The sequence below is a fragment of the Rubripirellula lacrimiformis genome (assembly GCF_007741535.1).
Taxonomy (GTDB): domain Bacteria; phylum Planctomycetota; class Planctomycetia; order Pirellulales; family Pirellulaceae; genus Rubripirellula; species Rubripirellula lacrimiformis.
Map to the genome: position 1 here is coordinate 2,537,545 of NZ_CP036525.1, position 57,671 is coordinate 2,595,215.

The window sequence follows — 57,671 nt, forward strand, 5'->3', positions numbered from 1 at the left end:
GTGCAGGAACAGCATCCAGTCGCGAGTCGCGACGGCGGCGCCCGCGTTCTGCTGAGTGCCACGGCCGGGCAGCGATCGAACCACCTTGCTGGCACCTGCCCTGGTCGCCACCGCGATCGTTTCGTCCCGGCTGCCGCCATCGGTCACGATGATCTCGTGAGCCCCCGCGTCGATCGCCGAACGGATCGCCGCCGCGATCGTGGCGGCTTCATCCAGCGTCGGAATGATGATCGAAAACGATGCGGGTGTGAGAGGCACGGGAACGGAGTGGGGTGAGGAGGGGGAGATTGCAAATTGCAAATTGAACATTTCAAAATGCGAATTTGGGTGGGGAGGTGGTGGCCGATTGATGGATTGCTGGTTTGCATTGTTGAATTTGCGATCGTTTCTGTCAGGGCCCCCTCACCCCGGCCCTCTCCCCCACGTCGAACGCGAGCAGAACTCGCGTTCAGCGCGGGGGAGAGGGGGCAATGTGGAGTGGTCTGTGTTCCCGGCCCCCTCACCCCAGCCCTCTCCCCCACGATGAACGCGAGCAGGACTCGCATTCAGCGCGGGGGAGAGGGGGCTAGAAGGTTTGGGCTATGCGATGGCGGTTGGCTGGTTCTTTGGTTTTCCTTGCCCCCTCTCCCCCGGATTCCATCGAAGTGGAGCTTCGATGGGATTTGGGGGAGAGGGCTGGGGTGAGGGGGCGACGAGGAGAAACGATTGCAAATTGCAAATTGAACAATGCAAATTTGTAATTGGGGGAATGGTTGGCGGCACTTCAGCTACCGCCGATTTGCATTTTGAAATGTTCAATTTGCAATTTGCAATCTTCACTCCCCCCCTCACCCCGGCCCTCTCCCCCACGTCGAACGCGAGCAGAACTCGCGTTCAACGCGGGGGAGAGGGGGCAATGTGGAGTGGTCTGTGTTCCCGGCCCCCTCGCCCCGGCCCTCTCCCCCACATTGAACGCGAGCAGGACTCGCATTCAACGCGGGGGAGAGGGGGCTAGAAGGTCTGGCCGGTGAGCGGCTTGTTCTTTGGTTTTCCTTGCCCCCTCTCCCCCACATTGAACGCGAGCAGAACTCGCGTTCAACGCGGGGGAGAGGGGGCTAAAGGTTGGGGCTACGCGATGGCGGTTGGCTGGTTCGTTGGTTTTTCCTTGCCCCCTCTCCCCCGGATTCCATCGAAGTGGAGCTTCGATGGGATTTGGGGGAGAGGGCTGGGGTGAGGGGGGCGACGCTTGACTGCATTTTGCAATCCTTGCCTCCTTCTTTCCTAAACCAGCTGGACGTCGCGGTAACGCAGGTAGGCTAGCGGGCCTAGGATGATCAGCGGTAGCCAGGCGGCCATTGCGGGGCTTAGCCAGTATCCGTTCCCGCCCAATGCGCCGCAGAGGGTTTTGATCACGAAGAATGCCAGGACGGTTCCCATCGCGGCGGCGATCATCACGAACAGGTTGCGGCCTCGGCGGTTGACCACCAATGGCAGTCCCAGCAGGATCAGCGAGAAGTCGAGTGCCGGACGGATGATCCGTTCGTGCAACAGCACCTGCAGCGACAAACTGCTGTGTACCGCCGGATTCTTGACTCGTCCAATCAACTCCATCACCGACGCCATCCGCGTGGCCGATTGATTGGTCTGTAGCAGGTCGACGTGGACCGTGGTGGCGAAGAAGCACTGACGCGGCTTCAGCCACGCTTGGTCGCTGCTGGAGTACAGGATCGGTCGACTGGCAATGCCAACCGACGGGAGTGCGTCGATGTCTTCGGGGCGTTGGACGCCGTCCAGCAAATAGCCGCCGGGGTGGTCGGCGCTCGCCTCCATCCAGACTCCGGAGCGTGCCAGCAGCAGGTCGCCGTATCCGGGGTATTCGCCGTCGAGCCGGAAACTCGGCTCGATCACTCGGCCGGATTGGGCGATCAACGATTTGCCGTCGATCAGGACGCGATTGACCTTGTCGTACTGGGCCAAAATCGGCTGTTCGGATTCGCCCGTGATGTCTTTGGCCTTCATCGACAACGCGTCGCGGTAACTGGGCAATAGCAGTTCGCGACTACTCAGTTGGGCCAGCACGATCAATAGCGACGCGATGATCATCGGACGCAGCAATCGTCCGTGCGAGATCCCAGCGGCCAACGTGGATGTCAGTTCGCCCGTCCGCCGCAGCCAGCCGACGGTGAACAGGAATGCCATCAATGTGATGATCGCGCCGGTCCAGTCGAACAATAGCAGCAGATATGGCCCGTAGAACCGACACATGACCAGCACCAAACCATCCTGCTCCTGCCCCTGTTTGACCAGTTCATCCATGCTGGTGAAGGCATGAAAGACGACAAAAATGCCAGAGATCGAGCAGAAACAGATGAATACCGTCCGCAGAAAGAGCAACAAGATGTATCGATCGATCTTGGTCACGAGCGGCGAGATGTTGGTTGGAGGAGACGAAGTCAGGGTAAGTGGAATATCGGGGAAAGCTGGTGGAGGAAGCAAGAGGAGTTGAGAGTTTGGAAGGTGTGGAGGGGGGGTGAGGATTTGCAATCGTTTCGATTCGGGCCCCCTCACCCCAGCCCTCTCCCCCAGATCCCTATCGAAGCTCCACTTCGATGGGATCCGGGGGAGAGGGGGCAAGCAGATGGTGGGCGAGAGAGTAACTGAACGACCGCAGTCGACTCTTTTTGGCCCCCTCTCCCCCGCGTTGAATGCGAGTTCTGCTCGCTTTCGGCGTGGGGGAGAGGGTTGGGGTGAGGGGGCGCAGGGAAGAACGATTGCAAATTGCAAATTGAACAATGCAAATTGGTCATTGAAGACGATCCAGCAAACCTACACCCACCCAAATATGCATTTTGAAATGTTCATTTTGCAATTTGCGATGTTTTCGGGCCCCCTCACCCCCGCCCTCTCCCCCAGATCCCTATCGAAGCTCCACTTCGGTGGGATCCGGGGGAGAGGGGCAAGAAGATGGTGCGCGAGAGTGCAACTGAACGACCACAGTCGACTCTTTTGGGCCCCCTCTCCCCCGCGTTGAATGCGAGTTCTGCTCGCTTTCGGCGTGGGGGAGAGGGTTGGGGTGAGGGGGCGCAGGGAAGAACGATTGCAAATTGCAAATTGAACAATGCAAATTGGATATTGAAGACGATCCAGCAAACCTACACCCACCCAAATATGCATTTTGAAATGTTCATTTTGCAATTTGCGATGTTTTCGGGCCCCCTCACCCAACGCCGTTAAGGAAATTTTTCATGCTGCATTTGAGAGGTCCAGTGTAGCTTTGGCAAGCTTCTGTTGCTCTGCGGTGGCGAGTTCAATTGTGGGTGGGCCGGTCCGGGGTTCCTCTTTTCGGCGTGGGTAGTTGCGACTTTTCTTTTTACTTGCGCGGTCGTATGTATCCGTCAACGCACCGGCCAAGAGACTCCGAAGCGATTCGCCCCGCGCGGGTATCTCGTTGGGGCAGTGCAGGATGTTTTGCAATATTCGTAACACCATCGCGACGCTCGTTTGAGCCGCCGGTTCGATCCGATCGATTTGTTCGCGAAGCGCCAGTAACTGCGCCATCCAAAGACCGACAAGCGACCAGGTTAACTCGTGCTCGACGACATCCGGCGTTCGCCCGAGCAGTTTCGAACGACCGTAAGTTTGCTTTAAGGATCGGAATTGCACTTCGATTCCCCAGCGTTTTCGATAAATTTCCCCAGCACGCGAATCACTTAACTTGCGTGAGTTCAATTCGTTGGTGACGAGATAGACTTCGCCACGTCCGTCGTGAAAGCGAAGTAGCCGAAGGACCAACGGCGGCTGCTTGCGTTGCTGTTTTTCTTTCGGCCAGCAGTACACGATGCCATCACGTTCGCGAACCCGTCCAAGTTGCTTCAGGAAGCGACAATTGCTTCCGACACGCGTCAGGAAGTGATGGCCGTGGCTGTCGATCGCGTTCCAAAAGTCGTAGCCGACGAAACCAGCATCACCGCAGATGAGCGTGTTTTTCGGTAGGTCTAAAGCATTCAGCATTTCCAACAGATGGGCTCGTTCGCTGGAATAACTCGGTCCGATTTTCCATGCCCATGGCAATCGCTGTCCGACATGCCACAGTAGCGTAAGCCAGACTTGAGGACCGACGGGCTGCGGATTGTAGTTCTTCTTTTTGCTCACCGGTTTTCGTTTGTTGGCGTGTCGACCACGCTTGTTCTTCTTGTTCTTCTTGTTCTTCTTGTTCTTCTTCGATCCCCTTTTGTTCTTTGGCTTGCAGAACCGCTTCTCGTTGGCCAGGGTTCGGCAAGCATCCAAGCGGGAACCGTCGACGGCCAACACCAACCAAATCCCAATGCGAAAACTTGCTTGATCTGTCTTCTCCATCAAATGATGCATTCGTTGGACCAGTGGCGGAAGGATTTGCTCGGTGTACTTCTGCAGTGCAGTGATCAGCGTCTGATACGAATGAATCCCGGTCGTACCGAATAAGCTCTCGACACTTTTGATCGCGTCTTTGGTGGATTCGACGAGCAATGATTGACTACTCCAAACCCATAGAATTGCGACCTGCATCAAGTGAGTCGGCACCCAATTGGCATTGCCGTGAACACGAACCTTTGCGAATAATTGGTCGTTGGCGATCCAGCGAATCGCTTTGGCCAGCTGTTCACCTTGAGTCATTGATTGCTTCTGTTTCGAAGCAGCATCCTTGCCACTGTTACTCATAGCCAGGCTCCTTTTCTTTCGACGATGTAGTCGAGGATTTTGGGGGGAGCCTGGCTTATTTCATTTATGGCCCTCCAAAAGCTATCCTGGTTACCTAATTCACTCGAAAAATTTCCTTAACGGCGTTGCCCCTCACCCCGGCCCTCTCCCCCAGATCCCCATCGAAGCTCCACTTCGATGGGATCCGGGGGAGAGGGGGCAAGCAGATGGTGGGCGAGAGAGTAACTGAACGACCGCAGTCGACTCTTTTTGGCCCCCTCACCCCTGCCCTCTCCCCCAGATCCCTATCGAAGCTCCACTTCGATGAGATCCGGGGGAGAGGGGGCAAGCAGATGGTGGGCGAGAGAGTAACTGAACGACCGCAGTCGACTCTTTTTGGCCCCCTCTCCCCCGCGTTGAATGCGAGTTCTGCTCGCTTTCGGCGTGGGGGAGAGGGTTGGGGTGAGGGGGGGGCGCTGTACCAACGAAAACAGGCGAGTAGCCTGAGTGGTTACTCGCCTGCGGAAAATTCCGACGTGCAAATGAACTTCGTCGGGAACCCAACGGTAGGTTGAATAATGGGCCGCTCGGTTCGAAGTGATGTTGCTTTCAATCAGCAACGAACGTGCCAAGCGTACAGTGCTTTGCGGTTTTTACGCATCTACCGTTTTTAACGATTGCGCTCACTAATCTCGGCTCACTGCATCGCTCATGGAGGCGTCGCAAACTGAGAGACGCCCTGCGCATTTTGAGACTACGTTGCGACGGAACGTACTCGGGGGCATGTGATCAGTGGGACCAATCCAGTCCGGTTAGCTTCATCAGGCGTTCTTCGAAGTTGCCGATCAAGCCGCCGACTAGCATCCAGTGTCCACGGCAGCGGAGTTCGATCTCGCCGTACTTGTTGATTCGCAAGATCGAATCGCCACAGACTCCGGCGTCGTGAAGCTCTTTGAAGTCTATTTCACCTTCATTTACCACGTCCAGCAGCGTTTTGCCGGTCAGTTCAATGAACGTTTGTTTCATCGGAGGCGCTCGCGAAATACGATCGATTGGTGGCTCGATCCCTGAGCAAACGGAACATCCCGATTGTAATTGGCGGATTCCGAAAGCGAGCCTCGAAAATCGATCATCCATGGGACGGGTTCCCGTGAGTCCAAGCCGCTCGGGGCCCACGTCCGCCCCCAGATATCCCGCCAATCACGCCGCTGGACTGGCTGCATCCGGCTGTTGAACGTCTGGCGACGTTTCCCCCTTGGGGGTGCTATTTCAACAGTCCCTGGACCGTTGGTCCCGTCACTCGGCCGGTAAAGTCCAATGCCGCCACTCGTCCGTCCTGGTCCAGGATCACCACGAACGGCATCGACACCAAACCGAACTGTGCCGCCACTGGATTGGCCACTCGCTGAGTCGCCGACGATTCGGCTCGGTAACTTGGGAAATCGATCGACGATTCGGCGATGAACTCTTTCAACGGTGCTCCCGCCGCGTCCAGGTTCATGCCCACGATCGCAACGTCGCTGGGGTACTGGGCCGCAATTTCGGACAGCATCGGAACGATCTGCAGCGACTCGGGAAAGCTGGTGGCCCAGAACGGCATCAGCACGATCTTGCCGCGGTAATCGGAAATCGCCAGTGGCGAATCGCCGACCGTGGGCAGCGCCGGATCAAAGATTCGTCCGACGACGTTTTTGCGAGCCTGCTTGGCACTGACCGCCAACTCGACCTCGCGGCCTGTCGCGGATTCAGGATCGGCGAACCGCCGACGCAGCACTTCATAGGTCGTGTCGACCAGTGCGGCCAAGTCCGAACCGCCAGGCTCGGCGATCGGCTCAGCCCCTTCGAACTCGAGTGCTGCCCCTGCCAAATACTGGACCGTCTGCAGATCAGCCGACTCATCGATCAGCGTTTCGACGGATTCTTTCCAAGCGTCGGCCGAAACTGACTGGCCAGCCAGAACTTGTTCTCGCAAAGTATCGATGTCATCGAACAGAACGTTGCCCGCCAACTGGGCAGCCATCTGAGCGATCGACACATCGGGGGAATCGGCGAACAGATCGATGATCGCATCGCGAACCCGCTTGGCTTCCAGGTCGTGACCATAGCTAGCCAGTTTGTCACGGGCCTCGCCCATCACCATCATCGCCGGCACGTCATCGGCCGCCGACGTCGACGCCAACGTGTCGACATAGTCCACGATTTGGGCAGCCGCGTCGGGGCTTCCGTTCTGCAGTCGCTCGATCGCGAACCCGATCAACACCAACCGGCTATCGGAAACCAGGCGGGGATCATTCGAGGTTAGATTCTGTTCGGCCAGTGTCTCCAGTTGCTCGGCCGACTTCAGATCGCCCAGAGCGGCTAGGTGCGACAGAGCCTGCAGTTGGCCACGGCTACCCTCCGACTTCATCGCTTCGGACACTGATTCGCCGGTCGCCAATCGGCGTGACGCTTCAAGCTTCATCCGCACGATCCGAAGCAACATCTCACGCGCCTCTGCGGGGTCCGTGATCCCCGACTGACCCGAGACGATCGTTTGCATGTCATGGTCGGCTCCGGCCAGGAACTCCACCAATTTTTCAGGCGACAAGTCGGCCTTCAAATCACGCTGAGGCATGCGGCGATCGGAGCCCGGGTCACTGTCGTCCAGCGTCATCGGAATGCCGCCCACCGCAGCGATCGGTTCCGCAGGCGGCTGACGAAGCAGCTCCATCGGCCGGTCAACCGGCGAATCCGACGCGGCCAGGTCTGCACTTGTCGGATCACGAACCACCGGCGCTCGACCAGGATCGGAGGGCATCGATTCGGGGCCTTCCGAAATCCGAGGAACCGCCGGCAGCATCTGGCCATCGGCGCCCAGATCAGCAGCAGTCCCAGCCAACGAATCGCCCGCGCCCGACTTGGGCGTGGCTGCATCCGTCGACGGCTCGGAAGCCGCATACGAGTCCGCCCCCGCCTCCGGTTGGGAAGTTGACGACGAACAACCACCAGCCGCCAAAGCGACCAACGACAAAGTCAGGCCACTGATCCACTTTTCCATTACCCAAGTCCCGTCAACGCAAGAACCAATTCAATCAAACCCCAATCATATCGCAGTCCGAATCGGCAGATAGGGAAGCGGAAAGATTGCGAGTAGGTAACTGAGAACCGCGGGCCCCCTCACCCCATCCCTCTCCCCCAGATCCCCATCGAAGCTCCACTTCGGTTGGGATCCGGGGGAGAGGGGGCAAAGGACGGTGGACCAAGGGAGCAATCGAGGGATCCACTGAACAACCGCAGTCCCAATTTTCTGGCCCCCTCTCCCCCGCGGTGAATGCGAGTTTTGCTCGCGTTTGGCGTGGGGGAGAGAGGGGGCGCGGGCTTGTGCTGCGTCTGGTTGGTGTGCCTTTCTGTCCTCTGCCGTGCCATCGATCTGCGGGAAGGCTTGCTTCGCGATCTTGCGACTGCTATTTCTCGTTGCTCGAATCGGCTTCGTTGGGGTTCGTCGCTGATCCGAGTTTGCCGCCGATGCTTAGCACTTCCAGTTCATCGGTCAGACGCGTTTCCAAATCCGCGTCACCGTCGAATCCGACGTGGACCGCTTCGATGATTCCGTCTTTGCCAATCAGGATCGTTTGCGGGATGGCGTCGACGACAAATCCGTCGGCGATCTTTCCTTCGGGGTCTAGAACGACGTTCAGTTTCAATTTCTGTTCCTTCAGAAACTCGATCACTTCTTCACGTTCTTGGCCGGTGTTGACCGCCACCATCACCACACCTTGGTCGGCAAACCGGTCGGTCACTTTTTTGATCACTGGCATGGCGGCCACGCAGGGTGTGCACCAGGTGGCCCAGAAGTCTAGGACGATCACACGACCTTTCAGACTCTGCGAATTGAAGTTTTTGCCTTCGCTGGTGATCGCTAGGAACCTGGGAGCGGTCTGCCCTAGCAACGGATGTTCTTTGGTGGCCCCTGCGATCGATTGGAAATAGTCGTCCAACGATTCGTACTGTGTCGCATCGTCGGCGGGGGTGAACGCAAACAGGGCGGCGTCGACGTCGCCAGACATTCGCCATGTCAAAAAGTCGTATCGCACTTGATACGAAAAGCCATCGGGGACATGCACCTGGTCCGACGCGATCAGCATCGGTGTCATGTCGATCAGCATGCGTAACGGACGCGGTGATTCTTCGTCGGTGACCCACAGTTCCCAAGTGACTCCGTCGGACTGTTCCCCGCGAACATGAACCGCGGGCACTTTGCCGCGAAACGGATTGCGGTCAATCAAGTCCAACGATTTCATGCCGGCGACCAGCGAAATGGTGGGATCGGCACCTGCCATCGTCAGTGACAAAAGCGGTTCCGGATACGGACCCATCGGAATCGGCAGATTGGTGATGGCGTCTTGGATCGAGATGACTTCGGGCATCCGAAAGTAGGCGTCGGGAGCCATCGCCGCGATAAAACTCTCGCCGTCACAATAGACTCGCGTGCGTTGTTCGGGCTGCTTCAAATAGACGGTGAACTGGTTCGGCACTCGCGATGCGATTTGAAACGTCGATGTCTCGCTGTTGACGGTTTCGCCGTTCAAGACCGAATCAGCCAGCATTTCGACGGTCGCGCGAGAAACGTCTGCTTTGGAAATCGATTCGAACAGTGGTTGCAGCACGGACTTCAAATCGCCCGACAACGACACTTCTGTTAGCCCGTCCCCGGTCGCTACGTCGCCCTGAACTTGATCCGGTACGGCGGCAGACGTTTCCTCTTGGCCGACTGCGGGACGGATGCTCCAGCAGAGGGCAAGCGATAGAACAGCGATCGTGAATCGGTACGACATGAGATTAGACGAATCCGTACGAGATGGATCGAGTTTCGATGAGTCTGACAGCAATGCGCAGCGTTACAGATCGTTGAATCGTACCGCGAGGTCAAAAAGGGGTGTTTGGTGCCAGGATGAAAAGGAGCGGTGAATTCCCCCCGAAAGAACCGCAATGCCATGATAAGAATTCGAGTCGGTCGTGGCTACAGTTGGCTGGTGGAGGCGCGAAGGGAGTTGCTGGATTTGGGGGTGCCCCCCCTCACCCCAGCCCTCTCCCCCGGATCTCCATCGAAGCGTTACTTCGATGGGGATTCGGGGGAGAGGGGGGCAAAGGGAAGAGCGATTGCAAATTGCAAATTGAACAATGCAAATTGGTTATTGGGGGAATGGTTGGTGATTTTCTGTGTACCGCCAATTTGTAATTCTGGCCCCCTCTCCCCCGCGTTGAATGCGAGTTTTGCTCGCATTTGGCGTGGGGGAGAGGGTTGGGGTGAGGGGCAACGCCGTTAAGGAAATTTTTCATGCTGCATTTGAGAGGTCCAGTGTAGCTTTGGCAAGCTTCTGTTGCTCTGCGGTGGCGAGTTCAATTGTGGGTGGGCCGGTCCGGGGTTCCTCTTTTCGGCGTGGGTAGTTGCGACTTTTCTTTTTACTTGCGCGGTCGTATGTATCCGTCAACGCACCGGCCAAGAGACTCCGAAGCGATTCGCCCCGCGCGGGTATCTCGTTGGGGCAGTGCAGGATGTTTTGCAATATTCGTAACACCATCGCGACGCTCGTTTGAGCCGCCGGTTCGATCCGATCGATTTGTTCGCGAAGCGCCAGTAACTGCGCCATCCAAAGACCGACAAGCGACCAGGTTAACTCGTGCTCGACGACATCCGGCGTTCGCCCGAGCAGTTTCGAACGACCGTAAGTTTGCTTTAAGGATCGGAATTGCACTTCGATTCCCCAGCGTTTTCGATAAATTTCCCCAGCACGCGAATCACTTAACTTGCGTGAGTTCAATTCGTTGGTGACGAGATAGACTTCGCCACGTCCGTCGTGAAAGCGAAGTAGCCGAAGGACCAACGGCGGCTGCTTGCGTTGCTGTTTTTCTTTCGGCCAGCAGTACACGATGCCATCACGTTCGCGAACCCGTCCAAGTTGCTTCAGGAAGCGACAATTGCTTCCGACACGCGTCAGGAAGTGATGGCCGTGGCTGTCGATCGCGTTCCAAAAGTCGTAGCCGACGAAACCAGCATCACCGCAGATGAGCGTGTTTTTCGGTAGGTCTAAAGCATTCAGCATTTCCAACAGATGGGCTCGTTCGCTGGAATAACTCGGTCCGATTTTCCATGCCCATGGCAATCGCTGTCCGACATGCCACAGTAGCGTAAGCCAGACTTGAGGACCGACGGGCTGCGGATTGTAGTTCTTCTTTTTGCTCACCGGTTTTCGTTTGTTGGCGTGTCGACCACGCTTGTTCTTCTTGTTCTTCTTGTTCTTCTTGTTCTTCTTCGATCCCCTTTTGTTCTTTGGCTTGCAGAACCGCTTCTCGTTGGCCAGGGTTCGGCAAGCATCCAAGCGGGAACCGTCGACGGCCAACACCAACCAAATCCCGATGCGAAAACTTGCTTGATCTGTCTTCTCCATCAAATGATGCATTCGTTGGACCAGTGGCGGAAGGATTTGCTCGGTGTACTTCTGCAGTGCAGTGATCAGCGTCTGATACGAATGAATCCCGGTCGTACCGAATAAGCTCTCGACACTTTTGATCGCGTCTTTGGTGGATTCGACGAGCAATGATTGACTACTCCAAACCCATAGAATTGCGACCTGCATCAAGTGAGTCGGCACCCAATTGGCATTGCCGTGAACACGAACCTTTGCGAATAATTGGTCGTTGGCGATCCAGCGAATCGCTTTGGCCAGCTGTTCACCTTGAGTCATTGATTGCTTCTGTTTCGAAGCAGCATCCTTGCCACTGTTACTCATAGCCAGGCTCCTTTTCTTTCGACGGTGTAGTCGAGGATTTTGGGGGGAGCCTGGCTTATTTCATTTATGGCCCTCCAAAAGCTATCCTGGTTACCTAATTCACTCGAAAAATTTCCTTAACGGCGTTGGGTGAGGGGGCGCGGGGAAGAACGATTGCAAATTGCAAATGGAACAATGCAAATTGGATATTGGGGCATGGTTGGTGGCTTTCTGCGTGCCGCCAATTTGCAATTTTGGGCCCCCCTCACCCCATCCCTCTCCCCCAGATCCGCATCGAAGCATTACTTCGATGGAGATCCGGGGGAGAGGGGGCAAAGGGAAGAGCGATTGCAAATTGAACAATGCAAATTTGTTATTGGGGGAATGGTTGGTGGTTTTATGTGTACCGCCAATTTGCAATTCTGGCCCCCTCACCCCATCCCTCTCCCCCGGATCCGCATCGAAGCATTACTTCGATGGAGATCCGGGGGAGAGGGGGCAAAGGAAGGCGGATCGAGGGAGCGACGGGACAATCGCAGTCCAACCTTCTGGCCCCCTCACGCCGGCCCTCTCCCGCAGATCCGCGTCGAAGCTTCACTTCGACTGAGATCCGGGGGAGAGGGGGCGCAGGAAGGCGAAGCGAGGTACTGACTGAACGACCGCAGCTCCGAACTTCTTGCCCCCTCTCCCCCGCGGTGAATGCGAGTTTTACTCGCGTTTGGCGTGGGGGAGAGGGTTGGGGTGAGGGGGCCAATGGAGACTCCGCAGCGCTGCGGTTTGGCGTCTTTAGGGCGTCTTCGATGCTCGTTTTAGCGTTCCGGGGATTTCGGTTTTTAGGTAACGCCAGTTCTTTAGGTACGACAATAGGTCGGACATTTGATCGACCGTGATGGATTGTTCGAACCCTTCTGGCATTAGCGAAATTCCTGGCGACGTCACTGTTTCGATATCGTCGCGTGAGATGACGGATCGTTCGCCACCTTTGAGTGCTAACGTCATTGCGTCGGCGGTTTCGTCGATCAACAGTCCGCTGATCACTCTTCCGTCGACGGTTAGCACGTTGTACTGCAAAAAGTTGGCGTCGATCGCGGCACCAGGGTCGAGGATCGAAACCAACAACACCTCCGGCGACTTGGTGCGACTGTCGCTGATGTCTGGGCCCACGTTGGTACCGACGGAGTCGATTCGGTGACATGCCGAACAGTGTTGTGCGAACAGTTTTTGACCGGCGCGTGCGTCCCCGTCTTGATTCGCGGCCAGCGCATAACGGCTGATGATTTTGAGACGATCGGGGTCGCTTTGGAACAGTGGTTCGGCGATGTCTCGAATCTGTTGATCGCGATGCTCGCACCACTTCTTGGCCGTCGCGGGATCGACGATCGATTTCGGCAATTGATCGTCCTGGATCTGTTTCAATAGCCATCGGATTTCGCTTGGCCGCGCGTCACAGGAAGCCATCACGGTTGCACGAACGTGGTGGGTCAGCGATTCCAGGTTGTCCAACAGAAACTCACGAGTCCAGTCTGGATCGGTGTCCCACATTCGATCGATCGCTGCGCCGCGGACGGTGGGGGCAGCTTCGTTTTCGACCAAGTCGGCCAGCCCATCCAGCGGCACATCCGCCTCGGTCGCGATTTGGATCGCACGGACGCGTGCGTCGTCGGGCAACGATGTGTCAAGCGACGCCGCAGCGATGCGGCGAAGCGAATCGGACCAGATGGATGCCACGGGCGTTGGTAAGTCAGCGATGAACTGGACCCACGTCTGATCCGATTTTGCACCCGCTGGTCGATGATGGCCGCGACGATATCCGCGTCGATGGGCATCGATCACGTCGATCGTCGTGACGATCGATTCGGTTGCGGAGGTTTGTGACGACGGAGCTTTCGAATCGGAAGATTGAGGGATGGCGGACACGATCGTGGCGGCCGTTTCCGCAGCGACCGTGGGCGAATGGATCGCTAGTCGTTGAATCAAATGATGGATCAATCTGGGGTCGGCAGGGGTGCCACCACTTGGCGATTTCAGCAGCTCTCGGGCAAGCGGTTCTAAGGCGTCTTTGTCTGTGGAACCGATCGCTGCGATCACCCAAGGGTCGACCGCCTTCGCCGCGATCGTTGCCAGCAGTCGAGCACGAATTTGAGTCGTCGCTTGAGAATCGGAATCTGTATCTGCAGCCAGCAGCATGGCCATGAATCGTTGGACCATCGGATCATCGTCGGCGGCAAATGCGTCGTTCGCTTCGTCGCTATCGTCAAGCCGAAACACTTTCGCGAAGGTGGCAAAGTCGCCGCACAGTTGGATACCGATCGATCGCAACCGAGCGTCGTTGGAAGTCGCCAGTGATCGCAGTTGTTCGACTTGGATTGCGTTTCGTCGGTTCAACAAGAACGCAGCCCTCGCTCGGGCCGCCGGTGAAGCGTCGCGGTTCTTGACCAACGCGGCCAACTGGCGAAGCGGTGGATGATCGGATTCCAACAAAAACTGCGAAGCCATTTCGCGTTGCCAGGGCGATGTGGCAGAAAGCCACCTGATCGCAGCGATGGAATCTTTGGGCGACAGTGATCGCGACGACGCAAGATGTTCTGACATAAATGGAGCGGCGTCACCGGTGGATTGTGCACCGGGGCTGACCTTCCAAATTCGGCCCAGATCGTTGCCGTCCCACTGGTCCGGTCGCCCTTTCAATTCTTCGGGCATCCAATCCGGGTGCTCGATCACCGCGCGTGCCATGTCGACCACAAACACGCTGTGGTTGGGGCCGGTTGCCAAGTCGACTGGACGGAACCAGGAATGCGACGATGCAACAAATTCGGATGGCGTGTCTTCGCGAGTCGCGTTCCAGACGCTGGATACGGTACCGTCGTCGGTGACGCGATCCAATCGTTGGCGTTGAACCAGATAGCCTGTGGGTTCGCAAACCAACAACCATTCGTGTTCGTCATCGATCCATCCCGGCGCCATCACCCCGCACGCCGCGCTGAATTGCCCCGCGTGCAGATTGCTGGTCGTCCATGCTTCGGCGATCGGCGCTACATGCGATGCTTCGCCTGCGAACGATACATCGGTGATCGCGTCGCGAACGGTCAGCAGCGGGTCACGTGCAGCGGCTAAGTCATCCAGCGACGCGAACATCGCCGGGTTGCGGTTGCTGCATCCGAAACGGCGGCCAAAGTCGTCGATGGTGATCCCGAATTGCGAGTTGCCCAACACGGACTGCCATTTTCCGCCATCGGGATCGAAACGAAAGTCGCGATCTCGCAGGTCCAACGGTTGGTCTCGCGATTCAAAGCGATCATCGACGGCGACGATCTTGCCACCTCGCAGCCCGCTGGCAACATAGATCCATCCATCGGGACCCAAGGTCGGGTGGTTGGCCCGCAGTTGTTCGTTGCCTTGTGCAAAGCCTTCGAACCACACGGATTTTTCATCCGCTACGTCGTCGCCATCGGTGTCTTGCAGCCACAAAATTTGGCCGGCCGCGGTCACGATCGCACCATCGCGGTACGGTTGGACGCCGGTGGCGAACAAAAGTCCGTCGGCAAACACCGTGGATCGATCGAACCGTCCATCCTGGTCATCGTCGTGTAAAATCTTGACGCGACCTGCGGGGCCATTTTGTGGGCCGGTTGGGTAGTCGGGCATTTCGACGACCCACAGTCGGCCGCGCCGATCCATTCGGACGGCGACCGGATCGATGACCAGCGGCTCGGTGGCGACAGCGTCGATGCGGTATCCATCACGGACTCGCAACGACTTGGCCGCGTCGGCGATCGGATAGGAATGCGGTGATCCGGATTGGCTGCTGGCGGCCGGGACGCTATCTGAATCTTCGGTGGCGGGTTCGTCCGCCGGGCATGTGGTGGCAGCGGCCATCGATACCAAGATCGCCAAACCGATCACCTTGGAGCTTGCCAACACCGGACGCATGAACTGGTGGGCTGATCGCCAAACGCGAAAGGAGGGTTGGCATCGATAAGACATCGGCATGATTGGTACCGTTGGAAAGGTGGGATGTTTGGCTTGGGTCGCCGATCCCGATGGAGGATCGGGAAGGCATTGATGACCGGTGCGCAGAGGGTTCGATATTCTAGACCAACCGTGGGCGCTGGATTGCGCTGGAACGCAGTGCGAGAACCAGGTTTGGCAGGAAAAACTAGATGCTGTCGGAGACGCTGGCGTGCTTGCTGCGAGGGGGGGGGAACAGCGACGTCAACACGGCGACTAGGACCACCGCGGCTGCGACGGGCGTCGGGGCAACGGCGAAACCAAAGATCCCCATCAATCCTAACCAGAATGCCGGATGGACAACGACCGGGACCACGAACCGTCGCAGCGGCCGAAGACACAGGATCAACCCGGTGATCGACGCCAGCGTCAGCAGATTGACCATCAAATTTCGTAACCCACGATCGCTGGTGGAAACGGTCTGAACCTTGGTGGGTTGGTTGACCAGCGAAAGTTGAGTGACCGTCGATGTTCGGTAGCCGTCATAGTGCCAGTCGTCAAAGTTGCGAGTCCCATCGAATGGTTGGTCTGGCAAATATCGATTGACGTATACCGCGACACGCTGGTCCAGCAATCGCCACTGCATGGAAATTTCTTTCGACCGTTTGGCATCCAGCATTCCGGGGGTCACTGCGGACCCGGCTAGCGAATCGTCGCTGGCAATCGCGGCTGCCTTGGAATCGCGGGTTTGATCCTCGGCGGCGTCTTCTTTCGGATTGGCTCCGTTCTTGGACACGCTATCGGGCGAGTCGTCCGTGATGCTAAAGTCGACGGTGTGGCCAGCGGAAGCGGCTAGTTTGCGATACCGCAAAATCCAAGGTGACAACCAAGCGGCGACTTCTTCGGAGGGGCGTTCGGCGATGCTATCGACCGCGTGCTCGACCGACTCGACGACGGACCGTGCCAACGATACTGATCGCCGTCTTTGTTGGGGGGACATGTGATCCGACGCTGCGACGGGATTCCCGTGAAATGGAAATCCGCTCGGAAGATTCTCGACTGGTTCGTAGACAGTCAACCAGCTTTGCGTCACCGGAATGTCGACCAACTGGGCAATGTATTTTCCTCGTTTGCCAATGTCCGCGGGAACGCGGAAAAGCAATTCGACGGTTTGGGACATACGGCTGAGCGCCAACGGCATCCGAACCACTTTGGATTCGTCATCGGGGCCGCGGCGGGCGTCTTCTTCCAATTCGACAACGACCGGTTGTCCGCCGCTCCACCCACCCAAACACTTGGCGGCCGCTGGCACCCGGATTCGGATCGATTCGAGTCCACCGGGGAAAAAGTCCCAGTGCGACATCACCAACAGTCCGTCGGACTGCGCAAAGGCTTGATTGTCCTGGGTCAGGGCGACGGCGTCGGAGTGGATTGTCGGTAGCGGAGCTAGGTCGATCGACCAGGCGGGGCTGGCGGCTAGATAGGTTGATCTTGGCTCGGTTCTGGACAGCACGTCTCGCCAAATCATCGGCAATTCGACGGCTTCGACCACACTGGTCCGCCACTGGATCGATTCGTTGGTCAGCCGATCGGGGACGCTAATGTGGACGCGTCGCTCGCCGAACCCGAGTACCCGAACGTTGGGCACGCCTACACGTCCGGCGTCGGAATTTTGCAGGTTCCCAACGATCGTCAAATGTTGATCGGGCAGTTCGGCTGCGTCGCATCGAATGCGGATGATTTGATTGCTGCTGTCGGTCGCTGGTTGGCGCGACCATGACGTGGTGGGCGAAACTTCTAGGCCTTCGCACCATCGTGTGGGGACTTCGACATCGATGAAGTCCGGAAAACGTTTGGAATCAAATTTGATGTGAGTTTCCATGCGCCAGCGGCCGTCGACGCGAGCCAACGAGACCAGTTGGCGACAATCGAATCGAGTCCTGCGAGGTCGCACATGGAATTGGCCACCGAGATGTTGCAGCATCGATCCGGCATCCGCGATGGTCCATGTCGAAACGGGGATCCAGCCCTGAGCCAACGACTTGGCACTTGGTTGCGGGGTCGGAGTTTCGGCGGTGAGGGGGACCGGGCGAACGACGCGAAGCTCGGCTGAACCGTCGCGGGAAATCGAGTAGGTCTCGGTGATCTCCGCCGCCGGCGTCAACTGAAATCGAGGCGGGTTGAACATCCGATTGGGCGGAAGCGATTCAACGGCCAAGGCATGGACGGCGACCGGTTCATGCGGACTGAAATCACCCAACAAAAACTCCAGCACGGCGCCGGATCGGGTCGCGGAACTTTCTTGTTGGACTCCGTTGACCGAAAGGTTGACCAGTTCCATCGAGCTTGGCACCGCCAATCGCAATCGGTTCGTGCTGGCGTCCCCTGGGACAACCGTCGCATCGAACTGCAATTCCAATCGATCCGGCAACACATGCAAATGGTGCCGTTGTTGAACTTGAGTGCCGCTGACGGGAACGTCTTGGAAGGTTAACGACGGAACCGATCCGGTTGCGACCAGGGCGCGGTCGATCAGCCCGCGGTAACCCGACCATGCCGCCATGAACTGATCCACCGACAGCGGTTCCGACGGATTGTCCGCCATGGGGATGAAGTTCAGCGAACGGTCCCAATGGAACGCAACCCAGGCGGGTGCGTTTTCGCCCAACGCCGCTGCGATCACTTCGGGCAATACAATCGCATGGTTGTCGTCTTCGTCTAGCGGGGCCCCGGATTCGCTAACACCCGACCGGTCGTCCGTCGGCTGCGATGATGCGAGTCCGTTTGGATCCTGGTCACTGAAAATTCGTGGACGTGACCATAGCAATCGAATCGGGCCGGGCGCGTCGCGGTGCGCTACCACCGTCACCAGTCGCCGTGCGGCGCTGTACAGTTCGGTGCCCGCCAATCGCCAGTTCGGCGATGTCACCAGTGGCATTTCGGCATCACGGATGACGAACTGAAACGTTTCGCCTGCCGCGATCGCGGTTGGTGGATCGACTTCGCATTCGATGACGGTGCGCAGTTTGCCAGCGTTGATCCAGTACCGGCGACGCAGCGGTTGCGGGGTCAGCAGGGTGCTGTTGCCGGATACGCGATACTCGATTTCAAGTGCGTCCGCGGGGCCAAGTTCGGTCGTCCAGCGGCGCAGATCGGTTTCGGGCAACAGCCTGCCCTGGGGGCCACCGACACGCAAGGCCGCGATGTTGTCTTCGGCTTCGATGGTCAACCGAGTCGACGCGACGGGAGGAATCGTCAGCAGCAGTTTGCGCCAAGGCGTTGCCGGTGATGTGGTGCCCGCCATCGTGACCCGAAGACGAAACACATTTCCGCGTGGCAGCGACGCAATCAATTTGCCCGCGTCGTCAGCGGTAAAGCGGATGATGCGGTCCACCTCTTCGACCAATTCGACTCGCCGGACCGACGTGAACGAAATGGGGAAATGGACTTGATTGCTGCCGCGATCGCCATCGACCAAATGGATCGTGTATTCGGCTTCGACGGTGTACTCCGCCATCGCAGGTTCACGATTTTCGGTGGCCGCCACCGGTGTCGCCGAATCGATTCGGACCCGATAGTCGGCCGACTGAAAGTACGGTGTCTGAACGGGCGCCAAGGTTTCAGGGGCGAACAGCAGCGTGTGGGCGTTGCCGGGGATGTAAACAATTTCGCTGCTGATCGATCCATCGTCTTTGACCGGGACCAAGACGCCGACCGATTGTCCCGGCGGACCGTTCTGGGTTGCCAGCGAAGACCGCTGGATCGCGGTGGGCGGCAAGGACGGGCTGCGTCCATTGCCCGTACCCGATTCGGTCGCCGTCTTTCCGTTGGTCTGGGAACCGTTGCTGGTCGATCCGTTTTTCTTCGCCGCCGAATCCGATGCTGCGCCATTCGTTCGAGGTGTGTTGGTCGTCCCGCTGTCTTGGCCAAACACCAATCCCTGAGACAAGATCCAAGACCCAGAAATGAACATGCCTAGCAGAATCGAGCGCACGATCGCGGCCCATGAAATCTCCTGCGACGCGTCCCCACGTCCGCCCGACGAAGTTTTGTCGTAGGAATCTTTGTCCAAACGGCTGCCGCGATCCGTCCACGCTCGTGACGTCGTCAGCATCGCAGCGGCGATTGCCGGGACGATCAGCCACCCGATCACAGCAAGTTTCCAAGGCCACCACAGCAGCGTTAACGAAGTCATCACCGCGACCATCACGGCGACGATCAAGGGAGAACGAATCGAGATCCACCATCCGGCTGCGAAGACCGCTAGTGAGATCAACCAACCGATCGCTAGGGCGACATTGCGACGAATCAAGATCACCGTGTCGCCGGGCATCAGGTCGATCGTATCGTCGACTAACGAATCATCGTACAACGCAGCACCCATCACCGGTTCAGGGCGATTTCGCAATAACGCCGTCGGCGAAAAAGTATCGGCCGAAGGAACCAGGTGATAGTCGCTCTTCAGCACGATGGCGGATATGCCGATCGATGGAATTTGACAGTGACGCATCCAGTGGGACCCATACTGGGTGCGGTTCCAAACGACTTCGATGGTTTCAACTTCGTCTGTTGAACTGGGGGAAGTGTGTCCCCGTCGCGCCGGCGGAAGTTCGATCGGACGCTGCGGGATCGACAGCAGATTGATGGGTTCGCCGTTGCGATGAATCGATGCCAGTTGCATGTTGGGATCGTATTGAATCTGCAACGTTGACGTGGACGAAACCAAGTAGGTGGCTTCGATGCGATCGGTGCCGCGGCTGGACGCGATCACCCGAACCGATTCACGCCAAACCAAGTTCACGCTGCCGTCATCATCGGACAGTGCCAGCACGATTGACGGCTGTTCCACTGCGTCGTATCGCAAACGTTGATGGACAACGGATGGCTCCCGAACACGGCGGTCGGGCGAGGACGTGTCGATGTCCGCGGCCGGGTTGTCGGTGGTCGATTCGTCGGACTGACGCTTGGCGGTTTCGCCCGCGGTGCGATCACCCGATCCGCTTTCGTCGTCCACGATGTTGGGTTGGCCAGACGACGATGGTGTGGGGATGACCGGAACCAGTTGGACCGACGAACTCTTTTGGTGGACTTGCAAGCCACTTTCGATCAGCACTTCGCTACGCTGCGAAGCCGCACCCGGGACGCTGGGCAGTTGTAGGTTGGTGGGCTTCTTCATCGGGTATCGGCGACGGGCGATCAGCCGGCGGCCGCGGAGGTTCAATTCCGAAACATCGATCGTGTAAACACCCTCTTGATGCCGGTCCGGCAAATCGGATTCGCCATTGACTGTGTCGACGGTGATTGATTCGGCGCTGGCTGAATCGACGCCACCTGAATCGACGCCGCCTGAATCGACGCTGGGCAAATCTGGATTGCTGTTGTTGGTTGTCACCGGTGGCTGGGGCGGGCCAAGGGTGGCGATCGGGTCACCACCCAACTGGACATCCGACGGTGGCAGGCTGGTGCTGGGGATCCCGTCTTCGCCCTTCAAGGCCCAGTGGTACATCGGTCGTCCACCGGCAGGACCGGTCTGGACCAAAATCTGTTCCAGCGTCTGGCCGGCCGATTCGACATCGATCGTCAGTTCCTCCACCACTTCGTCACCGTCACGGCTCATCCGCAACAGCGTCGAGACATTGAACGACACACTGGGCGTTTCCAACAGAACTTCGGGGGTGCGCCCGGTTTGGGAGGCAAAGTACAGAGTCGGTCGCTCGCCCCCGCTCAAAAACGCCAACGGTTTCTTGGCCAGATCGGCGGCGCGAATTCGATCGCGTTTCAGCGCCGCTTCCCCGCTCCAGTTCAAGTTGTCGGGCGACACAATCGATGCAAAGAAATTGCCGCGGACATCTTCCAGGCGAGCGAACCAGGCCGAGGGGACTTCTAGCCCGGCGGATCCGTTGGGCAGCACCCGGGTTCCGGTAATGTCAATCGTCAATTGCGCCGGCGTGTCTTTGGACGCGGGGGAAACGTCGTCGGATTCGGGCCAAATGACCAACGCATTGTTGGCGTCGCTGGTGTGCAGTGATTCGATCGACCTTTGCGAATGAGCCAATGTTAGGCTGTCGATCGAAAAATCGTCTTGGATCTTCAGCCGCACGGGTGCCAGTCGAGTCGCGTCGACCGCGATGGTGATGCGAGCCTTGGCGATCAAGGCACTCTTTTGAACTTCCAAACGCAACCATGTTTCGCTGGTTTGAAGCTGCGGTTGCTGTGCAAATCGAACCGCCGACCAGGCTGTTGCAAGATCGCCTTGGAGCGTCGACGAGAGATGATCGACCGGTGGTCCCGATGCGGCGCACAAATGAATGCCATCGACCCACTGCGGTTCGGATTGGTTCCAGTGCGGCGGCAGATTCCAGTCGACTAGTTCCAACGGCGCCGCGACAGCCAACTGGACCTCATCGACGGCCGATGCATTGATGATCCTGTCGCCTACCCAGCGTGCGATCGGTAGCTGACACCAATCATCCCAAAACGATTGGCCGGTGATCGTGATGGTCGTAGCGGCGGCTTGTGGGTTGATCGAACCGGACGGCAGATCGACTGTGATTTCGTGTTCTCGTTGCCCGCGGCGTTTGACATCGAACGGGACTTCCAAAGCGTTGATCTTGATCGACACCACGGTCGCGTCGAACACGCGCAACTTGGGCAGCGGTTGATCGACGGGCAATTGCACCGACATCCGTTGGATCCACTGCAACCCCGATGGTTCGACATCGTATTGGATAAGCGAACGGCGAACGATCAGCGGTGATTCGACGTTGGGTGCTTCTCGTGGGCTGGTGCGAATCCGAACCGTCGATAGTCCGCCGGCATCGATTGAATACCAGCGTGCGTCGGAATCTTTCGCGTTCTCGCCTGCATCGGCTGGCGGGCCGGGGCGAGTCCGCAGGACTCCGTCGAGTGCCTGGATTTCGAGATCCGGCGGGGCAGCCAAGACGATCCGCGTTTGCGGCGTGCGTGGCAGTCGAATCAGAAACTCGTTGCCATTGCCATAATCGCGGCCGTGCAGTTGCCATCCAAATTCAATGCGAGTTTGTCGGGATGCACCTCCTTGGAAAACTGCGACCAAGTTTCCATCGGGACCCGATTCTAGACGTGGCAGTTCGGATGATGCTGCATCGATTGATCGAGTCGACGATGGATCGATCGCCAAATTGACCCGACCGAGCGAACGGCGGACCACGGCATCACGGTCGGATTCAAGATCCAAGAGACTGCGTTTGCTGACCAGCGTATCGCCGATGAGTTCCACCCAATACTCGCTGCCTCGCAACCGGCTGGCTTGGTCATCGGTGGCCCGATCGGTGAGCCGTTTGACAGCCGTGCCGAGTCGTTCCATCGATACCGGGCGATAGGTGTCGGGGATCAATTCAACCATCTGGGACTCGAAAATCCCGATCGGATACAGCGGCCGCCCATCAGGAAGCGCAGGCGGCAGTTTTAGCTGCAACTTGGGCGCGGCCGGCAAGGCGTTTGGAACCTCGGCCGCTTGCATCGATGTGTCGCTGTCGGGGTCCTCGGTTGACTTCGAAACTTCTGACGCAGCAGCATCGTCGGCCGTCGGCGAATCGCCCGGTTTGGAAGATTCGTCGGGTTTGGAAGAATCGTCGGGTTGCGGCGAATCTGCGGCGGACATCGACTGGTCGGATGCCGGCGGGAAGTCCTGCGATTTCTTATCGGGATCGACCGTGGGCGATGATTCATCGGTGGCATCCGCCGACGCTTCTTCGGCGTCCTGCTTGGGGGCGGCAGTCGACGATGTCGGCGGCTGGGGTGTCGCGGCTGACAAGGTTGACATACTGGCCAACACGATCCAGGCGAGCCCGACGATCCGGCAGCACAGCGACATCACTGCGATCCCTCCGGCGTGGGTGCCATCGCTTGGGTTGTCGCCAGACTGACGCTTTCAGGTTTGCTTGCTTGAATCGATCGTGTGGATGGTGTGGTGCGTCCATCGACGGACGTGGACGAGAACACTCGCCCGCCACCCGATGGCGTGACCAAAACGCGGATCGAGATCATTGCGATCACTAGCACCAACGCGATCATTCCCAATTGACCGGCCAACACAGCAGCGTCGGGGGCGATCGCCAACAGTCCGGCAAACAGCACCGCGACGACGATGGCGGTCATCGGATGCCGTGATCGCGGGATGTGGGTCAACAAGATCGCTAGCAGCAATACAAACGATCCAACGCAAATCCACAGAACGGTCCTCGAAACAACGACGACTTCGAATGATGGCAGATCTGATCCGACATACAGGTAGCGGTTCTCGGACGCGGGCGGGTCGCCTGCGGAGATGTCGCCGCCGATCATTGCGTTCAGCGCCGCATCGGTATGGCTGGATTCACGATAGAGTTTCCAACCATCAAATCGCCACGCCATCGATCGACCGACGGTGGGGGATGCCCAAACGACATGTCCGTCGTTGGGAGCGATGATTCGCCAGAACACTCGCCCTACCCCGGCCGGCAATTTCAACAGCGGAGTGATCACCGCATAGGAGGGATTGGTCGGCATCGATATCCAGACTCGCAAATCCACCACATGGCTGCTGCGATCCCCTGCCAAGGGAACGATCAGTGCGTTTTCTTGTCTTTGAACCGGAACGCGTTCGTTGTCGATCAAGGCTTCGACGCTGACATCGGGAGTCCCGGGGGGCAGGCCGACTTGGAAGTAATCGCCACCTTGGATGCGTGCGATGACCTGTTCTTGGCGTGTCGATCGACCCACAACGGTCCGAATCAACGCTTGCCGAATCGTGATCTCCTCTGTCGCCGCGACGCGCGAGTTCAGCCGCAACCGCAACGGGTCGCGCGGCAGCGTGTCCAGTTCCAACATCGTTGTCGGCGGCGAATCGGTCGAAGTCAAATCAAAGGGTTGGTTCCCCCGCAAATTGACTCGCACGGTTCCGCGGACCGTGACGTCGGCAATGTTCGGACGTGGCATGGACACCAGTTCGGTCGCACGCAGGTTGTTGACCGATCGACGGTTTTGGGAATGCCGCCAACGGATCGCCATGGTACCGCTGGCCAGACGTTCGGAAATCAATTCGTATCGATCATCGTCCAAAGGTCGTAGTGTGGCCGGGACACCGTCCACCGTGACGACCCAGGGTTCGTCCGCGTCGGGATCGGATCCGTCAAAACGATCTGCCCCGGTCGCGATGGTAGGGGTGGGCGCCGAAACGTTCCCCGCGGTGTCGGTCGATCGTTCGTTGGTAGCGGCGGCCGCCGCGGCCGGGCTTGGGATTCGGATCGGCAACCGGCCTTCCAAATCCAACGGGGATGTAACGATCCAATCGACCGTCGATCGCAACTGGTCGCCATCCAATTCGACGGTCGCATCGCTGGAAAGAGTGATTCGTGGTGGTTGATCGACCAGCACTCCGACTAGCCGTGACGGTTCGTCCGGATTCAGCATGCGGAAAGTGCTGATGGACGACGCCCCGACGTTTTCGCTTCGTGTCGATGCGACGCGGGTCAATCCTTGGGACGCGGCCAGATCAATGACCAATAGCGTGCGACCGCTGCTGGTCAGGTTCAGCGACGAACTTTGGATCAGGACGTTGTCGTCGGTCGCGACCACACGTGGAATCGCAAAATCAATCGCTGTTTGGTTGTCGGCAAAGGAACGTTGGGCGCGAATCCGGATGGCTGTGGTGTCATCGATGGCGGCCGGGTTGAAGTCGATGACCCGCAGGCTATCGGACCGAAACGATTCCAGTGGTTCGCCGGTTTCGATGTTTTCGATCGAGCTGATTTTCCAATCGGACTCTTCCAGTTGCAGCCTTCCGTCACTGGCCTGTCCGGTGGCTTGAACGTCCATCACCAAGGATGCCACGGAATCGCGGATGGTCAGTTCGGATGCACTGGTCAATCGGACTTGGCGTTCTTTGGCAGACAACCAAACTGGCAGTGCGAACGATGCGCGGTCGAATCGGAAACGGTACAGTCGTCCCGACAGCCCTTCGTCGGGTGTCTCACTGGGCTCGCTGCGAACCCATGGGCGGGTTCGCCAACGCAATCGGTAGTCGCCGCCTGTTCGGATCGACACTTCGCCTTGATGGCGAAGCGATCCAACCACTTCGACGACTCGGAAGTCCAATGGCGAGGATGCCGATGTATTGTCGGCCGCCAACTGCAGATCAAAATTCAGATCGATGCGTTGTTGACGTTCTTCGTCAGGGATCGTGATGGTGCGGATCTCGCCCAGTTGGGCCAAACTGTCCTCTGCTGACCGGATGCCTGCTGCCCTGGCGGCTGGGCCTGGTTTGGGTTTGGGGGAACCACGATTGGCGTTGATCGAACCGCCGTCGGCAACTTCGTCACCGCGATCGGCAGGTGGATCGGGGTAACCCAATTCGATCGTCTGCCCACGCAATCCCAAACGCGGAGTATCCAGTACGACGGAACCCGGTGGCAGACGAAGTTGGAACCCATCGATCGATCCCTTGGCATTCCGGACGGTCAACCGAACCGATACGTGAGGTTGGTCTTGCGGGGAATCCCAGCGAGCTTCGATGCGGCTTTCCACTTCTAGCAGCGGAAGATCTTGAGTCGATCGGGATAGCCTGCCCCAACGCACCGAAAAATTACCGCCACCGCTTTCGATTGCAAGTTCAGTGAATGCACCCGGACGCGGTGATGCGGTCAACGTTTCGTCGCCGCGGCCCACCACTTCACCGTCAACGTCGGCTGCGTCGATGGTCAGTCGGACTTGGGACGGAACATCGGGCAATCGGAAATCCATCGAACGCATCGAATGCGATTGAACCTGCGATGACATCCGCAGACGTACCATCGCGTCGCTGACCGCCGCGGTTTTGACCGACAATACATAATCGGACGATGCCGGGTCGAAGGTCATCGAGTATTCGTCGATGCCGCTGACGTCCGGCGGAGCCAGGCTATGAAAGTTTTCCATTCGCAGCGGGATTTTGACCCATCGGCCGCCCGTCGAATCGATGGACAGTTTCAACACCACTTCCATCTCGGCTCGCCCGCCTTCGGTCGCGCCGGTGATCGACAAGGATTGATAACTGAACGATTGCTGGCGACCGTCGGTGGACGATTCCAGGTTCATGCGTCGTTCGTATTCTTCCCACGTCACCCGCGGCATCATCACCTTGCTTCCGGCTTCGCTTAGAAACATGAAAGCTTGGATCGGTAGCTGGCCGTCGTCCTGGTCGGAAAACGTTTCGTTCGGGGGCAACGTGCCGGGCGGCTGTGCGATCGCCGATCTGATCAAGGCGTTGGGGGTGGCCACCGAGATCACGGTTGCCAATAAGCATGCAACCATGACAGCCCACGATGGCTTTACGATTCGCGATCGTTGTGGATGGCAACGGTGCATGCGTGGACTGATGTCGCTGATCACGCCGACGTCCGGGCTCGATGGAAGGCCCGTCGCGCGTAGATGAGACTGGAAAGGGAGCTAGAAAAGGGTGCTTTCACCGCCGGGATCCGATCCCGTCATTGGCGTCACTTCCTATAGTTTACGCAAACGCCGCAGTCCGCAAAGACAAAAGCAGCGACAAGCGGTTTCATTTGTCCACAGATCATGGCGGTTCGGGGGGCCCCATCGGCGATAACCACTACAACCGATACCCGAGTTTGATGAATTTCGCACCGAATGGCGGTGGATGGGGCAAGTCGCGGAAAAATGCGTGGTCCGACCACGGCGAGAAAGGCAGTCACCGACGGCGAAAAAAAACTGGGGCCGGATCGGCAAACTGCGGGGCTGATGCGCTGTCGGCTTTGGTTTAGCCGTGTGCTTGGTGGGGCGCGGGTTTGGGTGGGTGGACGCGTGGGGCGTTGCCCACGCGGTTAAGCGATTGGGGATGTTGACGCGCGGGGCGTTGCCCACGCGGTTAAACGATTGGGGATGTTGACGCGCGGGGCGTTGCCCACGCGGTTAAACGATTGGGGATGTTGACGCGCGGGGCGTTGCCCACGCGGTTAAACGATCGGGGATCTGGGGGCGTGGGGCGTTGCCCACGCGGTTAAACGATTGGGCGTGGGAGCTTGAGGCGCGGCTTCTATTTTACGGCGGCCGCTAGTCGGTCGTGCTTGGTTTGGACTTCGGCCAATCGCTGGGCGACTTGGTCGAACTGCGTCTTGGCTGCACCGGCGGCTTCTTGAGCCGTCTTCAATGCTGTCTGCAGTGCGGCCATGCCGGTCGCCAACTGAGTCGCCGCTGCCTCGTGCTCTACCGCCAACTTGGTGTGCGTATCGATTGCTGCGGTGGCTGCAATTTGCTCTCGCCGTTTTTTGGCCAGTGCCATCAACTGTTCTGCCATCGCTTGTTCCTGATCGGCAACCGCAGCCTCGTTGACGGTGCCGGCCAGCAGACCGACGCGGGCGGCGGTAAGCGAATCCTGTCGATCTCGCGAAGCCGCCGTCTGCTGTGGCAGTTCCTGTTGAATCTTAGCGGCCAGGTTGCGGCTTGCTTCGGCTGCCTTGGTTTCCGATTGGGCGGCTGCTTTCTTGGCCGCGATCTTGGCTGTCAGTTCGTCGATCGGTTTCTGCGCAGCAGCGACCAACTGGTTCGCGGCATCCCACGCGGCCTTGATCGGCGCCAATTCGGTTTGCACCGAAACCAAAGTTTGTTTGACGGATTCCAGACGCTTGGTCACAGGCGGTGGGTTGGCAGCCAATTCGGATTTCTGTTTCGGGTCGTCGGTCAGCGTCGACACGATTTGGCCCGTCCAGTCGCCATAGACAACGCGTTTTCCGTCATGCGTGATGGCGACTTCTAGGACGTCTTCGGCCATCGGTTCAAAGTCGCGAATGTGGTTGCCCGAGGCATCCCATAGTTTGACGCGATTGTCTTTGCCTGCGGTAACCAATCGACCCTCGTGATCAAAGGCGACCGAGTTGACGCCGCCACCGTGGGCGCTGATGGACTTGATCGCTTTGCCTTGGACCATGTCCCAAAGCTTGACGGTGCCATCTTCGCTAGCGCTGGCCATCACGTTTGAATCGTCACGCCATGCGACCGCCATGATGGCGCCCTTGTGATCGGTCAGGTCTAGGTACACGCGGCCCGAATCGGCTTCCCAAACGCATAGGCCACCGGAACGGTCCCCCGAGGCGATCAGGATTCCGTCGGGGCTGTAGGCGACCGTGTAGATCCAATCGGTGTGTTTCTTCAGATCGAACAGTTGGGTGCCATCGGTTGCGTCGTAGATTCGCAGCATTTTCTGAGGGCCACCGAGTGCGATGCGAGTCATGTTGTCGTTCACATCGCCACCAAAGACGGTGTCCAATTCGTCACCAACCGCAGCGACGCGTTGTCCGGTTTTGACATCGTAAACGGCGACCACGCCTCGGACGCTATGTTCGCCACCACCGGCGATCAGGAAGGCTCCATCGCGACTAAATCGAAGGGATTGGGCGACGCCTTCGTCAAAGGGCAAAATGCCAAGCAATTCGCCGCTGTCACTGTGGTACATGACAATCTGCTTTTGGCCCGCGATGGCGACCAAAGGTGCCCACGGGCTAGCGGCGATCGCGGTCGTTGCGGCCGGACGATCGGTCAGCACAGGAGTCGTTTGTGGAATCGACTCGGGCATCGCACCGCCGCCTTCGGGACGGCCACCGGCGCTGGCGACAAAGGCAAGATTGTTCTTCTTTTTCGCTTTCGCTTTCGATCCCGAGTTTTCCAGGATGCCACCTTCGATCCAGGCACGAATCAATTTCAGTTGTTCGTCGGGAATGCGGTCCTGGTTGGGCGGCATGACGGGCGTGTCATCATGGTTGACCAGTTGCCACAATCGGCTGCCCTCGGCATCGCCATCGTCAAAGACCACTTCGCCACTGCCGCCGCCTTCCATCAAGGCGGCAAACGAATCGACCGCTAGCCCACCCTTCTTGTCGCCTTGGTTGTGACAGGTCGCACAGTGTTGGCGAAAAATCGGTTTGATGTGATCGTCGAACGTGACCTTGGGGGCCGCGGGCGTCGACTTGGCATCTTCGCCACGAACCGTTGATGTGCCCAACAATCCAGACGCTAACGATCCTGAAAGAATCGTGGCCAAGATGGCGATGGCAGAGATTTGCTTATACATCGAAGACATCATTTAGTGGTTGAAAACAAATTCGCGACTATTCAGCACGGCCCAGAAGATGTCCTGAAGGACGACAACTTGATCGGCTTCGTCGGTGATCGACGCTAACAGTTCGGTCTTTTCGTCGGCCGTTGCGGCACGTGACAAACAGGTCACGTAGATCCGATCAATGGCGGCTTCCGGTGACAGCTTTTCTTCGTTGATCCATTTTTCGATGATCTTGCTGCGCGTGATCTTGTCGTGGACGGAATTGCCGTTGATCAGGTGCAAGGCCTGCGATAGCGATGGATCCGTGGTGGCTTCGCAATCGCAAACCGTCGTCCGTGGCGATCGACCGAAGGCTGTTAAAAAGTAGTTCGACGTCGTGCCATCGGCAATCTGTACCGCCCGTGCACCGAGTGGCAATCCGCGGAACTTGTCCGGGGTTTGAGTCACTTGGCAAATGCAATCCAGCAGGTTTTCGGCCGGTACGCGGCGGACGACCGCGTGAGCGAAGTTTAGATTGTCGTGAGCGTTGGTTTCGTTCGTCATCGTGCTTCGTTGGTAGGCGTCACTGTTGCAAATGTCGCGGACCAATTGACGGAAATCGAACTTGTAATCGACCAGACGTTTGCCCAGTTCGTCGAACAATTCGGGGTTCGACGCCGGGTTGCTGACACGGATGTCATCGACCGGTTCGACCACACCGATGCCTAGGAAGTGAGCCCAGACGCGGTTGGCGATCGAACGAGCAAAGTAGGGGTTGTCGGGACTGGTCAACCACTCGGCAACCACGGCGCGACGGTCTTTGCCCTTGGTGTCGGGAATCTCACCACCCAAGAATTTCGGTGGCACCGGTTTCTTGGTGACCAAGTGATTGACTTCGCCACTGAATCGGTTGTAAACGATCTTTTCGCGGTAGTCTTCGGCGTTCTTTCGACCGACTTGGGAAAAGAACGATGCGAACCCGTAATAGTCATCCATCGTCCAGCGATCGAACGGGTGATTGTGACATTGGGTGCACTGGGTGCGAATTCCCATGAACACCTGAGCGACGTTTTCGGACGTCTTCAGGGTGTCGCGTTCGATCTCGTAAAAGTTGGTCGCCGGCGACGTGAACGTTCCGCCGGTGCTGGTCAGCAGTTCGCGAACCATTTGGTCGACGGGGACGTTTTTGGCGAATTTGTCTGTCAACCAATTGGCGTACAGGAACGCCGATTTGTAACTGACTTGGTTGGTGCTTTTGATCATCAGCAGTTGAGCGAACTTCATCGCCCAGATTTCGCTGAACTCTTTGCGTTCAAGCAATCGATCAATCAGTTCGGATCGTTTCTCCGGCGCTGGGTCGTTCACGAATTGGTTGTATTCGTCTTCGGTAGGCAGCATGCCGACGATGTCGATCGTGACACGGCGGATGAATTCTTCGTCGCTGCAGATCGGGCTAGGCACGATCCGCAGTTTTTGAAGCTTTCGGCCCACCATTTGGTCGATGTAGTCGCCTTCGATTTTGGGCGGCGTGTATTCCAGGTTTTCAGGAAGTGCCAGGACTTGGCTGCCCACGGTATGAGTGTCGAAGCGAGCCATCACGAATGCTTCGCCACGGCGTCCGGCGGTGACGACGCCTTGGTCGTTGATGTCCGCGGTGCCAGCGTTGTTGGACGTGAAGGCCGCCAGCCGAGTGACATCACGCGTGGTCCCATCGCTGTAGGTGGCGACGGCTACAAATCGTTGGGTCTTTCCGTCCCCTTCGATCACCGCTTGCGGCGGGTACAGCGAAACCGAGTCCACAGTGGGCGGCTTTGCATTGTCCGGGTCAATCTTGGCACCATTTTGTAGCCATTCCAAAACGGTCGCGTAGTAATCGCTTTGGGGATCGAACAGCTTTCCGCCGGTATGGGGGACGCTGCCCACCGCTTTCTTTAGAAACAAGCTTTCTTCGGGGACGGCCAAGTTGATTCGGCGAACACCGATTTCACGTGTGATGCGGTGGAAGTCGCCCACCGGGTCGAATCCGAACAGGCTAAGGTTGAAACCGTCTTTTCCTCGTGCTGCCCCGTGACAGGAACCTGTGTTGCAGCCCGATCGGGTCAGCACTGGCATCACGTCTTTTTCGAAACTGATCGGTGGACGCGCGGTTGCACCGGAGACTTCGACAGGCACGCGAATTTCGGCACCGGCGTACATCCCGACCAGTTCGGTTTTGCCGTCCGCGACTGGCAATAGCTTGAACCCGTCCAGTTTCACTACCGCTGGATCAGCGACCGACCATTCGACTCGATCGCTCGCGTCCGATGTGATGCCGTCATCGCGAGTGACGACGGCGACAAAGGTTTGGAAGTCGCGACCCGAACCCAGTTTGATTTCGGCCGGATAGATCGCCATGTTTGGCACTGCCGGGATATCTTTGCTGACCGATGCGGTCAGCGTTTCGCTCGGCTCGACAGCCGATACGACGGTCCAAGCCGTCGATAGAACGGCGACCGATGCGGCGAGGGGACGCAGGATTCTTGAAAGGGACATGATCAAACTTTCAACGAGCCAAACAGGGGATCGATCAGGCTAGGCGGTGACAGGCATCGAAGGGGACGACACCAGAGACTATTGATTTTTCAGTTGACGCAGTTGTTCTAGACGGCTGAGCGGCTTGGGGGCCGCTGGTGCAGCAGGTTTCTTCTCGGCCGGCTTGGGTTCTGCCTTGGGGGCATCGACCTTGGGCGGCAACGGTTTGTCGATTCGCAGTTCACCGGTGCCGGTGGTTTGGATGATCGTTTCTTCGCCAACTTTGACGCGTGAAATGCAGACCAGCGTTTTGTGTTTGCCAACCTTTGCGTCGGCGGCAACCGTGATCGGGAACGTGACGGTGGTGGTGTCGGCAGCGATCTTTTGAACACCTTGGGTGCTGGTGACACCATTGGGCAGACCGACCAGTTCGACCTCGGCTTCGCCAGGATGCTCTCGCAGCACTTCCATCGCAATCGAAACACTCGCTTCGGTGCCGGTTTCGGCAGCGGTGCGTGGGAATTCGTACTTGAACAACGACTCTTGCACATCCAGCATGATTGCTGGCGTGGTGACTTCGGCGGTGCCGTTGCTGCCCGGATAGCTAGCGACCAGAATCAGCGGCCACTTCCCTACCGCCGCCGAACCGTTGGCCGTGATGGGAATCAGGGTTTCGCTTTTGCCCTTTTCGATTTTGCGACTGTTGTTCACGCCGATGCCGGGCGGGTTGTACAGCGTTCGAATTCGAATCTCGTCTTCGAAGCCTTCGTTGCGAGTGACGCGGACCATCAGGTCCTTGCTGCCGCTTCGCAGGATCGGTGTGGCCGGTTGAACCAGTTCGATTTGGAACGGGGCAGCTTCGGTGACTGCCATCGCCGCTCGCTGCGTGTCATAGGACCACATGTGGCGTCGGTTTTGTCCAAGCATCAACTTGTGTTGTTGAGACAGCTTTCCCATCACGGAAAAGTTTTTCTCGTCACCATGACCGGCGATCATGAACAGCGACGCCGCGTGGGAGGCATCGGCTGCGGCGGTGAACAGCACGGGGATTTCCGCCCGTCCGCTGGGCACGGGGTACGGTGTGGCGGTCACGCCGGGTGGCAGGCCAGCCAATTCCATGTGGATCTCGCCGTTGTAGCCCTTGCGTGTGGCGGTCACCATCGCGGCGGTGTATCCACCGATCGGTACCGAAACCACACTGGCCTCGTCTCGACGAAGTTCTTTCAGGGTCAGTTCGAAAGTTGGGTCGGCGGGCGTGACTTCGATGCGATAGTGATGAATCGGGCTGCCACCACGCAGTTGGTCATAGATGCGGATGGTGTGTTTTCCGTCGGCCGGGGCAGTGAATTCAATGAACGGGTCCATCATTCCACCGGCGTCGTCGGACGATTGGATGGTCTTATTGTCAGGTCCAAAGACGTTCAGCAGGGCGTCCAGAGGCGAACGAAGGATGTTCCGGGCATAACACTGGACTCGGAACTTCTGACCCTTCTTGCACTCGAACGAAAAGCAATCGTAGTCGCCTTCTTTTTCGATCACGCCACAGAACGCGGCGGGGGCTTCGAACATGGGGGCGGTGGTGTAAACGTCGTTGGGTTCGGTTTCCATGACGACGGGCAGATCGTTGACGCGGATCCAGTTCGGCGATGGACTGATTCCCGATTCGTCTTCCATCACAACGCCCCACTGGTCGGCGGTTTCGCTGGGCAGTTGGACGGATGCTTCGGTGACCGAGCCATCGATCGAAACCATGTTGGCTTTTAGCACGGACCCAGGGACACCGCCCGATGGGATCGCAGCGACCGGGCGTGGGAAAGTTCCCACATGCAGTCGATACCCATTGATGCTGGATCCGCCAAAGGCGCTGTCACGGACCACGACGGTATACATGCCGTCTTTTTCAGCTTGGAAACTGCAAACGCCATCCTGTTGCAGCAAGGACGAATCATCGCTGGTCGCGACCTCGAAACGGCCTTCGTCCAGGATCGCAATGTAGGGGTCCAGGATGTTTTGGTTGTTGATCGAATAACCCAGGCGAATGCCTTCGATTTCGGCGGTCAATCGTTGGCCGGCTTTCAGTTCGATCTGATAGTGATCCAGATCTTCGCGGTCCACAACGCCTTCGACCGTGTGGTTCAGTTGAATCGATTGCGGCGCTGCGAAGTCGTTGTTCGGTTCGACTTCTTGGACGATTGGCATCGCGCCGACGCCGATCAAACGCAGGTTCGAAATGCCGGTTTTGGTGACCAATCGAACGGGATACAGACCGGGTGACAGCTTGGCATCGGCTTTCAGTTTGACCGAAACCGATTTGCCGTCGATCGCTTTGACTTCGATGATTTCGATGCCCGGCACGTCGACCAACACCGTGTGGGCATCACCGACGCGATCGCCGATGAAGGTCACCGTGGATTCTTCGCCGCGGACGACGCCCAGCGGTTTCAGTTGGCGAACGACGGGAAACGACGCGGTGGCCGATGGCATCGCCACCCCCACACACCACGCGAGCGCGACGGCCATCAAAGGCACGACTGGAACATTCATAGTGCTAGGAATCTTCATTCGTCTTGATCAGGATTCGCGAGTTGGGTGTGGGACATCAGCGTCGTCGTCAAAACATGGGGGGCACCCATGCTGTTTTCCTAAACCATGGACTTCCTAAACCATCAACGGTTCGATCAGCTTGCCGCCGTCGACGATTTCGATGGGACGGTCGCCTGGCGCCATCAGTTCTTTGTCTGAAACGATGCCCATCAATCGGTACATCGTGGCGGCCAAGTCGGCGTGCGAAACGGGGTTGTCTTCCGGTTCGGCAGCGGTCGAATCGGACGACCCGTGAATGATGCCGCCCTTGATTCCGCCACCGGCCAGCATGACGCTGAATACCTTGGGCCAGTGATCGCGTCCCGCATCCGGGTTGATCTTCGGCGTTCTTCCGAATTCGCTGGTGACCATCACCAAGGTTTCGTCCAGCATTCCGCGTTCGGACAAATCGTCCAGCAACGCCGACAAGCCGACGTCCAAAGCGGGCATCGATCGTTTGAACGCAGCGGTTAGTCCGGTGTGCATGTCCCATGATCCGTAGGTCAATGTCACCAATCGGACACCCGATTCAACCAATCGGCGGGCCATCAACAGTCGTTGGCCGGCTTGGTTGCGACCGTAACGGTCACGGGTTTTGGCGTCTTCCTTTTCAATGTCGAACGCCAGTTTCGCTTTTGGCGTGTCGATCAAGTCGTAGGCACGTTGATAGAACGTGTTCATCGCAGCGACGTTGTCCGCTGGGGTGGCTTCGACAAACTTTCGGTTGACGACGTCCAAAGCGGCTTTGCGGCGAAGGAAGCGTTGTTCGTCGACGCCGCCTGCCAAGTCCAAGTCGCGGACCTTGAAGTTGCTGTTGGCCGGATCGGAACCCAGTGCGAATCCGCCATAGCTGCTAGGCAAGTACCCGGTACCGGCGAATTCGTTGGGAACGTTGGGGATGCAGACGTACGGAGGCAGGTTGTTCCGAGGTCCGTATTCGTGGCTGACAACCGCACCAAAACTGGGGTAGGAAAGCGCGGGGCTAGGCTTGTAGCCGGTGAACATGTTGTGCGTACCACGTTCGTGGGCAGCTTCGCCGTGAGTCATCGAGCGAATCACGCTGAACTTGTCCGCACGCTTGGCCAGTTCGGGAATGGTTTCACAGAACTGTTCGCCCGTGTTGGTTTTGATCGTGCGAAACTCGCCGCGATATTCCAGCGGACTGTACGGTTTGGGGTCAAACGTTTCCTGTTGAGCGATCCCGCCCGGCAAGAACACGTGAATCACACTCTTCGCCTTGGCCTTGATGAAGTCGTAGTGCTTCTGTTCGGCCATCGCCCGATGCATCAGCAGTTCGGGAAGGGACAGGCCGAGGCCGCCAAGGGCTCCGGCAGCAAGAAAACCGCGACGGCTAAGAGGGTTACCGTGACAACGCATTTTGAGATTCTCCCGTGAAGAATTCGATCGTTAGCTGTGGTGGGGATGCCGGTCGTTTGAAAGCGACAAGGCGATAGCGGTGGAACAACGGAAGGGTGCGTTTTTCCAAATCGTAAGACACGTGCTGAACGGAGATCACGAAATCTTTCGCGACTTTCCGGTTGGGCAATGTATTGGCGGGGGTGGTAGGGCGGGACTTTCGCAACGTCCAGGAAAGTTCCCAATGGCGTCGAAAAAGCGTTTGCGTAGCCGTAAGCACGCAGTGTAGTCCGATTAGGTATGAAAATCTCACCTCATCGGTTGGTAAAGCGTATCCGATTGGGTTTTCGGAGTCAAATCTTTCGGTGTAATCGGAACGGCCCGATTGGTTGGAGGTACCCAGCTAATTTGGCCGGTGCGCTCGGAAAGTTGATGGAAACAATCGAGAGACCGATCGCGCGATGGTGCTGCTGAAAAAAGTTTCCCAAATGGGGGGTGAAACGCTGGAGTCTGATTTAGCGAACGCATATGTTGATTTAGTTGACTCTCCTGTACGCAAGGGCACTTTCGATTGAGGGCACCAGAATGAAAAAGTCACTTTGGACCATGTTTGCGATCTTCGCTGTCACGTTGACAAGCCAGGCCAGCGGCGCCTTGGTCATCAGCCAATATGTCGAGACCAATTCAGGCTCGACTCCCAAAGGGATCGAGCTTTGGAATTCGTCGTTGGATGATATCGATTTCGCGACCAGTCCTCTGGTTATTTTGAAGGGCACCAATGGTGCAGTCCCGTCGAGTGATTTCTCGCTCGATACAGGTCTATTGGCGGCTGGCGATGTGATGGTCGTTGGCACGAGTGACATTGGCACCTATTTGGATAGCGCCTTCGGAGCGGGAGTCATTCACTTTCAAGACGAACCCTTCACTTTCAATGGTGACGATGCATTGGTGGTTCAGTTGGGTGGCGTCACGACGGACATGTTCGGCAAAGCAGGGAGTGATCCCGGGGCCGCGTGGTCCGGTAGCGACGTTTCGACGGCCAACTTGAACATCGCACTTTTGGACGGGATCACGACGGGAAACCCGGGCGGGTTCATCGATCCATCCACGCGGTTCTCGGTGATCAGTACTGACCCCTCCGGGGCTGGGGGACTGGCCGGGTTTGGGTTGGCGCCGACTGCGGTGGCGGTCCCCGAGCCGTCTACTGTCATGGCGATCGCCTGCATCGCCGCGATAGGGATTTGGCGAGCGAGACGTCCTAAGCCGGGCGTATCGTCCTAATCGGCTGGACAAATCGATGGCTCGCTGCCGGCGGGCCATGCCTAATCCACCCTGTTTTGGATGGCGCAGTCGAATCCCGTAGTCGGAATCGTGTTCGGTTACGGTTACACTAGGGCGTGACCACGCGGCTTATCTTTCCCGTTGCCAGCGCCCGCAAATGACCGACACTTCGCTCTACGATTTCCTTGAACCGCCGACTCAGGCAGGTGACCTAGGAGTCCTCGGCCACTACCGCGTGATTTCCGAATTGGGACGTGGCGGGATGGGGTTCGTCTTTCGTGCCGAGGACATCAAGCTGAAACGCTCGGTCGCGTTGAAGGTGATGAACCAAAAGATCGCGGCGGTTCCCAACAGTCGCAAACGGTTCCTCAGCGAAGCACGAGCGATGGCCGCGGTGCACCATGACAATGTGGCCACCATCTTCGAAGTCGGCGAAAGCAAGGGCACTCCATTCATGGCGATGGAGATGTTGGCCGGCCAGACGTTAGAAAAATACAACAAGACCCACGGTCAGATCGATTTCGAAACGGTGATCGAGTTCGCGATGCAGACGGCGCGTGGTCTGGCAGCTGCCCATGCCAAAGGAATCGTTCACCGCGACATCAAGCCAGCAAACATTTGGATCCAAGAAGGTACCGACCGGATCAAGATTTTGGATTTTGGTTTGGCCTTGGCATCGTCGCCGGTCGACCAGTTGGCCGGACGCGGCGCGGTGATTGGTACGCCGGGGTACTTGGCGCCCGAACAAGCTCGTTCGGATCCCATGGACGACCGCAGCGATCTGTATAGCCTTGGCGTGGTGCTGTACGAAATGTGCACCGGCAAGTTGCCGATCCAAGCCAAGTCGGTGCCGGGCCAATTGGTTTCAATCCTGGCTCATCGTCCGTTGCCGATCCAGGAACTGAATCCACAGATTCCGCAGCCGCTGTGTGATTTGATTCACAAGTTGTTGCGCAAAGAACCTCGGTCCCGACCACGTTCGGCTGAACAGTTGCAAGTGGAACTAGCGCGAGTCGAAGTCGAGTGCCAGAAAAGCACCGAGACGGCGCTGGCGATCAATCGTTTGAAGGAAGGTTTGTCCGAGGTTGTCACCAAGAAGTCTGCGTCGGGCGGATTCGACGCGGTTGGATTTGAATCCATCGGTTTCGATTCGGGTAGCAGCGATGAAATCGAAGTCGTTCATGATCCGTTGGCTAATTTGCCGGCGGCGCCTGTCGTCGGTCTGCCGTCTGCGGTGATGACGCCGCCGATGTCAGCGGCGACGCGGCCCACCAAGCCAGTCGCAGACGGCCCGGCTTGGCATATCTATTTGCCGATCGCTGCCATCGTTGCGGTGGTGTTTGTGGCGCTGCCGGTGCTGACGTTCTATTTCTCTAGCGCGGGCCGTTCTACCGAAGCCTATGTGGTCGACTTGGGGAACGAACCAGCCAATGTTACCGGCAATGTGAATTCGCCAAGCGGCGGTAACCCACCAAAGGGCAACGCTGGGGAAAATCAGGGCCAACCCAACCAGCAGACTTCGTCACCGCAACCGGTTCAACAGCAAACCCAGACCAAACCGCCACGTGACAACGATGCCGGTGGATCTGGCAAGCCGCAGACGCCCAAACAAAACGGTCAGGGCGGACGCAAGAATCGCAAGAATGATCCCAAGGCTGGACCAGACCCAGCGGAAAATTCGAACTCGGCAGGGTCTGATAGCGAAATGGAATCCGGTGCGGAATCGAGCCCCTCGGAATCTGGCCAACCGAGATCGCCCGGTATTGATGCGTCACCTACTGACGCATCACCTGCCGATGCAACCCGCCGGACTGATCCGTCCGTTCCCGATCCACTCGATTCGGCTGAACCGCCCGTATCTCCCGCTGTGCCGACCAAATGGGTCGCGATTTCAACTGCGGATGGACGCGGTGCGGATGCAATGGTGCAGAACTCCGGCAGTGACAAATTGGGAGAACGGACCACCATCGGGCTTCGGACGCGCAATGGAATCGAGGTGACCCATTCCTATCTGCGATTCGACTTGTCGCAGTTGAAAGACACGCGCGCGAAAATCGACAAAGCGGGGCTGATCTTGACCGTCGTGGGAAGCAAGCGACCGGTCGATGCCACGATCCGAGTCTATGGAATCAGCGAAGTCGGTAAGTGGGACGAATCCAAGTTGGAATGGGAGTCGACACCGTCGTGGGACAAAGCGGTCAAACAGATTCATCAGTATCCGTTGCTGGCCGAAGTCACGGTCGACGAGATGCCGGCGGACGTTGATCGCGACAAGAATCAGATTCGCATCTCGGATCCACGGCTGGCGAAGTTTCTTGCCGAAGAGGGGGACTTGGTGACGTTTGGGTTGGCGGGCGAGCACGGATCGATGGGAATGCGTTTTGTCAGTCGCGAAAAATCGAGCCAGGACGCACCGCAGCTATTGGTGGAAGTTCCTCTTCCATAGGCAACCTAGCGTCTCACTGTCCGGTTTCCATAGCCAGCGGGATGTGATGCTGCGTGTCGATGGCAGTTGCGAATCTGAATCGGACCAGGGCTACTTGGATTTCTTTTGCGGGCGGAAGGCAACGATTCGGCCTTCGTTGGTTTCCAGTCGCGGCCCGTTCAACAGGTCGATGCAATAGGGGATCGCGGCAAAGACCGCATCCAGGCATTCTGCGATCGCTTTGGGTTGTCCGGGCAGGTTGACGATCAGGCTGCCGCCACGGATGCCGGCGGTTTGACGGGACAGGATCGCGGTGGCGACTTTTTCGAGCGAAACTTTTCGCATCAGTTCGCCAAAGCCGGGCATCATCTTTTCGCAAACCGCTTCAGTGGCCTCGGGCGTAACGTCGCGGGCTGCCGGGCCGGTGCCGCCCGTGGTGACGATCAGACAGCAGCCTTCGATGTCGGCCATCTTCGCGATCGCGTCGGCGATCGTTTCTTGATCGTCCGGTACGACGGATTGCACCGGAGTCCACGGGGAGGTCAAGACTTCTTCTAGGTAGGCAGCGATGGCGGGACCGCCACGGTCTTCGTATTCGCCTCGGCTGGCTCGGTCGGATACCGTCAAAATGCCGATCTTGGCGTTGTTCACTTGGACGCTTCTCGATTTTGTAGATGTTGTTTGATGGCGCCGACGGCTTGGGCGACTTCGCTTGTGACGTGCTTCAGATGATCTTGGATTTCGTCCGCAGTCATCTTTTCGGCGCCGTGTTCCAATTTCTCGGTCACGCGGCTGGTTCGCAAGGCGCCTACGGACATCGAAGCGCCTTTCAACGTGTGTGCCGTTCGTCGCAGCGTTTCGCGGTCGTCGTTTCTGACCGCACGATCGAACGCTCGCGTCAAGCTTTCGACCTCGGCCAAATAGACACCCATCAATTCGGCCAGCAGATCCGGGTCACCACCGACCGTGGCATGGGCCTGCGGCCAATCGATGGCCCCATCATCCGACGGTGCAGGATCGGACTGCGGGTCGGCCTTTGCCGAATCGGTCGGCGTCCCACTCGGTTTCGAAGCGGCGGAACCGTTGGCGGTGGGGCCCGGTTGCTGTGTTGGCGGGTTTGGCTCTGCGGGTGGCGTAGAAATATTAGGTTCCAATGGTGTGGGGTCTGAAATCGTAAGCTGCTGGATCGCTGATTCCCGGATCTGCAGATCGACCGGCAATGATTCGGACTGGGTAGGCTTGAAGTGTTTCGTACCGGGCGGTTCCTGCGGACTCGCTGCGGACCGCTGTGGCGCAAGCGTTCCGGTGGCACTTTTATGGTCCACACCGGTGACGGGATCGCTCGTTCGGGGGCCGCCCAACGCACTTAGTTTTTCTCGCAGGGAAGCGATCCGAATCGGCTTGGGGATGTATTCATCCATACCGGCGTCCAGGCATTTCTCTCGGTCGCCTTTCATCGCGTGCGCGGTCATCGCGATGATGGTGGTGTGGCCGCCGTCGATGGATTCCTTGTCTCGGATCCGCTGGGTTGCTTCCAGCCCATCCATGACGGGCATCTGCACATCCATCAACACGACGTCAAATTCCTGTTGGGCTAGGTGTTCGATCGCTTCCGCACCGTTGTTGGCAACCGTCACTTCATGTCCGTCCTTGGTCAGCAGTCCGACAGCTAGACGTTGATTGATTTCATTGTCTTCGGTCAACAGAATTCGCAGTCGATCCAATGGTGGCCGAGTTTCGTCGGTGTCGTGGGTCAGCGCGTCTTCGGATGCATTGACGCCCAATGATCGAACGATCGCATCGAACAGTTCCGATTGCTTGACGGGTTTCATCAACCGTTCACAAACACGGAAGACTTCGGATCGTTGGCGCTCTCCTTCACGGTCTCCGCTGGTCAGGATGATGATTTGGGCGAATGGGATATCCGGATCATTGCGGACGTTCTCGATAAAGTCATACCCGCTCATGTTGGGCATGTTCACATCGCTGATCACCAGGGCATAGGGATCACCGGCGCTGGCCGCGGCCTTCATTCGTTCGATGGCATCGGCGCCAGAATCCGACAGTGACGCCACGATCCCCCAATTGCCTAGCATCTCGCTTAGGATCAGTCGGTTCGTTTCATTGTCGTCGACAACCAGGGCCTTGGTTCCACCGACGACGACGATGCCACGCCGGCTGGTTTCTTCGACATCATCGGGCGCCGGTTCCAGTTCCATTTGGAACGAAAAGCAACTTCCGACACCGACTTCGCTTTCGACTTTGATCTGGCCGCCCAGCAGTTTGACCAGCCGAGACGAAATCGCGAGCCCCAGTCCGGTGCCGCCAAATTTTCGCGTGGTGGATGTATCGGCCTGCTCGAATTCATGAAAGATCGTTGCAAACTTTTCGGGTGGAATTCCGATGCCTGTGTCACGAACGATGACTTCGATTCCGTTCGGCATCTCGGTCGACTGATACGGTCGAACGTCCACGACCACTTCGCCCTTTTCGGTGAACTTGATCGAGTTGCCGACCAGGTTGATCAGGACCTGACGCAGTCGTCCGATGTCTCCGATCGCGAAGCGTGGCACCGCAGGATCCACCCGGAACGCCAATTCGACGTCTTTGGAATGAGCCTTCAAGCCGAGCGTTTTCATCGTGTCGCCAAGGTTTTCGCGGACCTCGAAGACACGCGGTTCCAAGTCCAGTTTGCCAGCTTCGATCTTTGAAAAGTCCAGGATGTCGTTGATCACCGACAGCAGCGAGTCGGCGGATTCTTGAACCATCGACAGAAAACTTCGCTGGCTGGGATCCAGTGCCGTGTCCAGCACCAGGTCCGTCATGCCGATGATCGCGTTCATCGGCGTGCGAATTTCGTGACTCATGTTGGCCAGGAAATCGCTCTTCGCTCGATTGGCTTTGTCAGCGATTTCTTTGGCAGACAGGATTTCTTCGTCCGCCATTTTGCGCTGCGTGATGTCGTGCCCGATTCCGACGACACCAATCACATCGCCCTCCGGATTGAACAGTGGCACTTTGGTGGTCAACAGGCACAGTTCGGTCCCGTCGTCGGTGCGATGGGATTCTTCGCGGTCCAGCAAGGGGCGTCGGTCACGCATCACGTTCTGGTCATCGGCGACGTAGTCGCAGGCCAGTTCCGGTGGCGAAAAATCGTAATCGGTGCGGCCCAGCAAGTCATCGGGCGAATCCAGTTTCAATAGGTTCAGTAGCGAAGCGTTGGCGGTCACGAACCGGCCCGCCCGGTCCTTGACGTAGATCAGGTCCGGGACATTGTTGATGATGGTTTTCAGAAGATCGCGTTCGCGTCCCAGTTCTTGTTCGGCCCGTTTTTGCTCGGTCACATCGCGTGAAATTCCAAACGTACCGATGACGCGTCCGTTGGTATCCTTCAGCGGCACTTTGGTCGTGCTGCACCAACTTTCCGATCCATCCGCAAAGTTCTCGTACTCAATTTGCGACAGCATTGCCTCGCCCGTTTCCATGATCTTTTTCTCGTCCGCAAGCGCTTTCGACGCGTGTTCACGGGCAAAGAAATCTGCGTCCGATTTGCCCATGGCAAGTCGTGGATCGTCGAGTCCGAATTTTCGAGCACAGCTGTGGCTTAGCCGAATGAATCGGCTGTCGGCATCCTTGAAATAGATCGAATCGGGCACGGTCGCCAACAAAGTTGATAGCAGGAACCGTTCGAATTCGACTTGGTGTTCGGCGTTCTTTTGGCTGGTCACGTCCCAGAACATGATCTGGATTCCGACGACGTCTCCCTTGGCGCTGTAAACGGGCGCCTTCCAGACTTCGACGTGGACATGTTTTCCATCGCCGCTCTGATGCCGTTCGACATCGTGATACAGTTTTCCCGTTCGGATCACCTCGCGATCATCCGCCATGTACTTCTTGGCCAGATCGGCGGGAAACAGATCGAAGTCGCATTTGCCGATCAGTTCGTCGACCGCATGTCCGCTCTGTTCGCACGCGCGGGCATTGGCGTATTGAATACGCCCGCGCGAATCTTTCCGCAGCACGCTAAGCGGAAGGCTTTCGACCAACGAAAAATACACCGCCTCGGAATCTTTGATCGCCGATTCCAAATTTCGGCGATCGTTGATCGCCCGTGTTAGGCCGAAAAATGCAGGCTGGTCATCGCTGCTGGATTTCGACTCGGCAACGACTACGGTTTCGTGAACCCAACAGATCGTGTCGTCGGGTTTGACCACCCGGTATTCGTACGAAACCAGTTTGGTTGGCGAGGCACCTGCCGTCGACGGCGAAGCATCGGATTCCGATGCCGAGGAAGCCTGCGATTCGGCGGACGCGGATTGTGCGGTGGCTCGCAAAGCCGCCATTTCGCTGGCCACCATCGATCGATCATCGGGATGCACTTTCGCTAGCCGGCGATCACGTTGCCCCAAGATTTCATCACACTGGCAACCGAAGATGTGTTGGGCAAGCGGATCGATCCACAGCAGGTCACCGTCAATCGATGCGGTCCATCGGAACTCGGTAGCTCGACTTTCAAGAGCGGTCGGGAACGGCGGTGCGTCCGCTTGGGATCGAGTCGATGATCCGTCCATTGAAATTCAGTCCGACAAGTGAATCGAGAAAAGAGTTCGCCCCAGGGGCGTGAAGTCGGAAAACTTCGTCACCTTTCAATCATAAACACTCTGCGGCGTGCCCGTGGGATTGCAGCGAAGTTTCTCGGTCGCGACGCGTCGGCAAAACGGATAACCGGATTGCCCGTTTACATCCGCAGTCGCAGAAAATCGACACGGACCACGGTCGGGCACGGTGGATTTCGCAACTGTAGGTCAACGAACTGAATGTTTTTCAAATCCAGTGCACGACCGGCGTTGATCTGTGTCAGTTCATCGTGGGTGACGACCAGATGAGCCGTTTCGCCGCGATGGATGATGAACGGTTTGCGGAGGACGTCGTGATAGTCGTCCGCTTTCCCCGCATCGATCACTTGGATCCAAATTTCGGCTGTCGGTTCGGGATGGTCGGCGTCCAGCGTGACGTCGCACTCCAGCCCTTCCGCGGCCGTCCAGTCGGAAATCAATTCGACCATGGTGGCGGTCGGATGTTCCGAAACCGGGAAGTGAACTTCCAAGCTGCGTCGCAGATGGGTCGCGTCGCGAGAACTCAATTGACCTTCGCAGCGGTTGAAGTACCAACGTTCCAGTTCAGCCTGGGTTTCGAACGATCCCAGCAGGGGGAAATTGGTTCGCATCGCCCAGACGTCTTGCAATGTCGATACAGGTTGCCACCACACACATGCGATCAAGACACCGGCGGTTGCCCACAAGCATCTAGCAGTGCTGCGGCCACGGGCGTGTTTGCGACGCGCGTTGGCAACGGTGACGCACAGCCCGGCTAGGATTCCCATCCCATTGGATATCGCGTCGTGGATCGATGGCGTCCGGCCAAACTTGGCTTGGACCAATTCGATCGCGACGCCGAATAGAAAAAGAAACAGTGCGACCGCCACTAGGCGGCGCACCGACGAATGCATCGCCGCGGGAGCGTTCCGCCGCGATCCGGCCCAATGGTTCCACAACATCAACAACGCGATCGTCATCAATGCGAACAAAGGGCCATGTGCCATGTTGCCGATCGCAGCCGGGATCCGCCCGCTGTACGGCATCGGCATCAACAATCCGCCGGTGATCAATGCGACTGCGATCGCCGCGTAGGCGACGATTTTTGTTCGATTGATCGTGCCGCTCGAATCGACATCATCGGTGACGTCGTGCGGATTTTTGGGCAAGGGATCGATTACTTGCGTGCCGCCGCATGCTTCAGCGGCAACCAGGCAGCGTCTTGGCTGCTGCTGGCGACACACTGCTGGATGAAATACATGCCTTCGACACCGTCGTACACGTTCGGATAGACCGTGTTGATCCGTTCGAACGATTCGCCTGCGCCGCGTTTGGCCATGTCGTCGAATGCCGCCACATAGACGTTGGCGAATGCTTCGAAGAATGCTTCCGGGTGGCCGGCTGGCAGACGACAAGACGCGGCCGCTAGCGGAGTCGTGTAGGGAGCACCGGAATCACGCGTGTAGATTTGATGCGCCTTACCGTTTTGACGGAAAATCAACTCGTTGGGATTCTCTTGACGCCATTTCAGCGAACCCTTGGTGCCATCGATTTCGATCTCGACATCGTTTTCGCGTCCATGACTGATTTGCGATGCGGTCACGGTTCCTAGTGCACCGTTTTCGTATCGGATCACCGCGGTGCCGTAGTCGTCCAGTTTGCGGCCTTCGACGAACGTCTTCAGGTGGCAGCTAACGGTTTCGGGCAGTTCGCCGGTCATGAACCGGCCGAGGTTGTAGGCGTGTGTTGCGATATCGCCGAACGCGCCGGCCGCACCACTCTTGGACGGGTCGGTCCGCCAAGCGGCTTGTTTCTGGTCTTCGGCTTCCAATGAAGTCCGCAGCCAGCCTTGGATGTACTGAGTTCGGATCGCGTTGATCTCGCCAAGTTGTCCGCCCAGGATCATTTCGCGAGCCTGGCGTACCAACGGATAGCCGGTGTAGTTGTGCGTGACCGCGAACACGACGTCGCTATTCTTGACCGTTTCCAGCAACGATTCGGCCTGGGCCAGATCGAAGGTCATCGGTTTGTCGCAAACGACGTTGAACCCGGCTTCGACGGCCGCACGGGCGACTTCGAAGTGCATGTGGTTGGGCGTGGCGATGCTGACGAAATCGATCCGCTCGTCGGCTGGCAGCTTGGATTCGGCGTCCAACATGGCCTCGTAGCTTCCGTAAGCCCGAGAATCGTCAATGTCATAGTCGGCTGCCGATGCCCTGGACCGTTCAGGATTGCTGGACAACGCGCCAGCGGTCACGACGGCGCGATTGTCCAAACAAGCGGCGATCGAGTGAACGCGTCCGATGAACGATCCGGTGCCCCCGCCGACCATCGCCATGCGGAGTTTGCGATTCAGTGGTGCGTTGATTCCCATAGTGTCTTTCTTGGTTTCAATTCAAAAGTAAAGGCCAGGATGCGTTCGTCCGTGAAAACGCAATCGTAAAGTTCAACGCCAAAGCGTACAATTCCCTTCCCGGTGCTCGGCGGCCTCTTGAAACCGCTTTGCATGGGGACATGCCAGACGTTGATCGCAGTTCGCAGTTCGCAGTTTGCAGTTCGCAGTTTGCAGTTTGCAGTTTGCAGTTTGCAGTTTGCAGTTTGCAGTTTGCAGTTTGCAGTTCGCGGACCGATCGGGGTTGATGATCGGCCGCCGGTAATCGATCATCGGCGGTTCATCACCGACTTGTTGGTCGAACCATCGTAACATGACGACCGTCTGGGCTTGGCCCGCTGCACTCTCTTCCCAATTTTGTACCGTCCCGGAGCTTCCAGAGATGTCGTTTCCTTCCGATTTTGAAACTGAAAACACGGTCGAAAATGCTTCCTTGCCGGTGGTCGAATCGACTCTCCGTGGCCAGGGACCCGATCATCCAAACGTCTGTTGCCAAGGCTGGACGCGATTCGGTTTTCCGCTGGCGGGACTGTTGATGGTGGTCGCCATCGGGACGGCAGCCTATTTTGCGGGGCGGTCGCATACGGCTGAAACCAAGCTGTCGTCGATGGATTTGCCGCTGTTGCATGCCAATGCGGCGGTGACCAGCGAGAAGTTTTCTTGTGCGACGGGGACGATCAGCGAAGAAGCCGACGGATTGTTCGTTCTGGATCACAATTCCGGACTGCTGCAATGTTCGGTGATTTACCCACGACTGGGTCGATTCATGGGTCTGTTCACCGTCAACGTGGGCGAGGCGTTGGGGACCGGCGGCAAGGGCGGCAGCTTTTTGTTGTTGACCGGACGAGCCGACTTTCCGCGTGCCAGCAACAATCCCGTTGCCACGACCGTGGTCTACGTGATGGACACTTCGACGGGAAATTACGCGTCCTATTACGTTCCCTTCAATCGCCAGGCGATGACCGCTGGGCGTACTCAACAGGGTCTGATCACATTGATCTCGACCGGTTCGGCTAACCCGGTGATCGATCGCGACACGTTACGTTAGACTCGATCGGGTAGCCAAGATGGCCGCACCTTTTCTGATCGGTCTCTTCCATCCCACGCTACCCGCCCCCCCCTGCTGCTTTGACGATGAACAACGGACCGAACCCGCTGACCCAAGGATTGAACGAGGCACAGGCTGCGGCTGTAAAGACGCTGTCGGGGCCGATGCTGGTGTTGGCCGGTGCGGGGACCGGAAAGACTCGCGTGGTGACGTTTCGAATCGCCAATTTGATCCGGCACGGCACCGCGCCGGACCGGATTTTGGCGGTCACGTTTACCAACAAAGCCGCCGGCGAAATGCAGGAACGGGTCGGCGAGCTGATCGGAACGGGAAAGAAACGTCGCCGCAAGGGCGAACCGGCCGCTCCCAAGCCGACCGTCAGCACCTTTCACGCACACTGTGTGCGGATCCTGCGACGACACGCCAAAGCATTGGGGTATCCCGCCAAGTTCACGATTTACGATCGTGGCGACCAGGAAACACTCGCTCGCGGTATCCTGCGCGAACTGCGATTGCCCGGGACCGCGCTGAGCCCCGGCGACATGCTGAACATCATCGGTGGCTGGAAGAACCAATCGATCAAGCCCGATCAGGCTTCGATGGTGGCATCGACGGACAAGGAACACTTCGCAGCATCGGGATATCGTCGTTATCAAAATGGGCTGCGGGCCTGTGGCGCGATGGATTTTGATGACCTGTTGTTGAACACCGAAACTCTGTTCGACGAGCATCCGGCGATCCGCGATGAAGAAGCGTCGAAGTTTGATCATGTGCTGGTCGACGAATACCAAGACACCAACGGCAGCCAATATCGGATCACAAAGCACCTGTCGCTGAAGCACCGGAATCTATGTGTCGTGGGCGACGATGACCAGTCGATCTATGCATGGCGTGGCGCCGACGTGACGCACATTTTGAATTTTTCGAACGACTGGCCTGATGCCAAGGTCGTGTGCTTGGAGAACAACTATCGAAGCACGGCGGAAATTCTGATCCTGGCCAACCGGTTGATCGAATTCAACACCACTCGCCACGACAAAACGTTGATCCCCAGTCGGCCGGCTGGCAAACGGCCTAAGATCGACCAGCACAAAGATGAAACCACCGAAGCCAAGTCGGTGGTCGCCAAGATCCGTCACCTGATCGATAACGAACACGTCCAGCCGCGCGACATCGCGATCCTGTTCCGTACCAACGAACAACCGCGGCTGTTCGAAACGGAATTGCGTAAGGAGAATGTGCCGTACGTGATGCTGGGGGCGCAATCGTTCTTCGACCGCAAAGAAGTCCGCGATCTGATTTCTTATTTGAAGTGGATCGAACAGCCCAACGACGAGGTGGCACTGTTGCGAGTGATCAATACTCCGCCGCGAGGGCTGGGGAACAAGACGGTCCAGACTCTGATCGCGCGAGCTGTCGATCGTGGGGTCCCGGTATGGGACATCATGAAAGATCCGGCCTCGATCGAGGACTTGCCGGCTGCCGCACAGCGCGGGATCGAAAGTTTGACTTCGATTTCCGATGACGTCCGAAGCCGTGCTCAAAGCGAATCACTTTCGGCCGCAATGGACACGCTGCTGAAGCGAACGGCATACGCAGACGAACTGACACGAATCTACGACAAGCCAGAGGAACGCGAATCGCGGATGGCATCCATTGGCGAACTGACCAACGCGGTCGGCGCCTACGAAGATGGCGAAGGCGAAAAAGACTTGACGGGGTTCTTGGGCGAGATCGCGTTGTCGGGCAAGGAGATGGGCAACGAGAAAGACAAGCTGGCCAAGCAGAATGCGGTTTGGTTGTTGACGCTGCACGCCGCCAAAGGGTTGGAGTTTCCGGTGGTGTTCATGGTGGGCATGGAAGACGGTTTGCTGCCCCACAGTCGTAGCGTGAAAAGCGGAAACGATGAAGACATCGCCGAGGAAAGACGGTTGTGTTACGTCGGGATCACCCGCGCCCAAGAAGACCTGACGATGTCGTTGGCACTCACCAGGCGGAAATGGGGAAAGCCTCGCCCCACGACCCCCAGCCGGTTTCTATACGAGATCGTCGGGAAGGCCGAAAACCCCAACAAGTACCGCAAGAAAAAGCCCGGGCGGACGCTAGGTAAGTAGCCGGCAAGCAGTGGAGGCCCCCTCACCCAACGCCGTTAAGGAAATTTTTCGAGTGAATTAGGTAACCAGGATAGCTTTTGGAGGGCCATAAATGAAATAAGCCAGGCTCCCCCCAAAATCCTCGACTACACCGTCGAAAGAAAAGGAGCCTGGCTATGAGTAACAGTGGCAAGGATGCTGCTTCGAAACAGAAGCAATCAATGACTCAAGGTGAACAGCTGGCCAAAGCGATTCGCTGGATCGCCAACGACCAATTATTCGCAAAGGTTCGTGTTCACGGCAATGCCAATTGGGTGCCGACTCACTTGATGCAGGTCGCAATTCTATGGGTTTGGAGTAGTCAATCATTGCTCGTCGAATCCACCAAAGACGCGATCAAAAGTGTCGAGAGCTTATTCGGTACGACCGGGATTCATTCGTATCAGACGCTGATCACTGCACTGCAGAAGTACACCGAGCAAATCCTTCCGCCACTGGTCCAACGAATGCATCATTTGATGGAGAAGACAGATCAAGCAAGTTTTCGCATCGGGATTTGGTTGGTGTTGGCCGTCGACGGTTCCCGCTTGGATGCTTGCCGAACCCTGGCCAACGAGAAGCGGTTCTGCAAGCCAAAGAACAAAAGGGGATCGAAGAAGAACAAGAAGAACAAGCGTGGTCGACACGCCAACAAACGAAAACCGGTGAGCAAAAAGAAGAACTACAATCCGCAGCCCGTCGGTCCTCAAGTCTGGCTTACGCTACTGTGGCATGTCGGACAACGATTGCCATGGGCATGGAAAATCGGACCGAGTTATTCCAGCGAACGAGCCCATCTGTTGGAAATGCTGAATGCTTTAGACCTACCGAAAAACACGCTCATCTGCGGTGATGCTGGTTTCGTCGGCTACGACTTTTGGAACGCGATCGACAGCCACGGCCATCACTTCCTGACGCGTGTCGGAAGCAATTGTCGCTTCCTGAAGCAACTTGGACGGGTTCGCGAACGTGATGGCATCGTGTACTGCTGGCCGAAAGAAAAACAGCAACGCAAGCAGCCGCCGTTGGTCCTTCGGCTACTTCGCTTTCACGACGGACGTGGCGAAGTCTATCTCGTCACCAACGAATTGAACTCACGCAAGTTAAGTGATTCGCGTGCTGGGGAAATTTATCGAAAACGCTGGGGAATCGAAGTGCAATTCCGATCCTTAAAGCAAACTTACGGTCGTTCGAAACTGCTCGGGCGAACGCCGGATGTCGTCGAGCACGAGTTAACCTGGTCGCTTGTCGGTCTTTGGATGGCGCAGTTACTGGCGCTTCGCGAACAAATCGATCGGATCGAACCGGCGGCTCAAACGAGCGTCGCGATGGTGTTACGAATATTGCAAAACATCCTGCACTGCCCCAACGAGATACCCGCGCGGGGCGAATCGCTTCGGAGTCTCTTGGCCGGTGCGTTGACGGATACATACGACCGCGCAAGTAAAAAGAAAAGTCGCAACTACCCACGCCGAAAAGAGGAACCCCGGACCGGCCCACCCACAATTGAACTCGCCACCGCAGAGCAACAGAAGCTTGCCAAAGCTACACTGGACCTCTCAAATGCAGCATGAAAAATTTCCTTAACGGCGTTGCCCCTCACCCAACGCCGTTAAGGAAATTTTTCGAGTGAATTAGGTAACCAGGATAGCTTTTGGAGGGCCATAAATGAAATAAGCCAGGCTCCCCCCAAAATCCTCGACTACATCGTCGAAAGAAAAGGAGCCTGGCTATGAGTAACAGTGGCAAGGATGCTGCTTCGAAACAGAAGCAATCAATGACTCAAGGTGAACAGCTGGCCAAAGCGATTCGCTGGATCGCCAACGACCAATTATTCGCAAAGGTTCGTGTTCACGGCAATGCCAATTGGGTGCCGACTCACTTGATGCAGGTCGCAATTCTATGGGTTTGGAGTAGTCAATCATTGCTCGTCGAATCCACCAAAGACGCGATCAAAAGTGTCGAGAGCTTATTCGGTACGACCGGGATTCATTCGTATCAGACGCTGATCACTGCACTGCAGAAGTACACCGAGCAAATCCTTCCGCCACTGGTCCAACGAATGCATCATTTGATGGAGAAGACAGATCAAGCAAGTTTTCGCATTGGGATTTGGTTGGTGTTGGCCGTCGACGGTTCCCGCTTGGATGCTTGCCGAACCCTGGCCAACGAGAAGCGGTTCTGCAAGCCAAAGAACAAAAGGGGATCGAAGAAGAACAAGAAGAACAAGAAGAACAAGCGTGGTCGACACGCCAACAAACGAAAACCGGTGAGCAAAAAGAAGAACTACAATCCGCAGCCCGTCGGTCCTCAAGTCTGGCTTACGCTACTGTGGCATGTCGGACAGCGATTGCCATGGGCATGGAAAATCGGACCGAGTTATTCCAGCGAACGAGCCCATCTGTTGGAAATGCTGAATGCTTTAGACCTACCGAAAAACACGCTCATCTGCGGTGATGCTGGTTTCGTCGGCTACGACTTTTGGAACGCGATCGACAGCCACGGCCATCACTTCCTGACGCGTGTCGGAAGCAATTGTCGCTTCCTGAAGCAACTTGGACGGGTTCGCGAACGTGATGGCATCGTGTACTGCTGGCCGAAAGAAAAACAGCAACGCAAGCAGCCGCCGTTGGTCCTTCGGCTACTTCGCTTTCACGACGGACGTGGCGAAGTCTATCTCGTCACCAACGAATTGAACTTACGCAAGTTAAGTGATTCGCGTGCTGGGGAAATTTATCGAAAACGCTGGGGAATCGAAGTGCAATTCCGATCCTTAAAGCAAACTTACGGTCGTTCGAAACTGCTCGGGCGAACGCCGGATGTCGTCGAGCACGAGTTAACCTGGTCGCTTGTCGGTCTTTGGATGGCGCAGTTACTTGCGCTTCGCGAACAAATCGATCGGATCGAACCGGCGGCTCAAACGAGCGTCGCGATGGTGTTACGAATATTGCAAAACATCCTGCACTGCCCCAACGAGATACCCGCGCGGGGCGAATCGCTTCGGAGTCTCTTGGCCGGTGCGTTGACGGATACATACGACCGCGCAAGTAAAAAGAAAAGTCGCAACTACCCACGCCGAAAAGAGGAACCCCGGACCGGCCCACCCACAATTGAACTCGCCACCGCAGAGCAACAGAAGCTTGCCAAAGCTACACTGGACCTCTCAAATGCAGCATGAAAAATTTCCTTAACGGCGTTGGGTGAGGGGCAACGCCGTTAAGGAAATTTTTCGAGTGAATTAGGTAACCAGGATAGCTTTTGGAGGGCCATAAATGAAATAAGCCAGGCTCCCCCCAAAATCCTCGACTACATCGTCGAAAGAAAAGGAGCCTGGCTATGAGTAACAGTGGCAAGGATGCTGCTTCGAAACAGAAGCAATCAATGACTCAAGGTGAACAGCTGGCCAAAGCGATTCGCTGGATCGCCAACGACCAATTATTCGCAAAGGTTCGTGTTCACGGCAATGCCAATTGGGTGCCGACTCACTTGATGCAGGTCGCAATTCTATGGGTTTGGAGTAGTCAATCATTGCTCGTCGAATCCACCAAAGACGCGATCAAAAGTGTCGAGAGCTTATTCGGTACGACCGGGATTCATTCGTATCAGACGCTGATCACTGCACTGCAGAAGTACACCGAGCAAATCCTTCCGCCACTGGTCCAACGAATGCATCATTTGATGGAGAAGACAGATCAAGCAAGTTTTCGCATTGGGATTTGGTTGGTGTTGGCCGTCGACGGTTCCCGCTTGGATGCTTGCCGAACCCTGGCCAACGAGAAGCGGTTCTGCAAGCCAAAGAACAAAAGGGGATCGAAGAAGAACAAGAAGAACAAGAAGAACAAGAAGAACAAGAAGAACAAGCGTGGTCGACACGCCAACAAACGAAAACCGGTGAGCAAAAAGAAGAACTACAATCCGCAGCCCGTCGGTCCTCAAGTCTGGCTTACGCTACTGTGGCATGTCGGACAGCGATTGCCATGGGCATGGAAAATCGGACCGAGTTATTCCAGCGAACGAGCCCATCTGTTGGAAATGCTGAATGCTTTAGACCTACCGAAAAACACGCTCATCTGCGGTGATGCTGGTTTCGTCGGCTACGACTTTTGGAACGCGATCGACAGCCACGGCCATCACTTCCTGACGCGTGTCGGAAGCAATTGTCGCTTCCTGAAGCAACTTGGACGGGTTCGCGAACGTGATGGCATCGTGTACTGCTGGCCGAAAGAAAAACAGCAACGCAAGCAGCCGCCGTTGGTCCTTCGGCTACTTCGCTTTCACGACGGACGTGGCGAAGTCTATCTCGTCACCAACGAATTGAACTCACGCAAGTTAAGTGATTCGCGTGCTGGGGAAATTTATCGAAAACGCTGGGGAATCGAAGTGCAATTCCGATCCTTAAAGCAAACTTACGGTCGTTCGAAACTGCTCGGGCGAACGCCGGATGTCGTCGAGCACGAGTTAACCTGGTCGCTTGTCGGTCTTTGGATGGCGCAGTTACTGGCGCTTCGCGAACAAATCGATCGGATCGAACCGGCGGCTCAAACGAGCGTCGCGATGGTGTTACGAATATTGCAAAACATCCTGCACTGCCCCAACGAGATACCCGCGCGGGGCGAATCGCTTCGGAGTCTCTTGGCCGGTGCGTTGACGGATACATACGACCGCGCAAGTAAAAAGAAAAGTCGCAACTACCCACGCCGAAAAGAGGAACCCCGGACCGGCCCACCCACAATTGAACTCGCCACCGCAGAGCAACAGAAGCTTGCCAAAGCTACACTGGACCTCTCAAATGCAGCATGAAAAATTTCCTTAACGGCGTTGGGTGAGGGGGCCTGTTCTTCTGCGACTTGCGACTGCTTCGTCTACAGTTCTTGCAAGGCGACGCCGCCGGTTTCGATTGCTAGTTTCATGAGGTCGTCGTTGACTTCTTCGACGATGAAGACGTGCAGGATGATTCCCTTGAGTTCCTTGGCCTGCACGTTGATGCCATGGTCGCCGTCGGTCACGATGATCAGTTCGGGACGCTCGGCTTGAGTGTCCGTTACGATGGCTTGGATTCGACCGATGCCCTCGCGGATGGCTAGGTTGATGTCGGTGTCGTCGCCTACAAAGAACTCGTACGTCAACTTGCGGATTTCTTCTCGCACTTGGTCGACTTCGGTCACCATGACTTCGGGGTGTACCTGCGAGTCAAAAAAACTGTAGCCCAGAATGGCTTCGCGTCGCCCCACCGCTCGCAGCCGATTCATCAAAATCGCTAGCAGCTTGTATATCCGTTCGCCCTGCTGCATCGACTTGCTGCGGTCCAGCATGGCATAAAACAATTGCTTCCGATCACTCCGTTTGATCTTCTCGCGGACCATGAAACTTTTCGTTGCCAAGCGGTAGCGAAAGTATTTGGATGATGCGACTTTGATCGCCCAGGCCGAGGGGGCCATTTTGGGCAGCTCGTCAAAAGACTGCATCATCCGCATCCGAGTCTGATCGCCGTCGGCTGCGGGGATCATCTTCTTTTCGAAACGCGGTCGGAACGCAACGTATTCGTTTGCAATCCGCGACACTCGTGCCAGCGCTTCCAGACTGGGTTCGGCCAGCATGCGTGAGGCGACATTCAGCCGGCGAATCGCGAGCGGGTGGATCTCTTTTTCGGCGGTTTCCTTTCGCATCCCTCCGAAACATCCGCTCAACAGCGATGCAATCCGGCCTCGCGTGTCGATCGTCTCGACCAACTGGATCGATGGGATCCCACGATCCTTGCTCATCTGTTCGATGTCCATCTGGTCCGTCGGTTTCAGCAGGTGTTCGGCCGGAAGACATTCCAGCAGTTCGACCTCGTCGGCTTCCAGTTGACCGACCTCTTCCAACGCCCAATTGATTTGTTGAACCAATGCATCGACGGGGATTCCCAGAACCAGGGATCGTTTCGCGGTGGCGATGACGGCGACATTGGCGATCGCCCGGTCGATGTCGGTGCGTCCTTTGATCTGGTCAAAGTTGATTTCCCGCAGCAGGTTTGCCAATTGGAAATACCAATCGGCATCACGGACGGACCAGTCGAAATAGTCGTCCAGCCAGCGTGTCGGTGGCCACATTCGCATCCGGTAGGTCAGCCTTGTCCGCCGAGTAATCTCGGTCTTGCTGGCCACCTTGCCTTCGTCGATCAAGTGCACACCGTCCCAGATGATCGGTAACGGCAAGTGCTGCATCCCGATCAAGTCGAGTTTGCGGATCACTTCGTTGGTGTTGATCTGTTGCCGGCGTTCGCTGGTTTCCGGCTGCGTCACATGAGTGTGGAAACGAATGAAGTCGCGCAGACGTCGATCGACTCGTGTTGTCGTCATCGTTTAGGTGCCCGCTTCGATCTCTGCGGCAATCTCTCGCACGCGAGCAGTGGTTGCGCGTTGCCATGCCTGCAGTTTGGGGTCGGCGATTTCTAGCATGTTCAGTTCGTGTTTCAGACGATCCATGCTGCTCATCAGTTCCAGCATCGCGTCGATGGCGACATCGTTGACTTCACCGCGGCGGTTGGCTTCGACCTGTCGGCCAGCGGCAAACATTTCGTTGATGTCTTCCATCTTGCCACGCAACCGTTCGGCACGCTGGTCGATGTCGCTAAGCAGGACTTCGATCCCGCCTTCCAAGAGCGCCGATCGAATCAGACCTTCGATGTCGCGTTTGTAGGATTCCATTCCTTGGACATTTCGGATCGTCAGAATGTCTTCGACAATCATTTTCTTACGCCCGTGCCGACCAACGCTATTGCCGGCCAATCGCAATCCGCCAAGTGCGATTCGTGGGGAGACGTGGAATCCATTTTCGCGATCTTCGTTTAGGTTCGCGATCACGTGCGCGTAGATGCGATGCAGTTTGCGTTTATCAGAACTGGCGCCTGGGTTGGCCTTGCCAAACAACGCTTCATAATCGGCTTGTTCATACGAAGGCCAACGGACCTCCAGTTGCAGCGGGAAACGTTCCAGAAGCGCCTTTACCGCATCACTGTCTTTGGCGAATTGTCGCGGGTCTTTGTTCGTGCAGGCGATGATCACCTTGGACTTCATGGCCACCGGGTTGCTGCCGTTCATGAACGTTTTGCGCGTCAAGACATCTTTCAGCGGCAGCAGCGCCTGGGACGAAGCGTCTAGGATTTCTTCCAGGATCACGACTTCGTAGGGCAAGAAAGATCGGTCCGTGTCGTATTCCAGGCACACGTCCAGTTTGGCAATGTTCGGGCCGCCCCATAGCCGATCTTCGCTCATCCCTTCGCCAAAGGACTGCAGGAAGATTTCTTCTTCGGCATACCCCATCGCTTTCAGCGCCGTCATCACCATGTCGCTTTTGCCGTGCCCGCCCGGTCCCCACAGCAGCACATTGCAGGGCTGGATGAAGGCCAGGGTTAGCACGCGAACGATTTCATCACAGTGAATGAATTTCGGCTGCAGAGTGGATGCCACTAGTTTCGGAATCAGATGGCGCGGTTGACGCAGTGGTCCGTCGCCGGTGTTGGCAAAGTCGCCGTCGCCAAGTTGGATTCGGAAATCGGGTTCGCTGGGTAGGTGCCGATCGATCTTGCGGTCAAGGTCGGCGGTATAGGACTGCATCCCTTGGACGAAACGGATGTTGTGGAACGCGGGCGATGTAACGCGATCGTCGCCACGGGCGCGAGCGCTGCTGGCAACGACTTCCAGCGACTGCAACGCCATTCGCGGTGACATGATGAACGTTTTGGTTTCGTTCAGTCCGGCGATGACCGCGGCTAGACGCTGGTGAAGTTCGCGTCCGCCCTCGGTTGCCGAGGGGCGAGTCTTGGCAAACAGTTCGGCGTAGTTCTTTGCTTCATAGGCTGGCCAGCGAACTTCCTTTTGCAGCAAGAACCGTTCTAGCAGAGCCAGGACCGCATCGTTTCCGTCGCTGAATTCGCGTGGGTCTTTGTTCGTGCACGCGATCACCA

27 protein-coding genes (2 of these 27 only partly in view) are annotated in these 57,671 nt (G+C 57.3%); 7 read left to right on the plus strand and 20 right to left on the minus strand.

The annotated features are described in order from the left end of the window. From K227x_RS09010 to K227x_RS09075, 14 genes are all read right to left on the minus strand, one after another. Positions 1 to 258, minus strand: partial view of a TIGR04283 family arsenosugar biosynthesis glycosyltransferase gene (locus tag K227x_RS09010; RefSeq protein ID WP_218933878.1) — the 5' portion only. The gene continues 456 nt to the left of window position 1, outside the view; 258 of the gene's 714 nt are visible here — the first part of the coding sequence; its start codon is at positions 256 to 258; its stop codon lies beyond the left edge, outside the window. A gap of 1,002 nt (positions 259 to 1,260) precedes the next feature. Beyond that, positions 1,261 to 2,400, minus strand: coding sequence for an LptF/LptG family permease (locus K227x_RS09015; protein WP_145169209.1), 1,140 nt, complete (start codon positions 2,398 to 2,400; stop codon positions 1,261 to 1,263). Positions 2,401 to 3,222: 822 nt separating this feature from the next. Next, positions 3,223 to 4,677, minus strand: a complete 1,455-nt coding sequence (locus K227x_RS09020; RefSeq protein WP_145169210.1) for an IS4 family transposase — start codon at positions 4,675 to 4,677, stop codon at positions 3,223 to 3,225. Between the two features lie 768 nt (positions 4,678 to 5,445). Continuing rightward, entirely contained in the window at positions 5,446 to 5,682 is a 237-nt protein-coding gene (locus K227x_RS09025) for a hypothetical protein (RefSeq protein WP_145169211.1), read from the minus strand. A 238-nt stretch (positions 5,683 to 5,920) separates the two neighbouring features. Then, entirely contained in the window at positions 5,921 to 7,693 is a 1,773-nt protein-coding gene (locus K227x_RS09030) for a TlpA family protein disulfide reductase (RefSeq protein ID WP_145169212.1), read from the minus strand. Between the two features lie 406 nt (positions 7,694 to 8,099). Then, on the minus strand, positions 8,100 to 9,470 hold the full coding sequence (locus K227x_RS09035) for a redoxin family protein (protein ID WP_145169213.1): 1,371 nt from the start codon (positions 9,468 to 9,470) through the stop codon (positions 8,100 to 8,102). A 501-nt stretch (positions 9,471 to 9,971) separates the two neighbouring features. Further along, positions 9,972 to 11,426 carry an IS4 family transposase gene (locus K227x_RS09040; RefSeq protein ID WP_145169210.1) on the minus strand — a complete coding sequence of 485 codons (1,455 nt, stop codon included), beginning with the start codon at positions 11,424 to 11,426 and terminating at the stop codon, positions 9,972 to 9,974. A gap of 765 nt (positions 11,427 to 12,191) precedes the next feature. Beyond that, a complete protein-coding gene (locus K227x_RS09045; RefSeq protein ID WP_145169214.1) occupies positions 12,192 to 15,395 on the minus strand; it encodes a PVC-type heme-binding CxxCH protein in 3,204 nt (1,067 codons plus the stop codon). 166 nt (positions 15,396 to 15,561) lie between these two features. Further along, on the minus strand, positions 15,562 to 23,208 hold the full coding sequence (locus tag K227x_RS09050) for a hypothetical protein (RefSeq protein WP_145169215.1): 7,647 nt from the start codon (positions 23,206 to 23,208) through the stop codon (positions 15,562 to 15,564). Then, entirely contained in the window at positions 23,208 to 26,663 is a 3,456-nt protein-coding gene (locus tag K227x_RS09055; protein WP_145169216.1) for a hypothetical protein, read from the minus strand. The genes K227x_RS09050 and K227x_RS09055 overlap by 1 nt, the downstream gene beginning before the upstream one ends. A gap of 739 nt (positions 26,664 to 27,402) precedes the next feature. Then, positions 27,403 to 29,433, minus strand: coding sequence for a c-type cytochrome domain-containing protein (locus K227x_RS09060; protein ID WP_246146685.1), 2,031 nt, complete (start codon positions 29,431 to 29,433; stop codon positions 27,403 to 27,405). Between the two features lie 12 nt (positions 29,434 to 29,445). Then, positions 29,446 to 31,932, minus strand: coding sequence for a DUF1549 and DUF1553 domain-containing protein (locus K227x_RS09065; protein WP_145169218.1), 2,487 nt, complete (start codon positions 31,930 to 31,932; stop codon positions 29,446 to 29,448). A 78-nt stretch (positions 31,933 to 32,010) separates the two neighbouring features. Next, positions 32,011 to 34,455 (minus strand): PPC domain-containing protein, encoded by a 2,445-nt coding sequence (locus K227x_RS09070; protein ID WP_246146686.1) that lies wholly within the window; start codon positions 34,453 to 34,455, stop codon positions 32,011 to 32,013. A gap of 114 nt (positions 34,456 to 34,569) precedes the next feature. After that, complete coding sequence (locus tag K227x_RS09075; RefSeq protein ID WP_145169219.1) at positions 34,570 to 35,871, minus strand: DUF1501 domain-containing protein; 1,302 nt, start codon at positions 35,869 to 35,871, stop codon at positions 34,570 to 34,572. A gap of 564 nt (positions 35,872 to 36,435) precedes the next feature. Between K227x_RS09075 and K227x_RS09080 the strand changes: the two genes are divergently transcribed. Together K227x_RS09080 and K227x_RS09085 are read left to right on the plus strand one after the other, a co-directional pair. Continuing rightward, positions 36,436 to 37,131, plus strand: coding sequence for a PEP-CTERM sorting domain-containing protein (locus K227x_RS09080; protein ID WP_145169220.1), 696 nt, complete (start codon positions 36,436 to 36,438; stop codon positions 37,129 to 37,131). 157 nt (positions 37,132 to 37,288) lie between these two features. Beyond that, a complete protein-coding gene (locus K227x_RS09085; protein ID WP_145169221.1) occupies positions 37,289 to 39,577 on the plus strand; it encodes a serine/threonine-protein kinase in 2,289 nt (762 codons plus the stop codon). Between the two features lie 90 nt (positions 39,578 to 39,667). Here K227x_RS09085 and mog read toward each other — a convergent pair whose 3' ends face one another. From mog to K227x_RS09105, 4 genes are all read right to left on the minus strand, one after another. After that, complete coding sequence (gene mog / locus K227x_RS09090; RefSeq protein WP_145169222.1) at positions 39,668 to 40,207, minus strand: molybdopterin adenylyltransferase; 540 nt, start codon at positions 40,205 to 40,207, stop codon at positions 39,668 to 39,670. Continuing rightward, the gene (locus K227x_RS09095; RefSeq protein WP_145169223.1) at positions 40,204 to 44,127 is read right to left on the minus strand and encodes a PAS domain-containing hybrid sensor histidine kinase/response regulator; all 3,924 of its coding nucleotides are present in this window, start codon (positions 44,125 to 44,127) and stop codon (positions 40,204 to 40,206) included. The genes mog and K227x_RS09095 overlap by 4 nt, the downstream gene beginning before the upstream one ends. Before the next feature lie 167 nt (positions 44,128 to 44,294). Beyond that, the gene (locus K227x_RS09100; protein ID WP_145169224.1) at positions 44,295 to 45,320 is read right to left on the minus strand and encodes a VanZ family protein; all 1,026 of its coding nucleotides are present in this window, start codon (positions 45,318 to 45,320) and stop codon (positions 44,295 to 44,297) included. A gap of 8 nt (positions 45,321 to 45,328) precedes the next feature. Continuing rightward, positions 45,329 to 46,525 (minus strand): Gfo/Idh/MocA family protein, encoded by a 1,197-nt coding sequence (locus K227x_RS09105; RefSeq protein WP_246146687.1) that lies wholly within the window; start codon positions 46,523 to 46,525, stop codon positions 45,329 to 45,331. A gap of 400 nt (positions 46,526 to 46,925) precedes the next feature. Between K227x_RS09105 and K227x_RS09115 the strand changes: the two genes are divergently transcribed. From K227x_RS09115 to K227x_RS09135, 5 genes are all read left to right on the plus strand, one after another. After that, positions 46,926 to 47,591 carry a hypothetical protein gene (locus K227x_RS09115; protein ID WP_145169226.1) on the plus strand — a complete coding sequence of 222 codons (666 nt, stop codon included), beginning with the start codon at positions 46,926 to 46,928 and terminating at the stop codon, positions 47,589 to 47,591. An 86-nt stretch (positions 47,592 to 47,677) separates the two neighbouring features. Next, positions 47,678 to 49,705: an ATP-dependent helicase gene (locus tag K227x_RS09120; protein WP_145169227.1), complete on the plus strand. Its 2,028-nt coding sequence runs from the start codon at positions 47,678 to 47,680 to the stop codon at positions 49,703 to 49,705. Between the two features lie 155 nt (positions 49,706 to 49,860). Then, positions 49,861 to 51,297 (plus strand): IS4 family transposase, encoded by a 1,437-nt coding sequence (locus tag K227x_RS09125; protein ID WP_145169228.1) that lies wholly within the window; start codon positions 49,861 to 49,863, stop codon positions 51,295 to 51,297. A gap of 158 nt (positions 51,298 to 51,455) precedes the next feature. Next, entirely contained in the window at positions 51,456 to 52,901 is a 1,446-nt protein-coding gene (locus K227x_RS09130; protein ID WP_145167794.1) for an IS4 family transposase, read from the plus strand. A 158-nt stretch (positions 52,902 to 53,059) separates the two neighbouring features. Then, positions 53,060 to 54,523 (plus strand): IS4 family transposase, encoded by a 1,464-nt coding sequence (locus K227x_RS09135; RefSeq protein ID WP_145169229.1) that lies wholly within the window; start codon positions 53,060 to 53,062, stop codon positions 54,521 to 54,523. Positions 54,524 to 54,585: 62 nt separating this feature from the next. Here K227x_RS09135 and K227x_RS09140 read toward each other — a convergent pair whose 3' ends face one another. Together K227x_RS09140 and K227x_RS09145 are read right to left on the minus strand one after the other, a co-directional pair. Continuing rightward, on the minus strand, positions 54,586 to 56,064 hold the full coding sequence (locus K227x_RS09140) for a vWA domain-containing protein (RefSeq protein WP_145169230.1): 1,479 nt from the start codon (positions 56,062 to 56,064) through the stop codon (positions 54,586 to 54,588). Between the two features lie 3 nt (positions 56,065 to 56,067). Beyond that, a protein-coding gene (locus tag K227x_RS09145; RefSeq protein ID WP_145169231.1) for an AAA family ATPase crosses the window boundary here: on the minus strand, positions 56,068 to 57,671 show its 3' portion. Its footprint extends 469 nt past the window's final position; the window shows 1,604 of its 2,073 coding nt (coding positions 470–2,073); the start codon falls outside the window, past its right edge; it ends in the stop codon at positions 56,068 to 56,070.

What these genes read in the sequence shown, in the direction of transcription:
- K227x_RS09045 (WP_145169214.1), bottom strand. Translation starts at nt 15,395, where the DNA reads ATGCCGATGTCTTATCGATGCCAACCCTCCTTTCGCGTTTGGCGATCA.
- K227x_RS09065 (WP_145169218.1), bottom strand. Translation starts at nt 31,932, where the DNA reads ATGTCCCTTTCAAGAATCCTGCGTCCCCTCGCCGCATCGGTCGCCGTT.
- K227x_RS09135 (WP_145169229.1), top strand. Translation starts at nt 53,060, where the DNA reads ATGAGTAACAGTGGCAAGGATGCTGCTTCGAAACAGAAGCAATCAATG.
- K227x_RS09070 (WP_246146686.1), bottom strand. Translation starts at nt 34,455, where the DNA reads ATGAATGTTCCAGTCGTGCCTTTGATGGCCGTCGCGCTCGCGTGGTGT.
- K227x_RS09025 (WP_145169211.1), bottom strand. Translation starts at nt 5,682, where the DNA reads ATGAAACAAACGTTCATTGAACTGACCGGCAAAACGCTGCTGGACGTG.
- K227x_RS09085 (WP_145169221.1), top strand. Translation starts at nt 37,289, where the DNA reads ATGACCGACACTTCGCTCTACGATTTCCTTGAACCGCCGACTCAGGCA.
- K227x_RS09020 (WP_145169210.1), bottom strand. Translation starts at nt 4,677, where the DNA reads ATGAGTAACAGTGGCAAGGATGCTGCTTCGAAACAGAAGCAATCAATG.
- K227x_RS09030 (WP_145169212.1), bottom strand. Translation starts at nt 7,693, where the DNA reads ATGGAAAAGTGGATCAGTGGCCTGACTTTGTCGTTGGTCGCTTTGGCG.
- K227x_RS09040 (WP_145169210.1), bottom strand. Translation starts at nt 11,426, where the DNA reads ATGAGTAACAGTGGCAAGGATGCTGCTTCGAAACAGAAGCAATCAATG.
- K227x_RS09105 (WP_246146687.1), bottom strand. Translation starts at nt 46,525, where the DNA reads ATGGGAATCAACGCACCACTGAATCGCAAACTCCGCATGGCGATGGTC.
- K227x_RS09115 (WP_145169226.1), top strand. Translation starts at nt 46,926, where the DNA reads ATGTCGTTTCCTTCCGATTTTGAAACTGAAAACACGGTCGAAAATGCT.
- K227x_RS09125 (WP_145169228.1), top strand. Translation starts at nt 49,861, where the DNA reads ATGAGTAACAGTGGCAAGGATGCTGCTTCGAAACAGAAGCAATCAATG.
- K227x_RS09050 (WP_145169215.1), bottom strand. Translation starts at nt 23,208, where the DNA reads ATGTCGCTGTGCTGCCGGATCGTCGGGCTCGCCTGGATCGTGTTGGCC.
- K227x_RS09055 (WP_145169216.1), bottom strand. Translation starts at nt 26,663, where the DNA reads ATGGTTGCATGCTTATTGGCAACCGTGATCTCGGTGGCCACCCCCAAC.
- K227x_RS09075 (WP_145169219.1), bottom strand. Translation starts at nt 35,871, where the DNA reads ATGCGTTGTCACGGTAACCCTCTTAGCCGTCGCGGTTTTCTTGCTGCC.
- K227x_RS09035 (WP_145169213.1), bottom strand. Translation starts at nt 9,470, where the DNA reads ATGTCGTACCGATTCACGATCGCTGTTCTATCGCTTGCCCTCTGCTGG.
- K227x_RS09080 (WP_145169220.1), top strand. Translation starts at nt 36,436, where the DNA reads ATGAAAAAGTCACTTTGGACCATGTTTGCGATCTTCGCTGTCACGTTG.
- K227x_RS09060 (WP_246146685.1), bottom strand. Translation starts at nt 29,433, where the DNA reads ATGTATAAGCAAATCTCTGCCATCGCCATCTTGGCCACGATTCTTTCA.
- K227x_RS09130 (WP_145167794.1), top strand. Translation starts at nt 51,456, where the DNA reads ATGAGTAACAGTGGCAAGGATGCTGCTTCGAAACAGAAGCAATCAATG.
- K227x_RS09140 (WP_145169230.1), bottom strand. Translation starts at nt 56,064, where the DNA reads ATGACGACAACACGAGTCGATCGACGTCTGCGCGACTTCATTCGTTTC.
- K227x_RS09095 (WP_145169223.1), bottom strand. Translation starts at nt 44,127, where the DNA reads ATGGACGGATCATCGACTCGATCCCAAGCGGACGCACCGCCGTTCCCG.
- K227x_RS09120 (WP_145169227.1), top strand. Translation starts at nt 47,678, where the DNA reads ATGAACAACGGACCGAACCCGCTGACCCAAGGATTGAACGAGGCACAG.